We start from the raw sequence: 41,250 nt of genomic DNA, 5'->3' as shown, positions 1-41,250 counted from the left end.
CAGCTGAAATTAACTATGAAGCTGCCCGACTGGCCCGTATCTGTGCTGATGAATGGACTGCCCGCACGCCCGACAAACCACGCTATGTTGCCGGGGTGCTTGGCCCGACCAACCGAACCGCGTCTATCTCACCGAAAGTGAATGATCCGGCATTTCGTAATGTCAGTTTTGATCAGTTGGTTGAGGCTTATCGTGAATCGACCCGTGCTCTGATTGAGGGCGGCGTCGATTTAATTATGATTGAAACGGTTTTCGATACCCTGAATGCCAAAGCTGCCACCTTTGCTGTCGAATCTGAATTTGAAGCTATGGGGGTGCTGTTACCGGTGATGATCTCCGGCACCATTACCGATGCTTCTGGCCGTACTTTATCCGGCCAAACCACCGAAGCTTTTTATAACTCTCTGCGCCACGTGAAGCCGCTCTCTTTTGGCCTGAACTGCGCTTTAGGGCCGGATGAGCTACGCCAATATGTCGCTGAGTTATCACGAATTTCTGAATATTATGTCAGTGCGCACCCGAATGCCGGTTTGCCGAATGCCTTTGGTGAATATGATCTGGAAGCCAAAGAGATGGCCGAGCAGATTGGTGAGTGGGCGCGGGCAGGGTTTTTAAATATTGTCGGCGGGTGCTGCGGTACCACGCCACGTCATATCGCCGCGATGGTGAAAGCTGTCGCTGGCGTTGCACCACGCCCGTTGCCGGAGATTCCGGTCGCTTGCCGTTTAGCGGGGCTGGAACCACTGACAATCGATGCCAACACACTGTTTGTTAACGTCGGTGAACGGACCAACGTCACGGGTTCGGCCCGCTTTAAGCGGCTGATAAAAGAAGAGAAATATGGCGAAGCGCTCGATGTGGCTCGTCAGCAGGTTGAAAGCGGCGCGCAAATCATCGATATCAATATGGATGAGGGCATGTTGGATGCTGAAGCCGCTATGGTGCGTTTCCTGAATCTGATTGCCGGTGAACCCGATATTGCCCGGGTGCCGATTATGATCGACTCTTCCAAATGGGATGTCATCGAAAAAGGTCTGAAATGTATTCAGGGCAAGGGCATCGTTAACTCCATTTCGATGAAAGAGGGTGTAGATGCCTTTATTCATCATGCCAAACTGGTGCGGCGCTATGGTGCGGCGATGGTGGTGATGGCGTTTGATGAGCAGGGGCAGGCTGATACGCGCGCGCGCAAGATAGAGATTTGCCGCCGCGCCTACAAAATTCTGACTGAAACCGTTGGCTTCCCGCCGGAAGATATTATTTTTGACCCGAATATTTTCGCCGTCGCTACCGGGATTGAAGAACATAACAACTACGCCGTCGACTTTATTGAAGCTTGTGCCGATATCAAAGCCGAACTGCCGCATGCCATGATTTCAGGCGGTGTCTCCAACGTTTCGTTCTCCTTCCGTGGTAATGATCCGGTGCGGGAAGCTATTCACGCGGTATTCCTTTATTACGCCATTCGTAATGGAATGGATATGGGTATCGTCAATGCCGGGCAGTTGGCTATCTATGACGATCTGTCAGATGAACTGCGTAATGCAGTTGAGGATGTCATTCTTAATCGTCGTGATGACAGCACTGAGCGCCTGCTAGATCTGGCAGAAAAATACCGTGGCAGTAAGAGTGATGAGGTGGCGGTTCAGCAAGCAGAATGGCGCGGCTGGCCGGTGAAAAAACGCCTGGAATACTCGTTGGTTAAAGGGATTACCGAGTTCATTGAGTTGGATACTGAAGAAGCCCGTCAGCAGGCTGACCGGCCAATCGAGGTTATCGAAGGGCCATTGATGGCCGGGATGAATGTGGTGGGTGACTTGTTTGGTGAGGGGAAAATGTTCCTGCCGCAGGTGGTAAAATCCGCCCGAGTGATGAAACAAGCGGTCGCCTATCTCGAACCTTATATTGAAGCCAGTAAACAGAAAGGTACTACGGCAGGTAAAATCTTGCTGGCGACGGTTAAAGGCGATGTGCATGACATCGGCAAAAACATTGTCGGTGTGGTGTTGCAGTGTAATAACTATGAAATCATAGACTTGGGCGTGATGGTACCGACCGAAAAAATTCTGCGTACCGCGCGGGAAGAAAAGGTCGATATCATCGGTTTATCTGGTCTGATTACGCCATCGCTCGATGAAATGGTGAATGTCGCCAAAGAGATGGAGCGCCAGGGCTTCACCTTGCCGCTGCTGATTGGCGGAGCTACCACCTCCAAAGCACACACCGCGGTTAAAATTGAGCAGAACTACAGTGGGTCCACCACTTATGTCTCTAACGCATCTCGCAGTGTTGGCGTAGTTTCAGCCTTGTTATCTGATACGCAACGAGATGATTTTATAGCGAAAACTCGCAAAGAATACGAAACCGTCCGTATTCAGCATGCGCGAAAAAAACCACGTACCCCGCCGGTTAGTTTGCAAGTGGCACGAGATAACCAAACCGTTATTGATTGGGAAAATTACACTCCGCCAGTGGCGCATAAGTTAGGTGTGCAGGCAGTGGAGGCCAGCATCGAAACTTTGCGTAACTACATCGACTGGACGCCATTCTTTATGACTTGGTCGCTGGCGGGCAAGTATCCGCGTATTCTGGAAGATGAAGTGGTAGGTGAAGAGGCCAAGCGCCTGTTTGCTGATGCCAATGAGATGCTGGATAAGCTGTCAGCGGAGGGCTTACTGCATCCAAAAGGTGTCATCGGGCTTTTTCCGGCCAACAGTGTTGGCGATGACATCGAAATCTATCGCGATGAAAGACGTGATGAAGTGCTGGTGGTTAGCCATCACTTGCGCCAGCAAACCGAGAAAACCGATTTTCCGAACTATTGTCTGGCTGATTACGTCGCACCTAAATCCAGCGGTAAAGCTGATTATTACGGTGCTTTTGCGGTTACCGGCGGGCTGGAAGAGGATGCTCTGGCCGATGCCTATGATGCTCAACATGATGATTACAACAAAATCATGATTAAGGCGCTGTCTGACCGGCTGGCAGAGGCTTTTGCAGAGTATCTGCATGAGCGGGTACGTAAGGTGTATTGGGGCTTCTCACCGAATGAAAATCTGAGCAACGAAGAGTTGGTGCGGGAAAATTATCAAGGGATCCGCCCGGCTCCCGGGTATCCGGCTTGCCCTGAGCATACAGAGAAAGGCCAAATCTGGCAGTTGCTGGATGTGGAAACTCATACGGGTATGAAACTGACGGAATCCTACGCCATGTGGCCAGGGGCATCGGTGTCGGGTTGGTACTTCAGTCATCCGGATAGCAAATATTTCGCTGTGGCACAAATTCAGCGAGATCAAGTTGAAGATTACGCTGCCCGTAAAGGGATGCCAATTGCCGAGGTTGAGCGCTGGTTAGCTCCGAACCTGGGTTACGATGCGGATTGATAGGTAAGTCCGTTCGATAACATAAAAAGGAGATAGCCATGATGACTATCTCCTTTTTTATCTACTCTAAATCGGAGCGACGAGTTGGTTTTAGCCTCGTGTCACGCCAGCGACTGCATTTTTCTGTTCAGAGCCGCCATGAGCGCCAAGTACAGGTGTTTTGCCTTCCATCATTTCACCCACACCACTACCGATTGTCTCGGTGATTTTAGTCGAGGCATTGACTCTGGCCCCGCCTTGCGTGTGTTTACCATTGATATCCTGTAGTTCCAGGCCGTTAGTCTGTAAATTTACATCACTGTCTTGACTGGATATTTTCCCGCCAATGAGTTCTGTTTTACCGGCTACATTGAGATTAACTGATTGCGTACCGCTAATGGCGGATTGTTCTGCTACAGCTTTATTATCAACGACTTCTACCTCAATTTTGGCTTTTCCATTGCCACCTTTAACTTGCTCATCCTGAACATTGGTTTTGACTTTTTTGCCAACTGCTTTTGCCCCTTTCTGCCACCATTTTTCTTTGGTTTCTTCTTCACTTGTTGATTCGTCTAATGTCATTTTTTTGCCCTCTTTGGTGTAGCTGAGCGTTTTGACATTGTCTTCTTCTTTCGTGGTGAATTTGCTGGATATTTGGTCATATTGCTTTTTGACTTTGTCGAATAACTTATTGGATTTGGTGGTCAGAGTCTTCTTCACTTTATCTGAACCAATCGGCGACATTTCGGCTGCTTGAGTAATCAAACTATCTTGTTTCTCATTGCTGTGGTTGAAACCAAAGCCGGTATTAACATTCACTTCATGCCGACTATCTTCACGGCTTTGTACTTTCAAGTCACCGCCGATAACACCGGTCATATTGCTGGCTTTAAGAATGCCCCCAGATAGTGCGGCATCTTTGGCACTGTTGAGGACGATATTGTTGCTATTGATATGGGTGTTTTGCTGTATGACAGCATCTAACTGTTCAACATTAACATCCAATTCAGCACTGATATTATGAAGTTTTCCGCTGCTTTGTTTATCAACCACACCTTTGTCATCTTTATTGAAAGAGCTGTTTTGATTACCATTGGCTCCGACAGTAAATTTCCAGTTATTCTTATGCTCTTTGTCTTGTGCCGATTCCAGCAAGATACCGCCATTATCAGCCGTTAGTGTGGTTTTTTGGCTGGTAATATTGGCATTCTGCATATGGATGGCTTGGTTATCGTGACTACCCGCTTTAACCGTTACCGTACCATTACTATTGATCATGCTGCCCTGATGCTTGAGTGCTGATTCATCTTTATTAGCAACTTTGACCTCAGCTCCCGCACTGATTCCTTTGTTATTTTTATCTGTCCCAGAACTTTGACTGATACCTGCGTTGGCTTTTGCAGACCAGGTCATATCCTCTTTGGAACCGTGTGATTGTGCGGCCAGCACATCAACTTTGCCGCCAGCTATCAACTGAACATCACCCGTTGCTTTGTCTTTACTGCCAAATGTTGTGCCTGTCAGGGTTAAGTCTTTCCCTGCATTCAGCTCAATACCTTGCTGACCTTGTAATTGGCTGACTTGAGCAACTGAGGTGCTGCTTTCCCCCTTACTGTTGCCACCACCTAAACCTGCACCAAAGTTTTTACTGCCGGTGTTAGTACCGAGATTAGCTTTAGCGTTAGCCTCAACATTATTGTGGCTTTCGCTGGTGTGGTTGGTCGCTTGCTCAAAGCGAATATTGTTACCCGCAGTAATCGTTGTTTTACCATCACCAGCATTGATATTTGTACCTTGATAGACGGCATCTTGTTTGACGTTGATATTGATGCCATTGGCGGCGTTCATACTACCAACTTGTGCGATATCACCTTTCACATGTTGGTCGGTAGAACCGCCTTTACCCTTGCCATCCAGAGTAATATCTTTACCGGTAGAAGTGTAAATGCGCATATCCACCTCGCCAGAGGTTTCGGTAATATGCCGGTCAGAACTATTAATGGCGGCTTCTGAGGTATGGCTCGCTGCATCCAGAGTAATGCCACCTTTATCGGCTTGATATTTTGTCCCCTGATCTTTAACTTCTCCTGCGGCATTGAGCGCAATATTTCCGCCTTTAATTGATGTTACGACGGATTGACTGCTATTGAGGTGGGTCTCTTTGGTGCCACCTTTAGCAGAGAAGTCTACCCCAGCATTGGGTGCACCTATTTCTCCCACAGCTTCGATCATGCCGCCGAGATCAAGTTTTTTCCCATTATTGATCACATCTTCAATTGGACGAGTGACTTCGCCATAAGCAATATTAGCCTCATAGCCGACATCAACTTTTGTAGTTTTGGTATTCGTTATTTCGTTGTTCTCGGCAGCCAGGTTATGGATATTATTTCCCTCAACCTGATAGGCACCCCCAACACTATGGTTAGTTCCCTGATTGGTCACATCTTTAGTTGCAATGATATTCAGATTACCTGCAACTGTTGAATTAGAAACCACGGCAGCTGATTTATCTGTGGTTGTTTGAGTGTCTTCATAGCTGACATTTGCTCCGCTGCCAGCCTTATCCATACCGCCGGTATAGTGGAAATCAACACCGACAGTTTCTTTGGATTTATCGCTGGAGAGGGTGTCTTGTGCTGCCACAAATGAAACATTTTCGCCTTTAATTTCGGCATCGCCTTTGGTGGCAGTGATATTAGATCCAGTGAAGGTGACGTCTTTTTTAGCGTCTAGTTTGACGTTACTACCTTCAAGTGATGCCGCGTGATTTTTGGTGCTGTCAGTTTTCTCACTTTCGCTAGTGTGAGTTAGCTTCAGGCCTGCTTGATACTGATGTTTACCATCATCACTGGTGAAGCCGGAGATGGTCAGTTTGGTTTTTTGTTCATCTATTTGCTGTTGGGTTTGTGCAGCTTTTACATTGATGTTACCCAGTGTCTCAATACCTAATTCACCCGCACTTTTGACCATACTGCCAATCACATCGACATTATCTTTACTGATAATTTTAAGATTAGCGTCAGAAACCAATTCACTGCCTATCACTGTTTCATCACTATTATTGGCTTTATGAGAGCTGCCGGTGATATTAAAGGCGACACCGGTACGTTCATCTATTTTTGTTGTCGTCGTACTGATGGCATTGTCAATTTTAATACCACCTTCGCTGGCCTGCACATAACCATCCTGTGTTCCTTTAACCTGGCTACCGGTAATGGAAACACCTTTATTGCCGATAACCAAAATTTTTCCATCAGCCGTTATTTCAGAGCGATGAATGGTTTCTGCATTTTTATTGTTATTATTGTGATCAATGCCACCCAGACCTAAGTTTTGTTCATTCTTGCCGTTAGTCATTGTCTGGTTTTTAGTTTTTTGTACATCAATTTTTACTTCATTGGCATTGATTAATAAATTACCGCCAGCAGAGGCCTTAGCGCCATAGGCACTCATTTTCCCTTCTGCGGTCAGCCCCATATTACCACCCGCTTTTAGCGTGGTTTTATTCAGTGTTTGGGTGTCTGTTTGGTTATTCCAGGATTTATCTTCTCGTGTTTGTACATATTTATGACCTTTTTTATGAATGGAGTCTTGTTCAATAACCCCATCCAGTTTTAAATCTTTTTTGGCTTTAACTGAAAGGTTGTTACCTGCTTCAACAGAGGAACCGGATAGTTTTATATCCCCTTTAGTTGATTCAAGTGAGACATTATTCTCCGCAATGATGGTAGTTCCAATAACGCTTTGTTGTTGATTTTTATTATTTTCAGATTTACTCCAATTATGTAACCCCCACCCACCTTTTTCTGAGTAACCATCGGTTTGTGTATTAGTAATTTCTTCTGTACCAAATTTAATATCTGAACCTTGCATAACAATATTTTCACCATCAATAATGGCGGCATTAAGATGATTTTTTTTCTTGGCAATGATAGAAATATTTGAGCCTTCAATTTTAGTGCGTTCAAGTGTCTGTGTCGTGATGCCGCCAGAGGATGATTCAATAATATCACCTGAAGTATATATGTCACCGGCGTTGACGGTTATATCTTTACTGGTTAAGTTTGCGGGGAGCGGGTTATAATCTAGCTTTGGATCGAAATCGACATCAAGATTCAATCTCCCTGGTGTTGAAATTTCTATCGAGTCACGGGCGATATACCCATTTGACATATTGACTCCATTACCTTCTGCGGTATTAACTATCCTGATTCTGCCAGCCTGCATACCGCCAAATATTTTACTGTCGTACGCCGAACCAACATATTTTTGTGATGCAAGTATTTCCCCATCAGTACCCACTTTGTTTTGGCCGAGAATGATACTAATGCCTTCTCTGGAATCTACAGCTCCCAACATATTAATACGTGGCGCAATTAAGTCTATTGGCCCAGCTGCTGATGTATAACCTGTTATATCTAATAAATTGGTGTTATTACGAGTGTCAAAGCCTTGTAAATTACCTTGGTCTACTAGCGGATTACCAACTACCAGTGAGTTTCGAGTAGTATTAATAAAACCGCAGCCGTCACAGGTAATTCCATTAGGGTTAGCCAGAATATAGTCAGCAGCCATGCCAAAGACTTCCTGCTTGCCTAATAATAATGAAGGGTTACGGCTGATAACTTCATTCAGAATAATATTCGCTGCTTGACCATTTAAATTCTGGTTAGCGGATAATTGCCCAGCAAGTTGTGACTGTCCGGCACTGAGGGAGTTATTAAATACAGCACCCTCTTTGCTAACATTGAATTCATTATATTGGTTATGGGATAAACCGGAGGCCGAGGGTTTGACGATATCGACTACCGCAGCGCCATTGATTGAGCTAACTCCTGGGTTATGAGCAGGATCGCCAGCACCGACAATGCCCGCTGCATAACAGGTGGCGACTGATACTGAAATAATAGCGACGGCCGCCGCCAGTTTTCCTGCCGGGGAGAGCCTGAACTTATTTTGTTTCATTTTTACTTCTCCATTTTTGTCATATTGCTTGGTGTTGATAAAAATTGGCTTTCACTGGCAGCGGTGAACTAAAAGGAATAAGAGAAGCGCGCCAGAATTTGAGTCGGGTCTTTATTTTCTGATTTACCGGACAGCAGATGACCACGACTGGCTTCAATATCCAGTTTGATATCGCGGTAGCTGATATTGATGCCCGCGCTTAAACCCATAGCGCTGCTCCAGCCTTGTGATAATTGCTGAATACGACCGACATCCGCCCCTAACCGTGGCGTTATAATGGTGTTGCCAAGAGAGAAATTGCGGGATAGCGTATTTTGTAAATACCAACCTTTATCGGCAGATAAAGTATTGCGACTAAAGCCGCGAATAGCATTGCTGTCGGTGATACTCAACCATTCAACGCCCGGTAAACGGTCGCGGGTATATTGGCCATAGAATTGATTACTAAACAGGTAGAAGTCATCAAACAGTTTGAAATATTGATTGGAAGTAACGGCTGCTTTAACTTTAGTGAATTGGCTATCCTGATAACTGGCAGTTAAATTCTGATCGGCTCCTAACCACGATAATCCTTGTTCAATACCCACATTTATATTGAATATGCCAGTTGGTAGGATGTGAAGGTGATTAATGCCTAATTCAAATACCGTCAGTGTCGGGCTACTCACTGCTATTCTTTGATCGTTAAAATAGTTTTCTGCCTGTTTATAGGTTAACTGTGCGCTTAAGCCATTAATTTGGTCTTGTTCGCGATGGAAAACGTAATCAGTCCGTAAACCGTGCTGCTGGGTTTTCCCCTTGAGCTCAATAGTATTAAATTGCAATTTCACCGGATAAAGGTATTCGGAATAACTGCCAAAACCACTGAAGGTCAGTGCACCGTAAGGAACGGAATAAAATAGTGAGTAGGCTTTACTATGATTTTTCTGTGGATTATCAGTGGTGGTGCTGATATTCAAACTGAGGGAATCCGATAGCCCAAGAGGGTTATCGAAAGAAAATGCATTGCGGCTCAACCATTTTCCGGTACTTTTATTACCATAATTATCAAGAGAGGTTGTCAGATGCCACGGTTTTGTCCGGATATTACTCAGTTTCAGAATTGATCCCCCCGCTTTATTTCCCGGTAATATATCTACGGTAATTTTGTTGGAAGGCAGACGGTTGGCTTGATCCAAACTTTGATCAAGTTGTTTAATATTTAATGGCTGACCCAGCATATTGGGGAAAATAGTTTCACCATTTAATTCTGGATCATCACTTTCAATGCTCTCAATAAAGCCTTCTGTGACGTCCACCCCGAGTTCATCTTCTTCGTCGGGAGGAATAAACTGGATGCGCGCTGTAATATAGCCTTTACTAAGATAAAGTTGAGTCAGTTCTCGGGCCAGAAGATTGACATGCTCACTATTGATACATTGTTCGGGTATGACGCTTAATGACTCTAAATCTGTTGCGGTCAATAAGGTAATACCCTGAATATAGATGCCACTAATAGGAAGGCATTGTGCGCTATCGTCTAATTCCGGAGCACTATTTTCAGGCGTATCTATTTCTGCTTCAGGTTGTTTAGCATGAGGTTGGCGACGTTCTTCTATTAAGTGGTTTATCTCATTGCTATTGTTCTGTAAGTTTTGGCGAGCTTCATTGATCGAAGAGGGAATATCCATCCCCGGAGTGGTATTAGCGTAGGCGCCCGTGCTCAATAAAAAACATAATGCGGTGCGTTTTTTGATCATGATATCTGTGGGGGAGTTTACTGGCGGAATAGGCTCAGTCGTCTCCATCCTTGAGTCAAATTTACGGGCAGCACTATTACCGTCCCTGATAAGTAAAAACGGCGGGGCGGCTTGGGAATTAAGTTATATTCAGGAAAAACTGAAATATAATAATTTTTTGATATTCGCAGACAGATAAATAATGAAATTTATAATTATTTAATCTCTATTCAGGTCAATGCAGGATGTTATTGATTAAATTTTAACGGGAGGGGCATGGCAAGATAAAATGGAAGAAATAGATGCCCGTGTTTAACGGGCATGGTGAATAGGCTGGATTACTCTTTGTCTTTATTTACCGGTTTACCTGACCAATAACCTGCCAGCAGTGAGCCAGACAAGTTATGCCAAACCGAGAACAGCGCGCCTGGCAGTGCGGCCAGAGGGGAGAAGTAAATTTTACCCAGAGTCGCTGCTAATCCTGAGTTTTGCATCCCGACTTCAATCGCCAATGTGCGGCAGGTTGACTCATCAAAACCAAACAGTTTCCCACCCCAGTATCCGCTTAACAGGCCAATACCGTTATGCAGAATAACTGCAATAATCACCACGAAACCGACAGAAGCAATGTGGCTCTGACTACCGGCGACTACCGCACTAATAATGGCGACAATACAGACCATCGACATTGCTGGCAGATAAGGCTCGATACGTTTGACTGTTTTAGTAAAGGTATGATGGACAATCAGGCCCGCAGTAATAGGGATAACTACGATTTGCAGAATACTTTTTAGCATCCCAACCACATCCACACTGATGGTGGCATCCACATATAAACGGGTCAGTAGTGGGGTAGCGAACACGCCTACCAAGGTTGAAACCGCAGAGATAGTCACGGAGAGTGCCACATCACCTTTCGCCAGATAAATCATGACATTGGATGCTGTTCCGCTGGCAACACTGCCGACCAATACCATACCGGCAGACAGATCGGGTGGCATACGGAATAAGATTGCCAGAACCCAGGCGGTGAGCGGCATAATCAGATAATGCAGGAATGTTGCCGCCGCAACCGGTGCTGGGCGCGATAACACGCGTTTGAAATCATCCAACCGCAGGGTGACTCCCATAGTAAACATAATAAGCATCAATAGTGGGCCAACATACGGGCCAATACCGACAAAGGTTGTTGGGCGGAAATAGGCCGCAACTGAGAGCAATAATGCCCAGAGTGGGAACAGCCGAGTGATTTTGGCTAACATGAAGCGAGTGTCCTTAATCGTCAGTGTCAGAGATAAGAAAACCGGACGAAAGCGCCCGGTTTGTTATAAAAGCACATTACTTTATTGCTGATTATTTAAACAATTCAGTTGTTCAAATAATCAGTTATTCAAAGAGATTGTGATGCAGCGTTTGTACCACTTTCTCTGCATCAGTGCCCGGTACCAGGAAGCATAGGTTGTGGCTGCTTGCTCCATAACAAATCATGCGGATATTGAATGGGTCTAACACGCCAAACACCTCTTTACCCACCCCGCAGGCTTGCGACAGGTTGTTTCCGATAATTGCCACCAATGCCAGATTTTCTTCCACTTCAACCCGGCACAGGGAGGAGAGCTCGGTCAACAATGAGCTGGTCAACAAGCTATCGCCAGTCGATGTCGAGCCGGTCGTATCTAGTGTCAGCGCTACACTCACTTCGGAGGTGGTTATCAAATCAACCGAGATATTGTGGCGTGCCAGAATGTTAAAAACTTCGGCCAGAAAACCGCGTGCGTGCAGCATATTCAGGCTATGCAGGGTTAGCAGGGTTTGTTTGCGGCGTAATGCTAAAGCTCGGAACAGCGGAGGGTTGTAAGTTTCATTGCACACTAAGGTGCCGCCAGCTTCGGGATCTTTGCTCGATCCGACAAACACCGGGATATCACTACGCACGGCCGGTAATAAAGTTGCCGGGTGCAGCACTTTGGCACCAAAAGTCGCCATTTCAGCAGCTTCTTCAAAAGCGATTTTATCAATACGTTTTGCACCGGGAACTACGCGCGGGTCAGTGCTATAAATCCCTGGAACATCCGTCCAGATATCAATGCGGCTGACATTCAGCGCTTCCCCCAACAATGCAGCAGTGTAATCACTGCCCCCTCGGCCTAGCGTGGTGGTGCGACCTTTACTTTCGCTACCAATAAAACCTTGCGTTACGATAATGGCGTGCTCGATACGTGGCGCTAATTGGGTCTGGGCCAGTTCGGCTAATGCATGGGTATCTGGCTCGGCACGGCCAAAGCGATCATTGGTGCGCATAATTTTACGTACATCAAACCATTCCACCGCCACCTGGCGTTGGCGCAACAGTTCGACAAACAATAATGTCGACATTAATTCGCCGTGGCTGACCAGTTCATCCGTCAGTGCTGCCGAGGTCGCCAGACTGGCCGCCTCTGACAGCATGGCAATGTTCTCCAGCATGCGGTCAATTTCTTCGCGAATAACGGCTGGGTCGGAAAGTTTAGCGAGAATGCTGTATTGAATGCGGCGGATTTCATCTAAATGAATGGCGCGTGTTTCCTGTTCGCAACCATCGGCCAGCGCGACCAACAGATTGGTAATCCCGGCCGAAGCCGACAGAATCACCAAACGAACATCCGGGTTCGATAAAACTACGTCAGCGCTGCGGCTCATGGCATCAAAATCAGCCACACTGGTACCACCAAATTTGGCGACGACAGTTGGGGTTGGGGCGCTGCGAGCAGTCTGTTGTTGTGAAGCCTGTCGTTGTGAAGCGGAAATCATCTAAAAAAACCTCGTGTCAGATGCCATCTCGGGTGGTCGGCTGTATTTTTCTCTGTACAAGGAAATAACGGGTTATCCACTTTCTGTCAATGAAATGGCCATGAGGTATTTTCATATTTAATAATATGCTCCCTCATATCACTAAATTGATTGGATACTGGCCTGAATGTGAGCGACTGCTATGATTGAAGGTCTTCAGATTATGATTAAAAATCTTAAGATGAACCGAGGTATTGAGAAACATGGATCAGATCAATAGTTGTTTCGAGAGATAATACCTATCGCAAGAAAAGAGATCTCAATCACAGGGTAACAGGATACAATCAAGGTATTCGTTTCATTAATCCTTAAGCCTAGAAGAGCGCCGCTATGAAAAATATTAATCCTAGTCAAACCGCTGCCTGGAAAGCGTTACAGCAACACTTTGAACAGATGAAAGATGTCACTATCAGCAGTCTGTTTGCCAAGGACGACCAGCGTTTTAACAAGTTCTCAGCGACTTTTGACGATCAAATGCTGGTGGATTTCTCCAAAAATCGCATTACCAGCGAAACCATGGAAAAACTGCAAGCTCTGGCTAAAGAAACTGATCTGGCTGGTGCAATTAAAGCGATGTTCTCTGGTGAGAAAATCAATCGCACCGAAGACCGTGCCGTGCTGCATATTGCTCTGCGTAACCGCAGTAATACGCCGATTGTGGTCGATGGCAAAGATGTGATGCCAGAAGTAAACGCAGTACTGGCTAAAATGAAACAGTTCTGTGACCGCGTGATTGGCGGCGAATGGAAAGGCTATACCGGCAAAGCGATTACTGATGTGGTGAATATCGGTATCGGTGGTTCAGATCTCGGCCCTTACATGGTGACCGAAGCGCTGCGCCCGTATAAAAATCATCTGAATATGCATTTCGTTTCTAACGTGGATGGCACTCATATTGCTGAAACGTTGAAACCGCTGAACCCAGAAACCACGCTATTCCTGGTCGCATCAAAAACCTTTACCACTCAAGAAACCATGACTAACGCCCACAGCGCGCGTGACTGGTTCTTGTCTACCGCGAGTGATGAGAAACATGTTGCTAAACACTTTGCGGCATTGTCGACCAACGCCAAAGCAGTAGGCGAGTTTGGTATTGATACCAACAATATGTTTGAGTTCTGGGATTGGGTCGGTGGCCGTTATTCGCTGTGGTCTGCGATTGGCTTGTCTATCGCGCTGTCGGTTGGTTTCGAGAACTTCGAACAACTGCTCAGTGGTGCACATGCTATGGACAAACACTTTGCGGAAACTCCGGCTGAGAAGAACTTGCCGATTCTGCTGGCGTTGATTGGTATCTGGTACAACAATTTCTTTGGCGCAGAAACCGAAGCCATCCTGCCATATGATCAGTATATGCACCGTTTCCCGGCTTACTTCCAGCAGGGCAATATGGAATCCAACGGTAAATATGTTGGCCGTGATGGTAAACCAGTTGATTACCAGACTGGCCCAATTATTTGGGGTGAGCCAGGCACCAATGGTCAGCATGCGTTTTATCAGTTGATCCATCAAGGCACCAAATTGGTTCCTTGTGACTTTATCGCACCGGCTATCAGTCATAATCCACTGAGTGACCATCACGCGAAACTGCTGTCTAACTTCTTTGCACAAACCGAAGCGCTGGCTTTCGGTAAATCACTGGCAGAAGTTGAAGCAGAATTTGCTGCAGCTGGCAAAACACCTGAGCAAGTGGCTCATGTTGCACCATTCAAAGTGTTCGAAGGTAACCGCCCAACCAACTCTATCTTGCTGCGCGAAATCACGCCGTTCAGCTTGGGTGCATTGATTGCGTTGTATGAGCACAAGATCTTCACGCAAGGGGTTATCCTGAATATCTACTCCTTCGACCAATGGGGTGTAGAGCTGGGTAAACAACTGGCGAATCGTATTTTGCCAGAACTGGCAGGTGATGAAAAAGTCACCAGCCATGACAGTTCTACCAATGCGTTGATTAACCGTTTCAAGAGCTGGCGTTAAGCTAACGGGCTAAGCTCTTTGATCCGTGCTTATTAGCCCCTTACTGATGTAAGGGGCTTTTTTTCGGCCCGGATCATTTCACCTACTTTCAATAGGAGTATTTATGGCCAAAAATTCGCGCTCACAGTGGATAGCCAAAAATCTACAGCGTTTACTGAATGTGGGGTTGATTGTATTAGCCGCTATTTTGGTGGTCTTTCTGATAAAAGAAACCTTCCATCTTGGCAAGGTTTTATTCGTCAATAATCAGGATGCGTCTTCTTACATGCTGATTGAAGGGATTGTGATCTACTTTTTGTACTTCGAGTTTATCGCATTGATTGTTAAGTACTTTGAGTCTGGCTATCACTTCCCACTGCGCTATTTTATTTATATCGGGATCACCGCAATTATCCGCTTGATCATTGTCGATCATGAGAATCCAATTGATACGCTGATTTATTCCGGCTCGATATTATTGCTGGTGGTGACTTTGTATTTAGCCAATACCGAAAGATTGAAAAGAGAATAAAAATGGCGGCCATTACGGCCGCCCTAAAGACACAGTACCAGAGGGAAAATACAGCAAGTGAAGCAGCGGCATAAATTTAGATAACTGATAATTCGGATAGAAGGGGAAATGTTCCGTTCGGGTCGTAGTGGCGTAAGCCACCGGAGCGCCCGTAGGAACAGTCACCCCTTTAGCATCAATTTAACCTTTCACTCCACCTGCCGTGAGGCCACCGACCAGCCAGCGTTGCGCCAGTAAGAAGACGGCGGTGATAGGAATGGCTGATAACACGGCGGCAGCGGCAAAATCGCCCCACAGATAGTTTTGCGGGTTCAAGTATTGCTGCATACCCACTGCCAGAGTGTAGCTGTCCACATCGCGCAACAGCAGTGACGCGACCGGGACTTCGGTAATCGCGGCAATAAACGACAGAATAAAGACCACAGCTAAAATCGGTACTGACAGTGGCAACAGCACTAGTCTGAAAGCTTGCCATGGCGTAGCGCCATCCAGAGCGGCGGCTTCTTCCAATGAGTTATCAATGGTTTCGAAATAGCCTTTGATGGTCCAAACATGCAGGGCAATCCCTCCCATATAAGCAAAAATTACGCCGCCGTGGGTATTCAGCCCAATAAACGGCATATATTGCCCGAGGCGGTCGAACAGGGCATATAACGCCACCAGTGACAGCACCGCAGGGAACATCTGGAAAATCAGCATACTTTTCAGCAGGGTGTCTTTGCCGCGAAAACGCATACGGGCAAAGGCGTAAGCACAAGTGGTGGATAGGGTGACAATACCAATGGCGGTAATCACCGCAATTTTGACTGAGTTCCACAGCCATAACATCACCGGGAATGGCGGCGGTGTCACGCTACCATCAGCATGGGTGACACTCATGCCCAGAGCCAGTTTCCAGTGTTCCCAGGAGATTTGATCCGGGATCAGGCTGCCAGTGGCAAAGTTACCGGGCCGCAGTGAAATGGTAATCACCATCAGTAGCGGAAACATAATCAGCGCGATAAAGCACAGCATTAAGAAATGAGTGCCAAATAGACGCAAACGCTGGGATTTAGGTTGAACCATAGCCATCTGCATCTCCTCCTTAGTCAAAATTCATTTTGCTGGCTTTCAAATTCAGTATCGCAAGTGCGCCTACCAGAATGAAAATCAGTGTTGCAATTGCCGCTGCCAGCCCGAAGTCTTGCCCACCTCCACCTTCAAAGGCGACACGATAGGTATAGTTAACCAGCAAATCGGTATATCCCGCAGGGGTACTGGTGCCAATCATATCCGGGCCGCCTCGGGTTAATAACTGAATCAGAACGAAGTTATTAAAGTTAAAGGCAAAACTGGCAATCATGAGCGGGGTCAGCGGCTTAATCAGCAACGGGAAGGTGATACGGAAAAAGTTCTGGAAAGGCCCGGCACCATCCATAGCTGATGCTTCATATAAGTCATCAGGAATGGCTTTCAACAGCCCCATACAGAGGATCATCATGTAGGGATAACCCAGCCAGGTATTCACAATCAAAATCATACTTTTGGCAGTAATTGGGTCACTGAACCATTCGGGTTTGATACCAAATAACTGATTAAGCATCAGGTTAATTTCCCCGAAGCTTTGGTTAAATAACCCTTTGAAGATCAAAATTGAGATAAATGACGGAACCGCGTAAGGCAATATCAGTAGCACGCGATAGATAGCTTTACCTTTCAGGGCATCCCATTGCACCACGCAGGCCAGCACCATACCGACGGCAACGGTCAGGATGACACTCAAGACTGAGAAGAGGATGGTCCAGATAAAGATCGAGATAAAGGGCTTTTGGATACCTTCATCTTGCAGTACCCGCAGGAAGTTTTTCCAGCCGATGGTGATAGTAAAACCGGGGCTGAGTTTTTCATTTTCCCACTGACCGTCAGCATTGATTGCCTGGTAAAAGCCAGTATCAAGGTTTGGTCGATATATCACACCTGTCTGCTGATTTTTGAGTTCTTTACCGTCAGCAGCCAATATGTAAAGCGGGCTGGTTTCGGCGAATTGACGCAGTGAACTCATGCGTAGCTCACCCCCATTGGGCAAGACGGCCACCACGCCACTCAGTGCCTGACGATTTTGGGTAATAATACGCAATGAAGCACGCTCGCCAGTCTGTTCAGCGCTGGCAGGGGCAAGGTGTAGTAACTGTCCATTGATCGCATCAAAGCTGAAAGGCTCGGAAATCAGTACGTTACTATCATCTGGGTTAGTCAGTTGTAAACGCCATTGGTTGTCGCTGGGGTAAAGACCAAAAGTGTAGGTTTTACCGGTTTGGAATTGTCTATCCAGTAATACTGATTGGGCGCGTTCAAAGGTTAATTGGTTAGTACTGCTGTAATTGGTAAAGGCAATAGCAATAGTGCAAATCAAGGGGAACAGAACAAATAGCCCCATCCCTGCTACGCCGGGGTAAACATAGCGCCAGGCATAAGCACGGCGATTAGCAAAAACGTACAGCCCCAGAGTCACCAGAATCAGCGTCACGATGGCAAAAAGATATTCGCCCTGAGAATACATCAACACGATTAAATAGCAGGTGAATAAGCTTAATATGCTGATAATAAGCCACTTAAGCGCATCACTTTGCCACCAGGCGGTTTTCTTTTTACGGCTTTGGTATTCGGTGTGGGATAACTGCATAATGTTCCCTTAAGCTCATTCTATTAGCGACTTCTACGACTGAAAACAGTGTCGGGGCACGGCGAACCGCGCCCCTTTTGCAGGTGAAACAGTTACTTAACGATACGGGCTGCTGCGTCGTTCAATGCAGCTTCCACGGTTTGACGCCCACTGATGGCGTTCAATACCGCACTGCGGGTTGCATACCAGAAGGCGGCCATTTGCGGAATATTTGGCATGATTTCGCCTTTGGTGGCGTTAGCCATAGTTGCCGCAATACGTGGATCTTTTGCCAATTGCTCTTGGAATGATTTCAGTGCAACAGCGCCCAGAGGCTTATCTTTATTGACTTCAGCCAGGCCTTGGTCAGTTATCAGATAGTTTTCCAGGAATTCAGTCGCCAGTTCTTTGTTCGGGCTGGCAGCGTTAATACCGGCAGTCAGAACACCCACGAACGGCTTGGAAGGTTGGCCGTGGAAGGTTGGCAGCAACGTCACACCGTAATTGATTTTGCTCTTATCAATGTTAGACCATGCCCACGGGCCATTGATGGTCATCGCGGTTTCGCCTTTGTTAAAGGCCGCTTCTGCGATGGAGTAATCAGTATCAGCATTGATGTGTTTGTTCTTCACCAGATCGACAATAAATTGCAGGCCGGCTTTAGCACCAGCATTATTCACGCCGACGTTTTTGACATCATAGACGCCGTTTTCAGATTTGAAGGCATAACCGCCGTCAGCGGCGATAAGTGGCCAGGTGAAGTAGGGTTCTTGCAGGTTCCACATGATGGCACTCTTGCCATTCGCACGCAGGGTGGTATCCAGTGCAGGAATCTCTTCCCAGGTCTTCGGTGCTTCTTTGATCAGGTCTTTGTTATAAATCAGAGACAGTGCTTCGACCGCCACTGGGTAACCAATCAGTTTGCCATTAAAGCGCACGGCGTCCCAAGTGAATGGGAACAGTTTGTCCTGGAAAGCTTTAGATGGGTGCAATTCGGCCAGCAAACCAGATTGCGCGTAGCCACCAAAGCGGTCATGTGCCCAGAAGATAATGTCTGGGCCATCACCAGTCGCAGCCACTTGTGGGAATTTTTCTTCCAGTTTATCTGGGTGCTCGATAGTGACTTTGATGCCGGTGTCTTTTTCAAATTTCTTACCGACTTCCGCCAACCCGTTATAACCTTTATCGCCATTAATCCAGATAACCAGTTTACCTTCTTCAATCTTGGCAAAAGCAGAGGAAGAGAGCACCAGTGTGGTTAACGCTGAAAGGGCCAAAACACGTGCGGTCTTACCAATGCCGGATTTTGTGAAGCTGCGAGTCATAATCCAATCCTTTTATCCAATTTTGTGGGTACCGACTTTCTTGTGAGTCATTCATGCATTTATTACAGGGACTAATACATTACGCTGACATATTGAGTCACAACTAGATACAGCATCATCCTCCCCCTCTCTACGCCCCCCAACGAGTTATTGTGATCGACTTAACACTGCAGCCTATTCTGTGGTGTCAGACACAATAATGTAGGTCGAAATTTGCGTGTCAGGTCACGTATTTGTATTTGTGATGGAACTTCTGCTCGCAGTGGTCGTTCCCTCATCCTCCCATCTCCTCCCCCATGAAAAACTTTGTTACGGATGATTACCAAATAGTGCTACTCCCGCATTATCGCCGTCATTGAAAGCGGCACCGTCATTGAAAGCGACGCAGTCATTGAAACAGTGTCAGCACCATTGAAACAGCGTCACCAACCAAATGTGGTTGTTCGGTTAATTATTACCCAGGTAGATCAGGACGTTGCAGCGTTAACCAACGTGCGGCCCTATACTCAGGCCGCGACGTCGTCCGGGGCAACCTTGCTTAGGCATGGCGGTACGGCGCGCAGCAAGAGAGTCATCAGGGGACTGGGAGTAATCGATGGGTCATGCCGGAATTTGCTTCCGCCATTTTTCTTCAGTCAGGTTCATATGAAAAGTTGTTTGCGTAAGCGAAGGAGTAACAGATGGCTAATGTAACGCTGAGCGGCGTTTATAAGGCCTTTGGTGAGGCTGTGATTTCCAAAAATATTAATTTGGAAATCGATGACGGTGAGTTTGTTGTCTTTGTTGGTCCATCCGGGTGCGGAAAGTCAACGCTACTGCGGATGATTGCCGGTCTTGAGGATATTACCTCGGGTGAGTTGTTGATTGGCGGTAAACGGATGAATGAAGTGCCACCGTCAGAGCGCGGTATTGGCATGGTGTTTCAGTCATATGCGCTTTATCCCCATTTATCTGTAGCAGAAAACATGTCTTTCGGCCTGAAGTTGGCCGGTGCGAAGAAAGCAGAAATTAACCAACGGGTGAATCAGGTAGCTGAAGTGCTGCAACTGGCTCACCTGCTGGAACGCCGACCTAAAGCGCTATCAGGTGGTCAGCGTCAGCGTGTGGCCATCGGCCGTACCTTGGTCGCCGAGCCGGATGTCTTCCTGCTTGATGAACCGCTTTCCAACCTGGATGCGGCACTACGAGTGCAGATGCGCATTGAGATATCACGCCTCCATAAGCGCCTGCAACGCACCATGATTTACGTCACCCACGATCAGGTCGAAGCCATGACCTTGGCCGACAAAATTGTGGTGCTGGATGCCGGCAATGTGGCGCAAGTCGGTAAGCCACTGGAACTGTACCACTATCCAGCCAACCGCTTTGTTGCGGGCTTTATCGGCTCGCCAAAAATGAATTTTTTACCGGTTAAAGTGACCGCCGTTGAACCTCATCAAGTGCAGATCGAACTGCCAAATCCTAATGGCCAATTAGTGTGGCTGCCGGTGGAAGGTGAGCGAGTTCATGTCGGTGCAAATATGTCTTTGGGTATCCGCCCGGAACATCTGCTGCCAAGCAGTGCCTCTGAAGTCACGCTGGAAGGTGAAATTCAGGTGGTAGAGCAACTGGGTAATGAGACTCAAATTCACATCCAAATCCCTGCAATACGTCAAAACCTGGTCTACCGCCAGAACGACGTGGTGCTGGTAGAAGAAGGTGCAACATTCGCCATCGGTCTGCCGCCATACCGTTGTCATCTGTTCCGTGAAGATGGCACTGCGTGTAAGCGATTGTACCAAGAACTGGGCGTCTAGTTACCACGACGGTCAGTTTCGGAAAATGTTAAGCACGCATGCCGACAGGCAAATATAACAGGAGATTACTGATGACTACTCTGCGCAAGTTACCGATAGCACTGGCTGTTGCCGCTGGTGTCCTTTCCACTCAAGCTCTGGCTGTTGATTTCCACGGGTATGCGCGTTCCGGTATCGGCTGGACGGGAAGTGGCGGTGAACAGCAATGTTTCAAAGCAACCGGTGCCCAAAGCAAATACCGTCTGGGCAACGAGTGTGAAACTTATGCGGAACTTAAATTAGGCCAGGAATTGTGGAAAGAAGGCGATAAAAGCTTCTACTTAGATACCAACGTCGCCTATTCCGTTTCGCAACGTGATGACTGGGAATCCACCGATCCGGCTTTCCGCGAAGCCAATGTGCAGGGTAAGAATCTGATCGAATCCTTGCCGGGTTCCACCATGTGGGCCGGTAAACGTTTCTATCAACGTCATGACGTTCATATGATTGACTTCTACTACTGGGATATTTCCGGCCCAGGTGCAGGTTTAGAAGCCATTGATCTGGGCTTCGGTAAATTGTCTGTGGCAGCAACTCGTAACTCAGAAGCGGGTGGTTCAAGCGCCTGGATCGACAATCAACGCAAAGATGCCGACAAAACCATCAACGATGTGTATGACATCCGTTTAGCTGGTTTAGAAACTAACCCAGGTGGCTCACTGGAATTCGGTGTGGATTATGGCCGTGCCAACACCCAGGATGGATATGCTTTAGCACCCAATGCTTCTAAAGATGGCGTGATGCTGACCGCAGAACATACTCAAAGCATGATGGGTGGCTTCAACAAATTTGTGGTTCAGTATGCTACTGACTCTATGACTTCATATAACAGCGGCCATTCACAAGGGTCAGCCGTGAATAACAATGGTCACATGCTGCGTATTATCGACCACGGTGCCATCAATCTGGCAGAGAAGTGGGACATGATGTATGTCGCGTTGTATCAGGATACCGACTGGGACAATAACAACGGCACCACGTGGTACAGCGTGGGTGTGCGCCCAATGTACAAATGGACGCCAATCATGAGTACTTTACTGGAAGCGGGCTACGACAATGTTAAATCACAACGTACCGGTGACCGTAACGGCCAATACAAACTGACCCTGGCACAACAATGGCAGGCAGGTGACAGCATCTGGTCTCGTCCGGCAATCCGTGTCTTCGCAACTTATGCTAACTGGGATGAGAAGTGGGGCTATAACGATGTGGCCGGTGCGGACAATGGTCTGGCGCAAAATGGTACCTTTGATACCAATAGCCGTGGCAAGAATAACGAAGTGACTTTCGGCGCGCAATTCGAAGCCTGGTGGTAACAGAAGTGATGCAGCCGTCCTTTGGGGCGGCTGTTCTGTTTGCTGAAATATGACAGAACTAATTGGTTAACTTTGCCGACCTTGCCTGTGCACAGTTAGCGCTGACGCTCAATGTACGAGGGTATAACAATGAAAAAGAATCTGCTGACACTCTGTCTGGTATTGGCTCTGGGGGTCACCGCACCTCTTGCAGCACAAGCCGAATCAACGATTTCTCCTGCGAATGTTTCTATCGCGCCGACTATCAGTACCGCGACATTACAACAATTGCCCTGGCAGCCATTAGTGCCACCGGCGACGCAAGATATTAAATTGACTGCTTCCAGCCCGCAAATCTCGCAAGGAAATGTGGAAGGGGCGGTAGCCGCTTTTGCTTTACCCGCCGATCGTGGATCAATGGAGATCACGCTCAGCAGTTTAGTGACAGACAACCAATTATTTGCTCCGAGCGTATTAGTGTTAGACGAACAAATGCGTCCGGCGGCTTATTATCCTTCCAGCTATTTCACTTATGAAAAAGCGGGCATCATGACCAGCGATCGTTTGCAAGGAGTGATGAAGTTGACTCCGGCGCTGGGACAAAAACAGATCTACCTGCTGGTCTACACCACCCGTGATGATCTGGCTAAAACTACCAAGCTACTGGATCCAGCGAAGGCATATGCTATGGGCGTGGGTAATGCGGTGCCCGATATTCCGGATCCTATTGCCAAACATATCCCAACCGGTAATTTGAGAATTAAAGCCACTGCCGAGCAAGGCATGGGTAATGTGATGATTGGTTTAATACAGTCAACACCGGCATCAGCACCTGTGGTGGTGGGCAGCGCAGCCCAGCCTGCGGCAGTCGCAGCAAAACCGGCAGAGCCAATGCTGAGTGAGACTGAAAACTACTTCAACCAGGCGATTAAAGACGCGGTGAAAGCCGGTGATGTCGATAAGGCGCTGAAATTGTTGAACGAAGCGGAACATTTGGGCTCAACTTCAGCCCGAAAAACCTTTATTGGTAGTGTAAAAGGCAAGGGGTAAATCCCGGCACTGCCGAATATGGCTGGATGATTGGTGCGCCTCGGCGCACCTTTTTTCGTTTAGATCTAATAACAGCTACTGCGCAGGGCCTGCCCTTAAACTATTACCTCTTATTATGCTTTGTTTAGCTGCTCTTCCTCCCTCATTTAGATATTATATCGCTGATATATTCGTCGGTTAATATGCTGTTGTAGCTATGATAATCAGATGCCGCCAGCAGCCCATTCTGCGCTACAATGGCTCCCTATTGACGACTTAGCGGGGGTGGGCTTTTTATCCCCCAGCAGGGAGCAAATTGCATGTCTACCGGCGATGCATCAATTATAAAGCCTATCCAATGGTATGCCATTGAGCAGCCGAACCTACCGGCCGCTATCGCGGATTGGTTGATGGAATTAGGCTCGATGACCCGACGTTTTGAGCAACATTGCCAGCGGGTTCATGTCGAACCACAACGAGAATGCTTTATTACACGTCATGCATTAGGCGAAGATGCTGAACATCTGCCGATAAGTGAGCGCTATTGGCTGCGCGAGATTGTATTGTGTGGTGATAATGAGCCGTGGCTACTGGGGCGTACTATCATCCCCGAAGAAACACTGTCTGGCCCTGATCGGGCGCTGGTGGATTTAGGCACATTACCCCTTGGGCGCTATTTATTTGGTGGCAACAATTTAACCCGGGATTATATTCAAGTAGGGCGGCAAGAGGAGCTTTGGGCGCGCCGTTCGTTACTGCGCCTGTCAGGTAAGCCCCTGTTGTTGACGGAAGTTTTTTTACCCGCCTCGCCGCTATATTCGATTTAAGAGGGGGGAGATTTTGGAGAGTGAGAAATTGAAGGGAAGTGAATTTCAGAGCAAATGGCGGGCTTATTGCCGTTTGATGCGCATCGATAAACCCATTGGCTCATTATTACTGTTGTGGCCGACCCTCTGGGCGTTATGGTTGGCAGGGAAAGGTATTCCCGACACCAAAATATTGATTGTTTTTGTCTTGGGCGTTTTTTTTATGCGCGCGGCTGGGTGTGTCGTCAACGATTATGCTGACCGCCGCATTGACGGTTTTGTGAAACGTACCGCATCACGGCCATTGCCTAGCGGCCTTATCAGTGAGAGAGAAAGCAAAGTCCTGTTTGTCGTCTTGGTATTGCTCTCGTTTGGGTTGGTACTCACGCTCAATAGCATGACCATCTGGCTGTCATTGGCAGCACTGGCATTAGCCTGGATCTATCCCTTTATGAAGCGGGTGACACATCTGCCGCAGGTGGTCTTGGGTGCGGCCTTTGGTTGGTCAATCCCCATGGGTTTTGCCGCCGTGAGCGAAAGCTTACCTTTGGTCTGCTGGTTACTTTTATTGGCTAATATCTGCTGGACGGTGGCTTATGACACCCAATATGCGATGGTTGACCGTGATGACGATCTGAAGATTGGCGTCAAATCTACTGCGATTTTGTTTGGTCAACAGGACAAGCTGATTATTGGTTTGCTGCAACTGGCAACGCTGGTTCTGATGGTGACTATTGGCTGGCTGATGAATCTTGGCGGAGCATTTTATTGGTCAATTCTGCTGGCTGGCGCGTTGTTTGTCCACCAACAGAAAATGATTGCCGGGCGTGAACGTGACCCATGCTTCCGCGCGTTTTTGAATAATAATTATGTGGGATTGGTGTTGTTTCTCGGCATTTTCATCAGTTATCTATAAAAAAATGGCCAGATGATGAATCCGGCCATTTTGTTTTTGCTTAACAGAGCGAAGAGTTAGTTTTCTTCTTTATCCTCTGCCTCAGGTTCTGGCAGCAGGTTATTGGTTTCTGCCGGCATACTGACACTTTCAATCGTCAGCTTCACTTCCGGTGTCATCAAGGCGCTCAGCATATTGTAAACTTCCAGCGTATGTTCTTGAATTGCATCACCGCTGTCACTGATATAACCCTCTTCGCGCAATGTGCCCACCAAGGTTGAGAACACGGCTTTATCGAAGAATTCTGGTGCGTTAATCCCATGCAGCACAGACAAGCGCTGTGCCATAATGCGGCTCTCTTTCTCCAGCGCACCCCGATTGATACTTGGGTTCGCACTCAGTAATGACAGAGTAATCGCATAACGTTGCAGTGTTTCTCGCACACCCGCCGCCAGTAATTGCAGTGGGCGAATACGGGCTGGGTTCAGCACCAACTCGCTCCCTTTGTCGCAAATCAACTGCTGGCGCGCCAGTTCATCAATCAGCGTATCCAGGGTCTGTGGCAGTTGCTCTTTGCTGTAATGCAGGAATAATTCAGCTTTTAACATCGGGTAGATCATGCTGATTTGGCGTAACAACTCGGCACGGGTAATGCGTCGTTGGTACATGACCATGCTGGCAATCAGCGATGGCAGGATCAACAAGTGCTGGATGTTATTGCGATAGTAGGTCATCAGCACGGCTTGTTCCCGTGGCAGGATGATAATGTCACCAATATTGTCTTTTTCCACCTCGAACTTATTCATATTCAAGGCGTGATTAAGTAACTCTTCCGGTGTTTTATCCGGCACGGTGACATCTTTCGCATAAGGCACATTGCGCATCAGTTGCAGGTAGCAATCTAGTTGCTCAAGTAACTGCTCGCGGGTGAGTGAACGCTGACGTGAAGCTAACAATGCGGTAGAACACAAGTTCATGGCATTGGCTGCTGCCGCATTGTTAATTCGGACCATAATCTTACCGGCCAAATCATTTACCGCCGGCGTCAGCCAGCTTGGGCGCTGTGCTTCAATAGGATCGATAGCATCACGCCATTGCGGCACATTGGTATTCAGATAGGTGGTCAACGGTATTGGCTCACCAAAGTTGACGTAGCCTTGGCCGAGATTGCGCAGCTTGCGTAAGCCCCGCAACATCTGCAACAGGCTTTCTTTCTCTTTAGTCGCACCACGTAGCTCTTTGGCGTAAGTACCCACTTCCATCACATGCTCGTAACCGATGTAAATCGGCACCAAGGTGATTGGGCGTGAACCGCCGCGCAGCATAGCCTGTATGGTCATCGACAATGTGCCGGTTTTGGGCTCCAGCAGACGGCCGGTACGTGAGCGCCCACCTTCAACAAAGTATTCCACTGAGTAGCCACGAGTGAACAACTCACCCAGATATTCACGGAACACGGTGGAATAGAGCTTGTTGCCTTTAAAGGTACGGCGGATAAAGAACGCACCTAAGCGGCGGAAGATCGGGCCAGCAGGCCAGAAATTAAGGTTGATACCGGCAGCAATATGCGGCGGCACCAGCCCCTGGTGATAAAGGACATAGGAAAGCAGTAGGTAATCCATGTGGCTGCGGTGGCAAGGCACATAGACGATTTCATGGCCATCTTGCGCTAACTGCCGTACACGTTCTGCATTATGGACGTTAATCCCCTGATACAAGCGGTTCCACGTCCAGCTCAAAACCCGATCCGACAGACGCACGGCTTCATAAGAGAAGTCAGCAGCAATTTCTTCCATCAGCGTAATGGCGTTTTGCTGTGCTTTCTCATGGGAGATTTTCTTGGTGCGAGCTTCATCAGCGACCGCTTTTTCAATCGCTTTGGAGGTTAACAGCTTTTTGAATAGGTCTTGACGCGCCGGTAGGCTCGGGCCAACCGCAGCTAAACGCTGACGCGAGAAGTGCATCCGCGCTACGCGTGCCAGCTTGTGGGCAATCGTTTTATCTGTACCATGCTCACTGGCCATCCGGCGCAGTGAAACCGTGGTCGAGAAACGCACAAAGCTATCGCGGCCCAGCCACAATACTGCAAAGAATTTCTGCACACCGTTCAGTACGCGTAAATGTGGCGTACCGTGGCCTTCACGGCCTGGAGAGCGGCCAAACATCACCGACACCGGCAGCATTTGAATATCCAGCTCCGGATTATTGCGATGCAGATCGAGATAATCGTGGAATATTTTTACCGATTCCTGCTTCGGGGCGTAGTAGCGAAACACCCTTGGGCCGTTATCGATAAAGACATGGCTGGGAAGCTGCACGCCATCGATTTCCAATGGAATCAACGGGTCGGGCAGATCCTGTGCCTGACACTGCGCTCGCAAAGTCAGTAAATCAGCCTTAGAATTGTAAGGCAAAACGTACAGAATAGGACGAGACGGGTCTAACCCTAACTCAGTCACAGGATCTGCCGGAATAACCTTGCTTTTTACCAACAATTTAAGTGGTAAATTCAATAACTTATAATATATTTTACGCCAACCTGACATAACTACATGAAGCCTCTTGTTAGCAATTCGTCGCAAGGATACCAGAAACTGGTTTTGAGATCTGTGGTGATGAGACAACAGAAAGCGGCAAAAATCATCATTAACTTAAGATAAAGGCAATAAAAATGGCAAATCAGTCAACAGGATTAACCCGAATCTATAAAGCCGCTGGTTATTCTGTGAAAGGTTTAACCGCAGCCTGGAAAAATGAAGCCGCGTTTCGTCAGGAAGCAGTGGCTGCCATACTCGCTATAATACTGGCCTTCTGGCTAGATGTAGATGCCACAGCACGCATTTTATTGATCGCGAGTGTGGTGCTAGTCATCATTGTTGAAGTCATCAATAGTGCTATTGAAGCGGTGGTGGACCGCATCGGCAGTGAACTCCATGAACTATCAGGTCGTGCCAAAGATATGGGATCTGCTGCCGTGTTTCTGGCTATTTTGTTAGCGCTATTTATATGGGTAACAGTGCTTTGGCAACATGTCGGCTAAGAATGCGATAAACCACGCTGTGGATGTAAACAGTGATTAATCCCTGTTTTTATTCACTCTTTGGTTCCCAACACCCGCTTACCTGTATATACTCACAGCAAGACTGTATAAACAAACAGGGGGCGGAATGAAAGCACTTACTACCAGACAGCAAGAGGTTTATGACCTTGTGCGCGATCACCTAGCGCAAACAGGTATGCCACCGACCCGAGCCGAAATTGCGCAGCGTCTGGGGTTTCGCTCTCCTAACGCCGCTGAAGAGCATTTAAAAGCACTGGCCCGTAAGGGCGTTATCGAGATTGTCTCCGGCGCTTCTCGCGGTATCCGTCTATTGATGGAAGAAGAAGATGGTTTACCACTGATTGGCCGGGTTGCAGCAGGGGAGCCACTGTTAGCGCAGCAGCATATTGAGGGGCACTATAAAGTTGATCCCTCCATGTTTAAGCCGAGTGCGGATTTCCTGTTGCGGGTAAATGGAATGTCGATGAGAGATATCGGTATTCTGGACGGCGACTTGCTGGCAGTACATAAAACTCAAGATGTGCGTAATGGGCAAGTGGTTGTTGCGCGCATTGACGATGAAGTAACGGTAAAACGCTTGAAAAAACAAGGTAATATCGTACAACTTCTGCCAGAAAATAGTGAGTTTCAGCCGATTGTGGTCGATCTGCGTGAACAAAGTTTCACTATTGAAGGTCTAGCCGTTGGTGTCATCCGTAATGGTGACTGGATCTGATTTTCGCGTTTATTTATATACCCTTCAGTAAGAAGGGTATATAAAGAATTTTACTCCTTTCATATTTAATTCAATCTAGTTTGAGAACATTCCGATAATAAGTTATTACTTGCTGTTTTAACTGAATATTACGAGGTTTTTCTTTCTATTTATTTCTCAACTTACAGTGATTAATATTAATCTGACTTTAATTATCAGTATCCTCTGCTACAGTTATTCATACGGTAAGCGAAGCAACAATGTTTAATTTAAATTATTTACCGTATTGAATTAAATAAACTGACTAATCCCAAGGTAACGGAGATATTATGAATAAAGATCAAGCCGACGGTAACTGGAAGCAGTTTAAAGGTAAAGTGAAAGAGAAATGGGGCAAGCTAACCGATGATGACCTGACAGTCATTGAAGGTAAGCGTGACCAACTAGTGGGTAAAATCCAGGAGAAATACGGCTATCAGAAAGAGCAGGCCGAGAAAGAAGTTAAGGCCTGGGAAGATCACAGCAAATATCGCTGGTAGTCGCGTTAAACGGAATTAAACTGATATCGATATAAATAAATCGGGTCTCTGGTATCCATAGAGTACTTATTTATTAAATAACCTTTGGTTTTTATATTATTCACACTAAAATTTATTGGTGATTTTAATTATTAATAATATTCTATAGGTATCCTATTTATATCGAATTGACACAAGGAAGTGTCTTGTTTTATTTAAAACCCTATTTATTTTCTATGGTTATTATTCCACTCATATTTATCCTGTCGCCTATCTGGCGACAGTCTGCTTTTACCGTCAGGGACTATTTCTTTTTAGTCACAATAGAATGGTCATGATCACAATGATCATGGCTTTCGCATGCTTCGATTTCCCCACATTCAGCACATAAACCATGAGCTTCAACCACAGTATGGCGCAGGGTAAAGCCAGACTGTTTTGCTAACTGTGCCAGAGCTTCTTCGATACCAACAGTTGTCCGTTCAGTCACTATCTTGCAGCGATCGCAGATAAATAATGCCGAAGTATGAGTTGGCTCTTCAAAATGATGGCACAGCACATAGCTATTTGCTGACTCAACACGGTGAATAAACCCCTGCTCAAGCAAGAAATCCAATGCACGATAGACTGTTGGCGGTTTAGCTTGTGGTTCAGAAACACGCAGTAAATCCAACAGGTCATAAGCACTGATCGCACCAGGTTGTTGCGCCATCAAACGTAAGACTTCAAGACGTTGCGGTGTCAGCCGGACGTTTCGTTGTTGGCACAGGCTTTCAGCCTGAGCAAGCAGCTTTTCCTGATTGATAGGGTTCATCATGTACATCCCGCAGCATTTGAATGGTATCGATTTTATCATATTTACAGCTAATCGCCGATAGATGAAAAAAATGGGATGTCGTGGAGTGTCACAACTTTAGCAAGTTGCAGCAGCTAGCCGCGGATTGCCATATGTTGAGCTACAACTATCACTCAGGCAGCCATCATAAAGTTCTATGGTATAATCACAGATTCCTTCCCATTGTTTGGTTTGCTCAATGGGTAATTGATGCAGTCATAACCGATGAAACTACAGTAAATGTACCAAGCTCAGACTTTTTCCAGCACTCAGGCCGATAAGCCACATTACCCCCTCCAGCGTTTCTCCGTCGCGCCGATGCTCGACTGGACAGATCGCCATTGCCGCTATTTTCATCGCTTGTTGACTAAACAGACTTTGTTGTATACCGAAATGGTTACAACAGGTGCGATTATTCATGGCAAAGCTGACTATTTGGCCTATAGCGAGCAAGACCATCCCGTCGCATTACAACTGGGTGGCAGTGATCCGCAGGCATTAGCCCATTGTGCCAAGCTGGCTGAGCTTCGCGGATACAATGAAATAAACCTGAATGTCGGTTGCCCGTCTGACCGAGTGCAAAACGGCCGTTTTGGCGCTTGCTTGATGGCTGAGGCTAGTTTGGTCGCTGATTGCATAAAAGCCATGCGTGATGTGGTTTCTATTCCAGTGACGGTGAAAACTCGCATCGGGATTGATGAGCTGGATAGTTATGAGTTCTTGTGTGAATTTGTGCAAACTGTCGCGGAGCGTGGTGAGTGCGATATATTCACCATTCATGCCCGTAAAGCCTGGCTCTCAGGATTGAGTCCGAAAGAGAACCGTGAAGTACCGCCACTGGATTATGAGCGGGTTTATCAGCTTAAACGTGATTTCCCTGCACTGACCATCGCCATTAATGGTGGTGTGAAAACACTGGCTGAAGCCAAAGAGCATCTTAAACATGTTGATGGGGTGATGATGGGGCGCGAAGCTTATCAAAACCCCAGTATATTGACGCAAGTGGATCGTGAACTTTTTGACCCAAATGCGCCGGTGGTCGATAGCGTTAAAGCTATTGAAGCTCTGTTTCCTTATATCGAGCAAGAACTGTCACGTGGTGCTTATTTAGGGCATATCACTCGTCATATTCTGGGTATTTTCCAAGGGATCCCTGGCGCGCGTCAGTGGCGGCGTCATCTGAGTGAAAATGCACATAAGCCTGGAGCTGATGTTTTCGTGGTCGAACAGGCGCTGGCTCTGGTGACTCGCCCACAGCACAGTTCGTAAGAAAAGTGACTATAAGTTAGTGAAATTGACCATGCCTGCCTGTTTCTTTGGCAGGCTTATTTTTATCTAAAATAATAAAATTCAATAAGTTACCTGTTTTCTCTGGATTGGCACGTTTCTTGTAATACTCCTTATAAAATCCCCGACCTGATTGTTGTATTTAATAAAGTGATTGTGGGAAATAAACCGTTATTTAGGAGCCAGCCATGTTTGAAATTTTCTTTGTTATCGGCTTTTTTATCATGCTGATGGTGACCGGTATTTCTTTACTGGGTATCTTTGCAGCTCTCTTGGTTGCGGCGGCCTTTATGATGTTGGGTGGGTTATTTGTCATGATGATTAAGCTACTACCTTGGCTGATCCTGGCCGTTGTGGTGGTCTGGATATGGCGTTCGATGCAGAAACCCACTGTAAGGCGTTACTAAAATTTCGCTTTCTTGCGGCGGAGATCACAGCCTGAAAGATTAGTAGGATAAATCTGGGGGAAAACGTATTTTTTCTCAAACGAGCTTGCTAGGATGCAATCCGATACAGTTTGGTATCACATTTTCATCCCTGACAGAGCTAACAATAGCTGTATAAACGGCACTCAGTTCTGGCAGTCTACCCTGTAGTACCCCTACGTTTGCATTAAAGAAAGCAGTGTAGCCAGGGCTTCTAGTTGTTAGAGGCCCTGGTTATTACTTTTATAGTGTAAGGTGAATGAATAAATACTAAGTATCTAAAATATTAAATAAAGCCACATCAGAAGTGAAATCGGTAGTATCAAATATTAGCGAAAAATCGATTGTAGTTAGCAATGATATAAACTATTTGAGCGACAAATGCTTCTTTGATAACTTTCTTGTCTTCTTGACCATTGCATTTCTTTTTTATATCAAAGAAGCTTTGTTGCATTAATTGAACGGTGACATCAGTAGACTTTTGAAATGCAGATAAACTATTGTTTTCACCCAATTCACTGAGTAATAAATCAAACCTTTCATCAGCAAAGTCTCGTAGTATCTGGAGTTCTTCATTGTTAATTCTATTATCACAATAAAATTCGTTCAGTAGTGTTTTTATATCTCTATTGATTTCTGCATCATGCATAATTAAAACCTCAATGTATGTAATGAAATTATGTTACTTAACGATTACAAACTGAGGATATATAGATAATCCAGGGAGGACAATCAGGATACACAGGTTAATGGTCTAAAAGTAATAGTAAATAAGTTTTTTAATAAACTATCATTGTAAATAATGGATAGTCATATTTAACTATCCATTATTGGCGAAAGTTTTTAATTAAGGAACATTAATTACGGAATAAGCAGGCTTGAGCCGGTTGTCTGACGACTTTCTAATATTTCATGAGCACGGCGGGCATCACTTAGCGGGAATTGCTGAGCTTTGGCTACATCCACATTAATTGCACCACTGATAATCAGTGAGAACAGTTCGTGGCTGGCGCTTTCCAGCTCTTGCCGGTTAGTGACATAAACATTAAGAGATGGGCGGGTCACATACAGCGCGCCTTTTTGGTTGAGTATAGCAAGGTCTACCCCTGTCACCGGGCCAGAGGCATTACCAAAGCTGACCATTAAGCCTCTGCGTTTAAGGCTACTAAGTGAGTCTAGCCAGGTGCTTTTGCCCACCGAGTCATATACCACATCCACTTTTTCGCCATTCGTCAGTTCAGCTACGCGTTCGGCGATATTTTCTGTACGGTAGTTGATGGTAGCCCACGCCCCGTTGGCTTTAGCCAATTCTGCTTTTTCATCAGAACCGACTGTGCCAATTAACCTGGCACCCAGCGCTTTTGCCCATTGGCAGGCAATTAACCCGACACCACCCGCTGCCGCATGGAATAAGAACACCTGGCCGGGTTTGATTTCATAAGTTTGGCGCAATAAATATTGAACAGTCAGCCCTTTAAGGAAGGAAGCAGCGGCTTGTTCAAAAGAGATTTGTTCTGGAAGCAGGGCAACTTTCTCCGCAGCAACATTATGTACTTCACTGTAAGCACCGAGAGTTGACTGAGCATAAACTACCCGATCACCCACTTTTAGCGAGTTAACCGCCGTACCTACTTTTGTCACGATCCCAGCGGCTTCTGTTCCCAGCCCACTCGGGAAGTGTGGCGGTGCGTAAAGGCCGCTACGCACATAGGTATCAATATAGTTAATTCCGATAGCTTTGTTTTCTACCTGAACTTCATGCGCCGCGGGGTTCGCCGGGGTGAAATCGAGATATTGCAATACTTCCGGCCCACCCGTGGTGCTAAATTGAATATGCTTTGCCATGTTAGCTCCTTTACGATAGATATTTTTTACCCTACAGGGTTCTACACGAGGAGCCAAGATCTTGCTAATACCGATAAGTAATAGGGAATTCATAATTACCCTTCGGGTATCATCGCGTATACTAAGCGGCACTATTTTCCTATCGCAACCATTATCCTATCGCAAGAGGTAAAGAACACTTTTCATGGCAGCAAAAAAACCAACCAACAATATGACAGAGCCACGCGATCGCCAGATGGAAGGGCTGAAACTCCCGCCTCATTCTCTGGAGGCAGAGCAGTCCGTGTTGGGCGGTTTGATGCTGGACAACGAGCGCTGGGATAATGTCTCTGAGCGCGTAGCCAGCAAGGACTTTTTCAGCCGCCCACATCGCCGAATCTTTACTGAAATGCAGCGTTTGCTGGAAAACAGCAAGCCAATCGATTTGATCACGCTTTCTGAGTCACTGGAGCAAAAGGGTGATTTGGAGTCGGTAGGCGGTTTCGCCTATCTGGCAGAGTTATCAAAAAACACACCAAGTGCAGCGAATATCGGCGCTTATGCTGACATCGTTCGCGAACGTGCAGTTGTACGTGAAATGATCTCGGTCGCGAATGAGATCGCCGATGCCGGTTATGATCCGCAAGGGCGTAGCAGTGAAGATCTGTTGGATCTGGCCGAATCGAAGGTGTTCCAGATTGCCGAAAGCCGTGCCAATAAAGATGAAGGGCCGAAAAGTGTCGATCAGATCCTCGAAGCCACGGTGGCGCGTATTGAGCAGCTCTATCAGCGGCCACATGATGGCGTTACCGGGGTTTCAACCGGTTTTACCGATTTGGATAAGAAAACAGCTGGCTTGCAGAAGTCAGATTTGATTATTGTCGCCGCGCGCCCGTCGATGGGAAAAACCACCTTTGCGATGAACCTGTGCGAAAACGCCGCGATGATGCAGGAAAAGCCAGTATTGATCTTCAGTCTGGAGATGCCAGGCGATCAGATCATGATGCGTATGTTGGCGTCATTGTCCCATGTTGATCAGACGCGTATCCGTACCGGTCAGCTCGATGATGAGGATTGGGCACGGATTTCGAGCACCATGGGCATATTGATGGAAAAGCGCAATATGTACATTGATGACTCCTCCGGCCTGACTCCGACAGAAGTGCGCTCCCGTGCGCGACGTATTTTCCGCGAACATGGTGGGTTGAGCCTGATTATGATCGACTACCTGCAATTGATGCGGGTACCGTCGCTTTCGGATAACCGTACCTTGGAAATTGCCGAAATCTCACGTTCCCTGAAAGCATTGGCAAAAGAGCTACAAGTGCCGGTGGTGGCACTTTCTCAGCTTAACCGTAGCTTGGAGCAACGTGCGGATAAACGACCCGTCAACTCCGACTTACGTGAATCAGGTTCAATCGAGCAGGATGCCGACTTAATCATGTTTATTTATCGTGATGAGGTGTATCACGAAAACAGTGATGAGAAAGGGATTGCGCAGATTATTTTGGGTAAACAGCGTAACGGCCCGATCGGTTCTGTTCGACTGAAGTTTAATGGTCAATGGTCGCGCTTTGATAACTACGCAGGCCCGCAATACGATGATGAGTAGTGAATAATATCAATAATTAAGGATAAGAAATGAAAGCGGCAACAGCAGTAATCGACCGCCGCGCTCTGCGACATAACTTGCAACAGGTACGGCGTATAGCGCCGCAAAGCCGCCTGATTGCTGTTGTGAAAGCAAACGCTTATGGCCACGGGTTATTAGAAACAGCGCATACTTTGCAGGATGCAGATTGCTACGGTGTAGCACGGATCGGTGAAGCATTGATGCTCCGATCCGGTGGGATCGTGAAACCGATTTTGTTGTTGGAAGGATTCTTTGCGGCAGAAGATCTCCCTATTCTAGCGGCTAATTGCATTGAAACTGCGGTACATAGCATTGAACAATTGGAAGCGCTGGAAGTTGCCGAGCTCTCTGCTCCTATCCATGTTTGGATGAAGCTGGATACTGGCATGCACCGTTTGGGGGTGCGCCCAGAACACGCCGAGGCGTTCTATCAGCGCTTAAGCGCGTGTAAGAATGTTATTCAGCCAGTCAATATCATGAGCCACTTTAGCCGGGCGGATGAGCCGCAAGTGGATACCACTCGCCAGCAACTGGACTGTTTTGATACTTTCGTCGCCAATAAGCTTGGCAAGCAATCTATCGCGGCATCTGGTGGCATTTTGCTGTGGCCAGAAGCGCACCGTGATTGGGTTCGCCCGGGAATCATACTGTATGGGGTTTCACCAATGGATGAGCCTTATGCCAGTCATTTCGAACTAAAACCCGCGATGGCATTGAAATCCAGCCTGATTGCGGTGCGTGAGCATAAAGCCGGTGAACCTGTTGGTTATGGCGGTACTTGGGTGAGTGAGCGCGATACCTGCCTGGGTGTGGTGGCGATCGGCTACGGCGATGGTTATCCGCGCAGCGCCCCTTCAGGCACCCCGATGTGGCTAAATGGCCGCGAGGTTGGCATTGTGGGCCGGGTTTCAATGGATATGATTTCTGTTGATCTCGGGCCAAATGCGACAGATAAAGTGGGCGACGAGGTATTGCTGTGGGGAGCTGAATTGCCGGTTGAAAAAATTGCAGCGTGCACAGGTATCAGCGCCTACGAATTGATTACTAAGCTGACCTCCCGCGTCGCGATGGAATATTTAGGGGAATAAGGTAAGCTGCCTAATCAAGGTATAAACAATTATTATTTAATTCAGGAGAGCAGCGCCGTGTTCCAAAATGTTGACGCCTACGCAGGTGACCCGATCCTGTCGCTGATGGAAAGTTTTAAAGCCGATAACCGTGCTCATAAAGTGAATTTGAGTATCGGGCTTTATTACAATGAACTGGGTGAAATTCCGCTGATGCAAGCGGTTCAAGTTGCTGAATCACAATTGAATGTTCAGCCACATGGAACACCGGTCTATTTGCCAATGGAAGGTCTACACTCCTATCGTACTGCTATCCAGCAGCTATTATTTGGTGCAGATCATCCGATGTTGGTACAGCAGCGAGTGGCGACAATTCAAACCGTGGGTGGATCCGGCGCATTAAAAGTCGGTGCTGATTTCCTGAATCATTATTTCCCTGATTCTCAGGTCTGGGTCAGTGATCCTACTTGGGAAAACCACGTTGCTATCTTTAGCGGTGCAGGTTTTAAGGTAAATACCTACCCGTATTTTGATAACGATAAGCTGGGCGTGAAGTTTGATCAAATGCTGGCCGCACTGCAGCAATTACCCGCCAAAAGTATTGTGTTATTGCATCCTTGCTGCCATAACCCGACGGGATCGGATCTCACTAATGCACAATGGGATCAAGTGATTGAAGTGGCTAAAAGCCGGGATCTGATCCCCTTCCTGGATATCGCTTATCAAGGTTTTGGTGCCGGGCTGAATGAAGATGCTTATGCTATCCGCGCGATGGCAGCAGCTGAGTTACCCTGTTTGATCAGTAACTCTTTCTCTAAAATCTTCTCTTTGTATAACGAGCGAGTCGGCGGCTTGTCTGTGGTGTGTGAGAGTGAAGAAGTTGCGGGCCGTGTATTAGGGCAACTGAAAGCCACCGTTCGCCGTAACTATTCCAGCCCACCAAACTTTGGTGCGCAAGTGGTTTCCAAAGTGCTGCATGACAGCGAATTGCGCGCGCAATGGCAGGCTGAAGTGGAGCAAATGCGCCTGCGTATTATTGAAATGCGCAGCACGTTGGTTGAAGCCTTGAAAGCCTCATTACCCAATCGCAATTTTGGCTACTTGCTGCAACAGCGCGGGATGTTCAGCTACACCGGTTTTAGCGCAGCACAGGTGGATCGCCTGCGTGAAGAGTTTGGTGTGTATCTGATTGCCAGTGGCAGGATGTGTATGGCGGGCGTCAATCACAGTAATGTTCAGCGTGTTGCGGCAGCTTTTGCGGCAGTGCAGTAATCAAATATCCACGTGATTTACAGTAAGGCGATAGCAATATCGCCTTTTTTGTTTATTTTTTTCGCCACCTTTCCGTGAGTTACCTTTATCTTCTACTTGTTTAGTCCAAGACCGATGGCTGTAAATCGATTAAAGAATATACTAATTGATGTGGTTGATACATGCCAAACGATCATTCATTGCTCACAGTAAATCTGTTGTCAAAGGTGCAAACTGATGCTTCAGCATGTGTAACTGTTCAATGAAGCCTTTATGGAATAAATAGCTTATGAGGCCGTTTCGCGAGACGGTACCGGCCCATTACAGGAGATATCCACATGAATAATTCAGCATTACTGGAATACTGCATGTCCAAACCTGGGGCAGAGCAGAGCGACCATGAGAAGTGGCAGGCGAATCAGATTAAAGTAGCAGATGTGATGTTTGCTATGGTAGGCGAGACGGCAGGACGCCCCTCTATCTCATTGAAAACCAGCCCTGAATTGGCAGAAAGCCTGAGAGAGCAACATCCGGAGATCGTGCCGAGTGAACACTTGAACAAAGCGCACTGGAACACGGTGTTTCTGGATGGCAAATTACCAAACTCACAGTTCTATTCGCTAATAGACCGCTCTTATCAATTGGTTTTACAGGGATTGCCCGAACATCGGCGGCAAGAGTTAGTTGTCTGAAGGTTAAAATAGCACTCCAGGACAACTGACTGATTGCCCCGGAGCGCTCATTTAATGGCTACTTACGCTGCAACATAGGTTTGAGGAATCGGGCCGTATGTGATGCTGCGCATTCTGCGACGGTCTCTGGCGTGCCGGAAACCAAAATCTCGCCGCCGCCACTGCCGCCCTCTGGCCCCAGATCAACAATCCAGTCTGCGGTTTTAATCACATCCAGATTATGCTCAATGACCACAATGGTATTGCCCTGATCCCGCAACTGATGTAATACCGCCAATAGCTGCTGAATATCAGCAAAGTGTAAGCCAGTAGTCGGCTCGTCCAGAATATAGAGTGTCTGGCCAGTGCCGCGTTTTGACAGTTCGCGCGACAGTTTGACGCGCTGTGCTTCCCCGCCCGATAGGGTAGTTGCCGACTGGCCCAGACAAATATACGACAGGCCAACATCCATCAAGGTTTGCAGCTTACGCGCCAATGCCGGAACAGCATCAAAGAACTCACGTGCTTCTTCGATAGTCATCGCCAACACTTCGTGAATACTCTTACCTTTGTATTTCACTTCCAGCGTTTCGCGGTTATAGCGCTTGCCTTTACATTGGTCGCAAGGCACGTAAATGTCAGGCAGGAAGTGCATTTCAACTTTAATCACCCCATCACCCTGACAGGCTTCACAGCGGCCGCCTTTCACGTTAAAACTGAAACGACCTGGCGTGTAGCCGCGGGCGCGTGACTCAGGTACTCCCGCAAATAGTTCACGAATAGGGGTAAAGATACCGGTATAGGTTGCCGGGTTAGAGCGCGGTGTGCGGCCAATTGGGCTTTGGTCGATATCGATAACTTTATCGAAATGCTCCAGCCCTTGAATATCACGATACGGAGCCGGTTCATTACTGGTTGCCCCGTTCAACTGGCGCTGTGCAATGCAATATAAAGTATCGTTGATTAGCGTCGATTTACCTGAGCCAGAAACACCGGTAATGCAGCTAAATAACCCAACGGGCAGCGTGAGAGTGACATCTTTCAGGTTGTTACCGCTGGCACCAATCAACTTCAACACTTTGCTCGGGTCACCTGCCACGCGTTGAGCTGGAATGGCAATTTCCCGCTTACCGCTGAGGAACTGGCCAGTGAGTGATTCGGGGGCTGCCATAATGTCATCAACAGTCCCTTCTGCAACCACTTCACCACCATGCACACCAGCACCAGGGCCGATATCAATCACATGGTCGGCGGCACGAATCGCATCTTCATCATGCTCCACCACAATCACGGTATTCCCCAGATTGCGCAGATGAATCAGTGTTTCGAGCAAACGTTCATTATCGCGCTGATGCAAACCGATGGACGGCTCATCAAGCACATACATCACACCCACTAAACCGGCACCAATCTGGCTGGCCAGACGAATACGCTGCGCTTCACCACCGGAGAGGGTTTCCGCAGAGCGGGACAGTGACAGGTAATTCAGCCCGACGTTAACCAGGAACTTCAGTCGGTCGCCAATTTCTTTTAGTACTTTCTCGGCAATCTGCGCCCGCTGGCCGCTGAGTTTCATATTCTGGAAGAAGCTCAGCGCATGACCGATGCTCAGTTCTGAGATTTCCGGCAATGTGGTGTTTTCGACAAAGACATAACGTGCTTCACGGCGTAGGCGTGTGCCATGACATGAAGTACAGGAGCGATTACTGATGAATTTAGCCAGCTCTTCGCGCACCGCACTGGATTCCGTCTCTTTATAACGGCGCTCCATATTGTGCAGCACACCTTCAAATGGATGGCGGCGTACCGTGGTATCACCACGGTCGTTAATGTATTTGAATTCAATGGTATCTTTGCCAGATCCATACAGCACGGCTTTCTGGATGGTGGTATCCAATGAGTTAAACGGTGCTTCTATATCAAACTTATAATGATCAGCCAGTGACCGTAGCATTTGGAAGTAATAGAAGTTGCGGCGATCCCAACCTCGAATTGCGCCCCCAGCCAGTGACAGCTCAGGGTTTTGGAGCACACGGTCTGGATCAAAGAACTGCTGTACACCCAGACCATCACAGGTTGGGCAAGCACCGGCCGGGTTGTTAAAGGAGAACAGACGCGGCTCCAACTCGCTCATGCTATAGCCGCAAATTGGGCAGGCAAAGTTAGCGGAGAACAGCAGTTCTTCGGCGTGAGGATCGTCCATATCGGCAACTACGGCAGTACCACCGGAAAGTTCCAATGCGGTTTCAAATGATTCAGCCAGACGCTGAGCCAGATCTTCGCGCACTTTAAAACGATCGACCACCACTTCAATGGTATGTTTCTTTTGCAGTTCTAATTTGGGTGGATCAGACAGATCGCAAACCTCGCCATCGATCCGCGCCCGGATATAGCCCTGCATCGCCAAATTTTCCAGTGTCTTGGTATGTTCGCCTTTGCGATCTTTTACCACTGGCGCCAGTAGCATCAGGCGGCGGCCTTCTGGCTGGCTGATGACGTTATCCACCATCTGGCTGACTGTTTGCGCGGCAAGCGGTACATCATGATCCGGACAGCGCGGCTCGCCGACGCGGGCGAACAGTAAACGCAGGTAATCATGAATTTCAGTGATAGTGCCCACGGTAGAACGCGGGTTATGGGAGGTCGATTTTTGCTCGATGGAGATGGCCGGAGAGAGACCTTCAATATGGTCGACATCCGGTTTTTCCATCAGCGATAGAAATTGGCGCGCATAGGCGGAGAGAGACTCAACATAGCGGCGTTGGCCCTCGGCATACAGGGTATCAAAAGCCAGTG

Annotated in this window: 29 protein-coding genes and 1 pseudogene; 18 read left to right on the top strand and 12 right to left on the bottom strand. The window is 47.3% G+C overall.

The annotated features are described in order from the left end of the window. Positions 1 to 3,383, top strand: a 3,383-nt coding sequence (gene metH, locus ACNSO8_RS21015; protein WP_418395775.1) for a methionine synthase, incomplete at its 5' end; no start/stop codon positions are given. Between the two features lie 90 nt (positions 3,384 to 3,473). Here the strand turns inward: metH and ACNSO8_RS21010 are convergent. The 4 genes from ACNSO8_RS21010 to lysC form a co-directional block, all read right to left on the bottom strand. Next, positions 3,474 to 8,327 carry a hemagglutinin repeat-containing protein gene (locus ACNSO8_RS21010; RefSeq protein WP_418395774.1) on the bottom strand — a complete coding sequence of 1,618 codons (4,854 nt, stop codon included), beginning with the start codon at positions 8,325 to 8,327 and terminating at the stop codon, positions 3,474 to 3,476. Between the two features lie 68 nt (positions 8,328 to 8,395). Continuing rightward, positions 8,396 to 10,066 (bottom strand): ShlB/FhaC/HecB family hemolysin secretion/activation protein, encoded by a 1,671-nt coding sequence (locus ACNSO8_RS21005; protein WP_418395776.1) that lies wholly within the window; start codon positions 10,064 to 10,066, stop codon positions 8,396 to 8,398. A gap of 317 nt (positions 10,067 to 10,383) precedes the next feature. Next, positions 10,384 to 11,307, bottom strand: coding sequence for a ketopantoate/pantoate/pantothenate transporter PanS (gene panS, locus ACNSO8_RS21000; RefSeq protein ID WP_019082193.1), 924 nt, complete (start codon positions 11,305 to 11,307; stop codon positions 10,384 to 10,386). Positions 11,308 to 11,431: 124 nt separating this feature from the next. Next, entirely contained in the window at positions 11,432 to 12,835 is a 1,404-nt protein-coding gene (lysC, locus tag ACNSO8_RS20995; protein ID WP_019080124.1) for a lysine-sensitive aspartokinase 3, read from the bottom strand. 369 nt (positions 12,836 to 13,204) lie between these two features. Between lysC and pgi the strand changes: the two genes are divergently transcribed. Together pgi and psiE are read left to right on the top strand one after the other, a co-directional pair. Further along, positions 13,205 to 14,851, top strand: coding sequence for a glucose-6-phosphate isomerase (pgi, locus tag ACNSO8_RS20990; protein ID WP_019080123.1), 1,647 nt, complete (start codon positions 13,205 to 13,207; stop codon positions 14,849 to 14,851). 103 nt (positions 14,852 to 14,954) lie between these two features. Next, positions 14,955 to 15,362 (top strand): phosphate-starvation-inducible protein PsiE, encoded by a 408-nt coding sequence (gene psiE, locus ACNSO8_RS20985; protein WP_019080122.1) that lies wholly within the window; start codon positions 14,955 to 14,957, stop codon positions 15,360 to 15,362. Positions 15,363 to 15,542: 180 nt separating this feature from the next. On the opposite strand, the gene malG is transcribed toward psiE, so the two are convergent. The 3 genes from malG to malE form a co-directional block, all read right to left on the bottom strand. Next, a complete protein-coding gene (malG, locus tag ACNSO8_RS20980; protein WP_005165723.1) occupies positions 15,543 to 16,433 on the bottom strand; it encodes a maltose ABC transporter permease MalG in 891 nt (296 codons plus the stop codon). A 13-nt stretch (positions 16,434 to 16,446) separates the two neighbouring features. Next, complete coding sequence (gene malF / locus ACNSO8_RS20975; protein WP_057630290.1) at positions 16,447 to 18,024, bottom strand: maltose ABC transporter permease MalF; 1,578 nt, start codon at positions 18,022 to 18,024, stop codon at positions 16,447 to 16,449. Between the two features lie 92 nt (positions 18,025 to 18,116). Next, positions 18,117 to 19,328: a maltose/maltodextrin ABC transporter substrate-binding protein MalE gene (gene malE / locus ACNSO8_RS20970; RefSeq protein ID WP_005165720.1), complete on the bottom strand. Its 1,212-nt coding sequence runs from the start codon at positions 19,326 to 19,328 to the stop codon at positions 18,117 to 18,119. Between the two features lie 435 nt (positions 19,329 to 19,763). Here malE and ACNSO8_RS20965 point away from each other — a divergent pair. The 6 genes and pseudogenes from ACNSO8_RS20965 (at position 19,764) to ubiA (ending at position 25,209) form a co-directional block, all read left to right on the top strand. Continuing rightward, positions 19,764 to 19,993: pseudogene (locus ACNSO8_RS20965) on the top strand (hypothetical protein). Between the two features lie 15 nt (positions 19,994 to 20,008). Then, positions 20,009 to 21,124, top strand: a complete 1,116-nt coding sequence (gene malK / locus ACNSO8_RS20960) for a maltose/maltodextrin ABC transporter ATP-binding protein MalK (RefSeq protein WP_005165719.1) — start codon at positions 20,009 to 20,011, stop codon at positions 21,122 to 21,124. Positions 21,125 to 21,195: 71 nt separating this feature from the next. Next, on the top strand, positions 21,196 to 22,479 hold the full coding sequence (locus ACNSO8_RS20955; protein WP_019080120.1) for a maltoporin: 1,284 nt from the start codon (positions 21,196 to 21,198) through the stop codon (positions 22,477 to 22,479). Positions 22,480 to 22,608: 129 nt separating this feature from the next. Continuing rightward, the gene (malM, locus tag ACNSO8_RS20950; protein ID WP_050159645.1) at positions 22,609 to 23,508 is read left to right on the top strand and encodes a maltose operon protein MalM; all 900 of its coding nucleotides are present in this window, start codon (positions 22,609 to 22,611) and stop codon (positions 23,506 to 23,508) included. Positions 23,509 to 23,807: 299 nt separating this feature from the next. Beyond that, positions 23,808 to 24,314 carry a chorismate lyase gene (gene ubiC, locus ACNSO8_RS20945; protein WP_019080118.1) on the top strand — a complete coding sequence of 169 codons (507 nt, stop codon included), beginning with the start codon at positions 23,808 to 23,810 and terminating at the stop codon, positions 24,312 to 24,314. A 28-nt stretch (positions 24,315 to 24,342) separates the two neighbouring features. Beyond that, positions 24,343 to 25,209, top strand: a complete 867-nt coding sequence (ubiA, locus tag ACNSO8_RS20940; RefSeq protein WP_026017914.1) for a 4-hydroxybenzoate octaprenyltransferase — start codon at positions 24,343 to 24,345, stop codon at positions 25,207 to 25,209. Positions 25,210 to 25,265: 56 nt separating this feature from the next. Here the strand turns inward: ubiA and plsB are convergent, their stop codons facing one another. Then, positions 25,266 to 27,734, bottom strand: coding sequence for a glycerol-3-phosphate 1-O-acyltransferase PlsB (plsB, locus tag ACNSO8_RS20935; RefSeq protein ID WP_005174551.1), 2,469 nt, complete (start codon positions 27,732 to 27,734; stop codon positions 25,266 to 25,268). 125 nt (positions 27,735 to 27,859) lie between these two features. Between plsB and ACNSO8_RS20930 the strand changes: the two genes are divergently transcribed. The 3 genes from ACNSO8_RS20930 (at position 27,860) to ACNSO8_RS20920 (ending at position 29,482) form a co-directional block, all read left to right on the top strand. Continuing rightward, entirely contained in the window at positions 27,860 to 28,228 is a 369-nt protein-coding gene (locus ACNSO8_RS20930) for a diacylglycerol kinase (protein ID WP_019080115.1), read from the top strand. Positions 28,229 to 28,355: 127 nt separating this feature from the next. After that, positions 28,356 to 28,964, top strand: a complete 609-nt coding sequence (lexA, locus tag ACNSO8_RS20925) for a transcriptional repressor LexA (RefSeq protein ID WP_004704739.1) — start codon at positions 28,356 to 28,358, stop codon at positions 28,962 to 28,964. 308 nt (positions 28,965 to 29,272) lie between these two features. After that, entirely contained in the window at positions 29,273 to 29,482 is a 210-nt protein-coding gene (locus ACNSO8_RS20920) for a CsbD family protein (protein ID WP_004391853.1), read from the top strand. Between the two features lie 283 nt (positions 29,483 to 29,765). Here ACNSO8_RS20920 and zur read toward each other — a convergent pair whose 3' ends face one another. Continuing rightward, a complete protein-coding gene (gene zur / locus ACNSO8_RS20915) occupies positions 29,766 to 30,275 on the bottom strand; it encodes a zinc uptake transcriptional repressor Zur (RefSeq protein ID WP_046051957.1) in 510 nt (169 codons plus the stop codon). A 261-nt stretch (positions 30,276 to 30,536) separates the two neighbouring features. Here zur and dusA point away from each other — a divergent pair, with 261 nt between their 5' ends. Together dusA and pspG are read left to right on the top strand one after the other, a co-directional pair. Beyond that, entirely contained in the window at positions 30,537 to 31,565 is a 1,029-nt protein-coding gene (dusA, locus tag ACNSO8_RS20910; protein ID WP_418395773.1) for a tRNA dihydrouridine(20/20a) synthase DusA, read from the top strand. 206 nt (positions 31,566 to 31,771) lie between these two features. Then, the gene (pspG, locus tag ACNSO8_RS20905; RefSeq protein WP_005165239.1) at positions 31,772 to 31,990 is read left to right on the top strand and encodes an envelope stress response protein PspG; all 219 of its coding nucleotides are present in this window, start codon (positions 31,772 to 31,774) and stop codon (positions 31,988 to 31,990) included. 340 nt (positions 31,991 to 32,330) lie between these two features. On the opposite strand, the gene ACNSO8_RS20900 is transcribed toward pspG, so the two are convergent. Both ACNSO8_RS20900 and ACNSO8_RS20895 read right to left on the bottom strand, forming a co-directional pair. Then, positions 32,331 to 32,657: a hypothetical protein gene (locus ACNSO8_RS20900; protein WP_050158566.1), complete on the bottom strand. Its 327-nt coding sequence runs from the start codon at positions 32,655 to 32,657 to the stop codon at positions 32,331 to 32,333. 212 nt (positions 32,658 to 32,869) lie between these two features. Then, positions 32,870 to 33,853, bottom strand: coding sequence for a quinone oxidoreductase (locus tag ACNSO8_RS20895; RefSeq protein ID WP_263697218.1), 984 nt, complete (start codon positions 33,851 to 33,853; stop codon positions 32,870 to 32,872). A 184-nt stretch (positions 33,854 to 34,037) separates the two neighbouring features. Between ACNSO8_RS20895 and dnaB the strand changes: the two genes are divergently transcribed. The 4 genes from dnaB to ACNSO8_RS20875 all read left to right on the top strand — a co-directional run bounded on the left by dnaB (position 34,038) and on the right by ACNSO8_RS20875 (position 38,475). Then, positions 34,038 to 35,444 (top strand): replicative DNA helicase, encoded by a 1,407-nt coding sequence (dnaB, locus tag ACNSO8_RS20890; protein WP_005165232.1) that lies wholly within the window; start codon positions 34,038 to 34,040, stop codon positions 35,442 to 35,444. A 29-nt stretch (positions 35,445 to 35,473) separates the two neighbouring features. Continuing rightward, on the top strand, positions 35,474 to 36,553 hold the full coding sequence (gene alr / locus ACNSO8_RS20885; protein WP_418395772.1) for an alanine racemase: 1,080 nt from the start codon (positions 35,474 to 35,476) through the stop codon (positions 36,551 to 36,553). Positions 36,554 to 36,610: 57 nt separating this feature from the next. Next, positions 36,611 to 37,804 carry an amino acid aminotransferase gene (locus tag ACNSO8_RS20880; RefSeq protein ID WP_418395771.1) on the top strand — a complete coding sequence of 398 codons (1,194 nt, stop codon included), beginning with the start codon at positions 36,611 to 36,613 and terminating at the stop codon, positions 37,802 to 37,804. A gap of 317 nt (positions 37,805 to 38,121) precedes the next feature. After that, entirely contained in the window at positions 38,122 to 38,475 is a 354-nt protein-coding gene (locus ACNSO8_RS20875) for an MmcQ/YjbR family DNA-binding protein (protein ID WP_019082203.1), read from the top strand. Positions 38,476 to 38,533: 58 nt separating this feature from the next. Here the strand turns inward: ACNSO8_RS20875 and uvrA are convergent, their stop codons facing one another. Then, the gene (gene uvrA, locus ACNSO8_RS20870) at positions 38,534 to 41,248 is read right to left on the bottom strand and encodes an excinuclease ABC subunit UvrA (protein WP_418395770.1); all 2,715 of its coding nucleotides are present in this window, start codon (positions 41,246 to 41,248) and stop codon (positions 38,534 to 38,536) included. Positions 41,249 to 41,250: the final 2 nt, after the last annotated feature.

The organism is Yersinia sp. LJYL362 (assembly GCF_048323875.1).
The sequence above is the reverse complement of the archived record's forward strand: the minus strand, read 5'-3'. Positions and strand labels throughout refer to the sequence as shown.

Bases quoted from the DNA above. Each gene is read 5' to 3' on its own strand.
- panS (WP_019082193.1), bottom strand. From the start codon at position 11,307: ATGTTAGCCAAAATCACTCGGCTGTTCCCACTCTGGGCATTATTGCTC.
- ACNSO8_RS21010 (WP_418395774.1), bottom strand. From the start codon at position 8,327: ATGAAACAAAATAAGTTCAGGCTCTCCCCGGCAGGAAAACTGGCGGCG.
- malM (WP_050159645.1), top strand. From the start codon at position 22,609: ATGAAAAAGAATCTGCTGACACTCTGTCTGGTATTGGCTCTGGGGGTC.
- lysC (WP_019080124.1), bottom strand. From the start codon at position 12,835: ATGATTTCCGCTTCACAACGACAGGCTTCACAACAACAGACTGCTCGC.
- pgi (WP_019080123.1), top strand. From the start codon at position 13,205: ATGAAAAATATTAATCCTAGTCAAACCGCTGCCTGGAAAGCGTTACAG.
- plsB (WP_005174551.1), bottom strand. From the start codon at position 27,734: ATGTCAGGTTGGCGTAAAATATATTATAAGTTATTGAATTTACCACTT.
- zur (WP_046051957.1), bottom strand. From the start codon at position 30,275: ATGAACCCTATCAATCAGGAAAAGCTGCTTGCTCAGGCTGAAAGCCTG.
- ACNSO8_RS20955 (WP_019080120.1), top strand. From the start codon at position 21,196: ATGACTACTCTGCGCAAGTTACCGATAGCACTGGCTGTTGCCGCTGGT.
- malF (WP_057630290.1), bottom strand. From the start codon at position 18,024: ATGCAGTTATCCCACACCGAATACCAAAGCCGTAAAAAGAAAACCGCC.
- malE (WP_005165720.1), bottom strand. From the start codon at position 19,328: ATGACTCGCAGCTTCACAAAATCCGGCATTGGTAAGACCGCACGTGTT.
- ACNSO8_RS20930 (WP_019080115.1), top strand. From the start codon at position 27,860: ATGGCAAATCAGTCAACAGGATTAACCCGAATCTATAAAGCCGCTGGT.
- ACNSO8_RS20920 (WP_004391853.1), top strand. From the start codon at position 29,273: ATGAATAAAGATCAAGCCGACGGTAACTGGAAGCAGTTTAAAGGTAAA.
- psiE (WP_019080122.1), top strand. From the start codon at position 14,955: ATGGCCAAAAATTCGCGCTCACAGTGGATAGCCAAAAATCTACAGCGT.
- pspG (WP_005165239.1), top strand. From the start codon at position 31,772: ATGTTTGAAATTTTCTTTGTTATCGGCTTTTTTATCATGCTGATGGTG.
- ACNSO8_RS20900 (WP_050158566.1), bottom strand. From the start codon at position 32,657: ATGCATGATGCAGAAATCAATAGAGATATAAAAACACTACTGAACGAA.
- dnaB (WP_005165232.1), top strand. From the start codon at position 34,038: ATGGCAGCAAAAAAACCAACCAACAATATGACAGAGCCACGCGATCGC.
- ACNSO8_RS20895 (WP_263697218.1), bottom strand. From the start codon at position 33,853: ATGGCAAAGCATATTCAATTTAGCACCACGGGTGGGCCGGAAGTATTG.
- lexA (WP_004704739.1), top strand. From the start codon at position 28,356: ATGAAAGCACTTACTACCAGACAGCAAGAGGTTTATGACCTTGTGCGC.
- malG (WP_005165723.1), bottom strand. From the start codon at position 16,433: ATGGCTATGGTTCAACCTAAATCCCAGCGTTTGCGTCTATTTGGCACT.
- ACNSO8_RS21005 (WP_418395776.1), bottom strand. From the start codon at position 10,066: ATGATCAAAAAACGCACCGCATTATGTTTTTTATTGAGCACGGGCGCC.
- ACNSO8_RS20875 (WP_019082203.1), top strand. From the start codon at position 38,122: ATGAATAATTCAGCATTACTGGAATACTGCATGTCCAAACCTGGGGCA.
- ubiC (WP_019080118.1), top strand. From the start codon at position 23,808: ATGTCTACCGGCGATGCATCAATTATAAAGCCTATCCAATGGTATGCC.
- malK (WP_005165719.1), top strand. From the start codon at position 20,009: ATGGCTAATGTAACGCTGAGCGGCGTTTATAAGGCCTTTGGTGAGGCT.
- dusA (WP_418395773.1), top strand. From the start codon at position 30,537: ATGTACCAAGCTCAGACTTTTTCCAGCACTCAGGCCGATAAGCCACAT.
- alr (WP_418395772.1), top strand. From the start codon at position 35,474: ATGAAAGCGGCAACAGCAGTAATCGACCGCCGCGCTCTGCGACATAAC.